The sequence below is a fragment of the Pseudomonas sp. genome, from assembly GCF_051660785.1.
GTDB lineage: Bacteria > Pseudomonadota > Gammaproteobacteria > Pseudomonadales > Pseudomonadaceae > Aquipseudomonas.
The window spans coordinates 288,358-346,028 of the sequence record NZ_JBOFQE010000058.1 but is presented as its reverse complement, the minus strand read 5'-3'; the positions used below and the strand labels follow the sequence as shown (position 1 = coordinate 346,028).

The following is a 57,671-nucleotide window of genomic DNA, read 5'->3' as shown; positions in this document are numbered from 1 at the left end:
CGATTTCACTGTCCTCAACCGCAGTCACTCGCAACACCTGCTCATCAGCCACTGCCACACCGTCTCGAGCTTGTGCTCGCAAGCCATTGACTTCAATGACGCCGGTGGCGGGAACCAGGTAAGCGCGTCGGCCACTGTCCAGGCGATATTCGGCGGATTCACCGGCCTTCAGGTTCGCCGCCACCAGCCGTGCATCGGCGCGGATGCGCAGGCTTTGATCGTCACCCGCCTTGCCGCTGGCCAGGGTCACGAAGCCTTCGCGCTGGCCTTTAGGGAAAGGCTTGGCGCCCCAGGAAGGTGCCAGGCCGGACTCATTCGGGATGATCCAGATCTGGAAGATCCTGGTTTCGCCCACCTCAAGGTTGTATTCGCTGTGGGCAATCCCGGTGCCGGCGCTCATGACCTGGACGTCGCCCGCTTCGGTGCGACCCTTGTTACCCAGGTTGTCTTCGTGGGTGATTGCACCTTCACGAACGTAGGTGATGATTTCCATGTCCCGGTGCGGATGCTTCGGGAACCCGGTGCCGGGGGCGATCACGTCGTCGTTCCAGACGCGCAGGTTGCCCCAGTTCATACGTTTCGGGTCGTGGTACTCGGCGAACGAAAAGTGGTGATGGGCATCCAACCAGCCATGATGGGCGCCGCCCAGCGAGTTGAAAGGTCTGAGTTCAAGCATGATCGTCTCCTGAAAAGGTTCGTCATGGGGCAGAGCGCCTGAGCCACGAAACAAGAACCGGTGGTTGATGGCGGGCATCATCTATCAGGCATCCATCGATAAAAAGCGTAAAAAATGCCTCAATATGATCGATTTAGTTGATGTCAAATAACCTCGAAACGTTCTCACCCAGCCTTCACTTCATCGTATAAGCCAATGACCTGTAAGCATTTCACTAGAACTCAACGGTAAATACGGACACCATAGGCCTCGTCAGCCTCACACCCTGGAGTCAGCCCGCGTGCCGCAACACACCCCCGATCTTCCTCCCGAACTTCGTCCCCTGGCCGAGATGCCCTTGCTCAAGCGTCTGGCCGCGCGGTTTTTTGGTCATGGCCTTACTCGCCTGCGCGCGCAACACCGGGCGTCGTGGCTGCATGGGCAAGCCGATGGCTTTCGCAGTGGTCACAGCGCCGGAGTGGATTACGGCTATAAAGAAGGGAAGCTGGAGGGTCTGGAAGAGGGACGACAGGTTCTGTTGATCCGCGATTCGCGATCCACCGAGCACCGGTCACCTAATGTTGACCACAACTTGTTCGACGATTGGCGCCTGCCGTTGAGTGCCGAGTTGAAGAAGCGCATGAAAGCCGATGTTGCCCGGTTGCTACCACCCCACGCCCAGCCAAGCGCCGCCCAGTGGAAGATGATTTTCAGCGACACTCCTTCGACATCAGTGATCGCCGGGGCCGGCGCGGGCAAGTCGACGACGCTCGTACTGCGTATCTTGCTGCTGAGCCATTACCTGGGGTTCGAGCTGAGTTCGATGACCGTGGTGACCTTTACCCGAGAGTCGCGCAAAGACTTCATTAATAAGCTGACCGAATTGTTTGCGTTGTGGGGCCGGGCGCTGAGCCTCAAAGAGGCGCGGGATCTGGTGCGCACTTTCCACTCGCGTATCTTGCCGATGGTACGCAGCCTGCCGGGTTTCGAGCGTCTGCAAGCATTCGAAAACCTCAGCAATCGTGTGCAAAACGGCGATGAGGAGGTCGATAGCAATCCTTTCGACCTGCGCATCAACGACGCCCAGCGTCAGCAACTCAATGCCTGTTTTTACAGCCTGCACACCCGCGATGAGCGTTTCCGCGAACTGATCAAACCCTTGTCTCGTCACGCCCTGCAGCTCAAGGAGCTGGAGCGCGATCACCCTGACGTGCAGAAACGCATGGCGGTGACTGAATTGGCGGCCAAACGTGATGAAGAACTCTGCGACACGGTTGAAGACCTGTGGTTTCGCGCCGGCGCCTGGCCGATCACGGGCATCGAGCCCAATCGGCAGACTTTCGACATCAATGGTTCGACCTTTCATTGTCACGGTTACATTCCGACGCTGGATGCCTGGGTGATTCTCGGGTTTGACCCTCGGGAAAATCCACAAGTCAGCCGCCCGAATGCCAAATTAACCGTTCGTGCGGAATGGGCCGTGAAGCGCACCCTGTTTCAAGCTTTTTGTCGTAAACCATTGATATGGCTAGATAGTTATGAATCTTCCAAGCGTGTATTGGCGTCCCTCGCGGGTGATGCCAGCGCCGGGCCCGGCTTCGGTTACAAGGTCAAAGGGGAGCTGGGGTCGGCACCCTTGCTGGACTGTTTTGTGGCTGCCGCCGGGTTTATCGAAAACCTGGGGCTGGATGTCCCGAACGCTGTCGGCCAGATGAGCTTCGCGAAGGATGACCCGGACCGGTTCTTCTTCGAGGCCTTGAGCCTGTTCTGGCGCGCCCTGGAAGATCACTTGCTCGATCAAAAGCCACCGGTCATGACCTACAACCGGATGTTTGCCTTGTTCAGCGAGCATTCTCCGGAAAACCTGAAATTACTCAGTGACGAGCTGTTGAGGCCTTTGTCTCACTTGATGATCGACGAATTTCAGGACGTATCGCCGCAGATTGTCTCGTGGATTCGCGCCAGCCTGGCCGAGATCCGCAGTCGCGGCCCGGCGATGCACGTGGGGCGTGGCGCGCAACGCTCGTCCTTGCTCTGCGTCGGCGATGACTGGCAGTCCATTTATGGCTGGCGCGGCAGTTCGCCGACGTACTTCATGGAATTCAACAAGGAATTCCCGTCGCCGAGCACGACGAAAGTGATGCTCAGCGACAACTTCCGTAGCCATCAACACATCATTGATGCTGCCGAGCATATCGTCCGTGCTGCGCCCTCGATCGCCGGGAAGAAGGCCAAGGCCAGCGGTGAATCCAAGGCACTGGTACCGGTAAACGTAATGGATCGGGACGATCAAAGCATGGCTCAACGCCTGAGCGAGCATTACCGACAGGGTGATTCAATCCTGATGCTTTATCGAAAAAGCAGCGATAAGTTGTTGATAGAACAGCATATTCAAGCAGCAGTTAATGTGGATTCTAGCTTGCCGTATGAGGCGCGTCGGTTAAAACAGCTGACGTATCACAGCGCCAAAGGCCTGCAAGCTGACGCGGTTTTTTTGCTGGGTGATTGCCAGCACCTGACCAGTTCTCCTTACAAAAACCAGGTCTATCGAATGGCGGGACTTGGCAAGGCGGGTGACAACGAGGCGTATGACAACGCACAGAAAGACGAAATCCTGCGGCTCGCTTATGTCGGCATCACCCGGGCGGTGAGTCATTGCTACTGGTACGTCGAGGGTCAAGACTCGCAGGCAGCGAATATGCCCAAGGCGTCGGACAGGGTTGGCAAGGACAAGTCGTTCTTCGCTGACCATCGCCAGGATAAGAAGCTGGCGTGAAGCCGAGTCCCACAAAAAAGCCCACATAAAGTGGGCTTTTTGCTGGGTGTCAGGCCTTCAGGCGTAACTCTTGAGGGCCTCGGGAGGAATGAAAGACTCAAGCTCGTCTTCCACGGCTTCAATTATTCGTTCTACATCCGCGGCATTCATCACGGTAGCGCAAGGAATGCCTGCAATGGCGATCATGGTCTCGCCACTGGCGCGGTCAAACAGACGGGCAATCATGCTGCCCGGCGCGTCCATGCTCGCCTCAAATCCCATGGGATGAAAATGCCAGCGCATCAGCTGGCAGGCGTTTGGAAACGTAACTTTGCTAAACCCTTTATTCATATGTTGCCCGCCTTCATCATCGAGCGCTTCCTTTAGCTCATGTTAGGAGGGAAGAGCCTTCATTGGCTCAACCGGTGACTGACTTTAAAAGTAGCATCCAGATGTGAAAACCATGTGATTTTTTTCAGTCCGTTTGGCGATTGGTAGTGTTTTTTTGATGTGGATCATGTGCCGGGCCTCACTCGGCGTTACGCCGATCAGGTCAAATCATTGAAGGTGTGACAGAACTTCGGCAAGCTCGGCTTTTTTTCGTCGAGTCCTTTATGCACGCCGATGATGATGGCCCCCTGCAAACCCAGGCCACGGGCGAGACGGTCATGCGCTACCACTTGTGCTGGAAACACCGGGATCTGGACGGTGTCATGGCGCTGTATCACCCGGACATTCAGTACAACGATTTTTTCCAGAACAGGGTCATGGCTCTGGACGAACTGCGCGAGTACGTGCGCGGCAGCATGCCGCGCAACCCGGATGAAGCGCTGGAGCATTCGGACCGCATACGCCTGGACGGCAACACCGCGTTCATCCAGTACCAGATGACGTTGCGCGGCGGTGAGGGGCTGGTGTCGTTCCGTTCCAGTGAGGCGATCACGGTGCGCGACGGGTTGATCTGGCGCGTCAACGAATACGCGTCCCTGGTGCGCGAACAACCGCTGACAAGCACTGCGGCAAGCTTGCGCCCGGCCGCCCGCCGTCTGGGGCTTTCACCACGACAGTTGAGTTTCATGGCTGAAGACCTGCAACAGTACTTCGAGCGTCAGCAGCCTTACCTGGACCCCGAACTCGACTTGCAACGAGTGGCGAAAGAGTGCGGGTACAGTCGCAATCAGATTTCCTACCTGCTGAACCAGGTGTTGGGCCAGAGTTTCTATCGCTACGTGAATCGGGCGCGGTTGCAGCATTTACTCGCCGCTCTCGACGCTGCCATGCCACCGTTACGCATTGATGAACTGGCGTTTGCCGCCGGCTTCAATTCGTTATCCGCGTTCTACAGTTGTTTCCGCCAGCACACGGGGCTGTCGCCCAAGGCGTACGTCAAACAAATTTCTTTGCGTGCACGCGCGCACGACAGTCCCTGAGCCCACGCACTAGGATCGACGCCATCGAAGTTTGAGTGGCGGAGTCTGGCATGTCGGCGTGGCGCACTATCAGTTTGTGGATGGATCAACTCGATGAGCCCCTGCTGGCGCGTCCTGCGCTGGAACACGACCTGGACGTCGACGTGGCCATCATCGGCGCGGGCTACACCGGACTCTGGACCGCTTACTACCTCAAGCGCCTCGCGCCGGGCCTGGACATTGCCATCATCGAAGCGCAAACCGCCGGGTTTGGCGCGTCGGGTCGTAACGGCGGCTGGCTGATGGGCAATCTGTTGGGCGAGCACCGTTTACTGGCCGGTTTGCCAGCAGAACAACGTCGCGAATCCTTTGACCTGCTGCACAGCATTCCTGATGAAGTGGAAATTGTCATCGAACGTGAGGGTATCGACTGCGATTATCGCAAAGGCGGCGTGCTGTACTGCGCCGCGCGTTATCCCGAGCAGGAAGCCAGTCTGCGGGCCTACCTCGACACGCTTTACAGCCAAGGCCTCAACGAAAGCGATTATCGCTGGCTCAGCCCCGAGCAGCTGGCGCAACAGATCAGAATTGCAAAGCCATATGGCGGTATCTATGCACCGCACGTTGCGACTATCCACCCGGCAAAGTTGGTGCGAGGACTGGCCAGGACGGTGGAGCGCATGGGGGTCAATATCTATGAAAACAGTGCGGTCACACACTGGCAGTCGGGAAGTTTGCGCACTGACAAGGCACAGGTTCGCAGTCGCTGGATCGTGCCAGCGGTAGAGGGGTATTCAGTCACGCTGCCGCCACTGGGCCGCTATCAGTTACCGGTGCAAAGCCTGATTGTCGCCACTGAACCGCTGTCCGCGGCAACCTGGGATGAAATCGGCCTGAGCCGCGGCCAGGCCTTCAGCGAAAGCAGCCGGCAGGTCACCTACGGCCAGCGCACGGCGGACAATCGCCTGGTGTTCGGCGCACGCGGCGGCTATCAATTTGCCGGCAAGTTGCGCCATGATTTTGACCTCACCACCAGCGAAGTGGAGTTGCGCCGTTATCTGTTCGGCGAACTCTTTCCGCAACTCAAGAATGCGCAAATTACCCACGCGTGGGGCGGCAACCTGGGCATGTCCCGGCGCTTCAAGCCACACATGCTCTGCGATCAGGCCAGCGGCATTGCCCTGTCCGGCGGTTATGGCGGCGAAGGCGTGGGCGCCAGCAACCTGGGCGGGAGAACCCTGGCTGATCTGATACTCGAACGCGATACCGAACTGGTTCGTCAGCCGTGGGTTATCCCCCAAGGCGGTCTCGACACGCTCAGGGTCTGGGAGCCGGAACCCTGCCGCTGGCTCGGTTACAACGCGATCATCCGCAGCTTCGTCCACGAAGACCAGACCTTGGCCAACCCCGCCACGGCTCCCTGGCGCCGCAAACTGGCGAGCAAGGTGGCGGGATTCATGGAAGGTTTCATGCACTAAACCGCGTTTCTCAACACACAGGTACTCCCATGGGCATCACGCAATTCAAGAACACCGCAGCACTGGAAATGGAAGAGTCCAACCCCGTCGCCGTGCCGCTGGGAACGCCGGTGGCGGTGGCTTCGACCACCAGCGTCGAACGCGACGACGGAGTCGAAACCGGCGTCTGGGAATGCACACCCGGCCGTTGGCGCCGGCAGATCGTGGCGCAGGAATTCTGTCATTTCATCCAGGGCCGCTGCACCTTCACCCCGGACGACGGTGAAACCCTCTACATCGAAGCTGGCGATGCACTGATGTTACCGGCCAACAGCCTCGGTATCTGGGACATCCAGGAAACCGTGCGCAAGACCTACGTTTTGATTTTCTGACTTTTTGAATTTGATCTTTTGATTGCCTGCCAATAAAAACAGCCCCATACAGGAATCGACTCATGATCCGAAAGACATTGACCCTGGCACCCCTTGCACTCATCGCGTCCCTCAGCCATGCAGCCGAGACCGTCAAGATCTACAACTGGTCGGACTACATCGCCCCAGACACCACGAAAAACTTCCAGAAAGACACCGGCATCGCCTTCAGTTACGACATCTACGACAGCAACGAAACCCTTGATGGCAAGTTGATGACCGGCAAATCCGGGTACGACGTGGTGTTTCCATCCAACCATTTCATGGCGCGACAGATTCAGGGTGGGGCGCTGAAGACGCTCGACAAGAGCCAGCTGCCAAACTGGAAGAACCTCAATCCGGTACTGCTCACCGCGTTACAAACCAACGATCCGGGCAACGAACACGGCTTTCCGTACCTGTGGGGCAGCACCGGCATCGGCTACAACATCGCCAAGGTCAAGGCCGTGCTCGGCGATAATGCGCCAGTGGATTCCTGGGACCTGATCTTCAAGCCCGAGAACATGGCCAAGCTGCAAAAGTGCGGCGTCGCCATTCTCGATAACGGTCCGGAACTGTTGCCGGCCGCGCTGAACTACCTGGGTCTGCCGCACCACAGCAAGAACCCGGAAGACTATAAAAAGGCTGAAGCGCTGCTGATGAAAGTGCGGCCGTACGTCAGTTACTTCCACTCGTCCAAATACACCAGCGACCTGGCCAACGGTGACATCTGTGTGGCCGTCGGCTTCTCCGGCGACATCCTGCAAGCCGAGAACCGTGCCAAAGAAGCCAACAACGGCATCGACATCGGCTACGCCATCCCCAAGGAAGGCGCCGCCATCTGGTTCGACATGGTCGCCATGCCCGCCGACGCCCCGGACGAAAAGGCCGGCTACGCCTTCATGAACTACCTGCTGCGCCCGGACGTCATGGCCAGCATCAGCAACCACGTGCACTACGCCAACGGCAACCAACAAGCCGACAGCCTGATCGACCCGGCCATCAAAAATGACACCAAGGTTTATCCAAGCCCGGAAATGATGGGCAAGCTGTTCGCGCTGGAGGCGATGCCGCTGAACATCGACCGGATCCGGACGCGGGTGTGGAACAAGATTCGGACAGGGAGTTGAGGGTTCATGTCTTGTAGCGATTGCGGTCAGTCGGGCAGGGTGGCAACGCTGTAGATTTCTGGCCTCCTTTCAATGGATCTGGAGGCAATGGAATGCCTGTTTGTTCAAATGTGGGACTGCTACGCCCCGTCCGTTTTTCTGAGTCAGGACGTATTTATCTGCTGACGGCTGTCGTTGAGCAACGGCAGCCGTTTTTTATTGATTGGCGATTGGGAAGGTTGGTTGTTCGGGAGTTGCGTAGGGCGCAGGAAGAGGAGTGGGCTGATTTTTTGACGTGGGTTGTGATGCTGGATCATATGCATTGCCTGGTGCAGTTGCGCGACAGGACGCTGGCGGAGCTGATGTGCCGAATAAAGTCTCGGAGCAGTTTTGCGGTTAATCAGGCGTTAGGGCGGCGAGGGCGGTTGTGGCAGAAGGGCTATCACGATCGTGCAGTTCGGCGGGAGGAGGATGTGAAAGATCTTGCGAGGTATGTCGTGGCCAACCCGATTCGAGCGGGTCTGGTGACGCGTGTTCATGATTATCCGCTTTGGGATGCGTGTTGGTTGTAATACCCAGGCGACTGCTTCGCAGCCGAACGCAGCCTCGCGCTGCTCGGCAGCTGCTACAGGTTTCGCGTACACCGCAATCCTTGTAGCAGCTGGCGCAGCCTGCGTTCGGCTGCGAAGCAGTCGTCAAATTCTAAAACCCACTGCAAATCCATCTGATATCAATCCACTGGCACACATACTAATAAGTTCGAAAAAACGAGACGCCCTCGGCAAAATACAACTTACCTATATTTAATATTTAAATACTAAATCGTCAGACAATTAGTCCGAAACCCTCTAATTAAAACAATATTTCAACAGCGCAGGCATTGTTTCCGGGTACTTGCTGGAGTTGCACAATTTGACGTCAAAAAAAATGTAGACGTTTGATTTCGAATTGTGTCAGTTTTCTTTCGCCTTCATTGGGCGAGTGATAGGACGATCTCGCCAGAGATTGTCGCTATCTGACAAAAACTGTTCCATTGCTAAACAAGGAAGTGTGTTTATGTCGAATGTAAAAGACAACGCTGTTGCTCTTGCAGAACAAGCCTTTGCCCCCTCGCAGGCATTGGCTGCGCCCAGTTCTGCATACAACCAGATCGACAGCTTCAGCCATCAATATGACCGGGGTGGCAATCTCACGGTCAATGGCAAACCCTCCTACTCCGTCGACGAGGCAGCGACCCAGTTGCTGCGTGACGGTGCTGCCTACCAGGACAAGGATGGCAGTGGCAAAATCGAACTGACCTACACGTTCCTGACCTCGGCGTCGTCGAGCACCATGAACAAGCACGGAATTACCGGCTTCAGTCAGTTCAGCTCCCAACAGAAAGCCCAGGCCGTGCTCGCCATGCAGTCCTGGGCCGATGTGGCCAATGTAACCTTCACCGAGAAGGCCACGGGCGGCGACGGTCACATGACCTTCGGTAACTACAGCGGCGGCCAGGATGGCGCAGCGGCATTCGCCTACCTGCCTGGGACCGGTGCCGGTTATGACGGTACTTCCTGGTACCTGACCAACAGCAGCTACACGCCAAACAAGACGCCGGACCTGAACAACTACGGTCGTCAAACCCTGACCCACGAAATCGGTCACAGCCTGGGCCTGGCCCATCCCGGTGATTACAACGCCGGTGAAGGCGCGCCGAGTTACAACGACGCAACCTACGCGGAAGACACTCGCGGTTACAGCCTCATGAGCTACTGGAGTGAAAGCAATACCGACCAGAACTTCAGCAAGGCCGGCGTCGAAGCGTATGCGTCCGGCCCGCTGCTGGACGACATTGCAGCCATCCAGAAGCTCTACGGTGCCAACACCACCACCCGTACCGGTGACACCACCTACGGTTTCAACTCCAACGCCGGTCGCGATTTCCTGAGCGCGTCTTCGTCGTCGGACAAGGTTGTGTTCTCGGTGTGGGATGCGGGTGGCAAGGACACGCTGGACTTCTCCGGTTTTACCCAAAACCAGAAGATCAATCTCAATGAAGCCTCGTTCTCCGATGTTGGTGGCCTGGTGGGTAACGTCTCCATTGCCAAGGGTGCAACCATCGAGAACGCGATTGGCGGTTCGGGTAACGACCTGCTGATTGGTAATGGTGTGTCCAACGAGCTGAAGGGCGGGGCCGGTAACGACCTGATCTACGGCGCGGGCGGGGCGGACAAGCTGTGGGGCGGTACTGGCTCGGACACTTTTGTGTTCGCGGCCAGCAGCGACTCCAAGCCGGGTGTAGCCGACCAGATCCTCGATTTTGTCAGCGGCCTGGACAAGATTGACCTGACAGGCATTACCAAAGGCGCAGGCCTGCACTTCGTGAGTTCGTTCACCGGTGCGGTAGGTGATGCAGTGTTGACCACATCGGGCGGTAACAGCCTGTTGTCGGTGGACTTCTCCGGGCACGGCGTGGCTGATTTCCTGGTCAGCACCGTTGGCCAGGCGGCGTTCTCGGACATCGTGGCCTGATTCAAGGCTTAAAGGAGTGCGACGATTGCTGCGTCGCGCTCTGTCCTTGCATCGATGCGCACTGTGCGTAAGGCTACACGCCGGAGTTGAAAGTCCTATGACCCATAACGCCTTTACCTACAGAACGACCGCGTGGCTGTTGGCGACGCTGATGATGTTTCTTGGAGATGTAGCCATGGCAAGCAGCCTGAAATTAGCGGACCCCTCGGAACTCGCCGGAAAATGGCAGGCCACCCTGAAAGCCAGGTCGGACCTGCCCGAGTCGCAGGCGTTGCAGGATAAGCCATCGAACGTTTGCGTCATTGAGCTCGAAGCGAACCAGACTCTGGGCGAAGGCGCTGACTGCCTCGGTGCCTGGCTGCAAAAGACGGTGATTGGCTGGTTCCCGGAGCCGGACGGCATCGCATTCACTGGCAACGAAGGCTCAAGAATTGCGTTTTTCAGCCGACAGCATGAAGGGCTTTATCAAAGCACATTGAAGTCGGGACTGATCATTACGCTGGAGCGCGTTGCGCCTTAAGCAAAAAGTGCTGAACCGACGTCACTGTTGAATATAAAGCCCTCAGTTACCGTTATAGGCGACAAATCAATAGCCGAACTTTTTATATAGCCTGAAAAGTTGTTATTCATTTGTAAGCGTTAATGGACAAAGAATGTCTCGACCCGTGTGCGGACAGTTAATTGAACCTCGCCAAAACAGGGCGAGGAATATCATCTCAGGAAAAATCAATGAAGATGGCGAAGCCCCCAGCCACCGCACCGTTATTCAAGGCACTGGGCGACTATAAAAGCATCCTGATCAGCGTCGGCTGTTTCACCGCGTTAATTAACGTATTGATGCTGGTTCCGTCGATTTACATGCTCCAGGTCTATGACCGTGTGCTGTCTTCGCAAAACGAAACCACCCTGGCCATGCTGTCGCTGATGGTGGTTGGATTTTTCGCGTTCATCGGTTTGCTCGAGATCGTGCGCAGCTTCATCGTCATCCGCATCGGCAGCCAACTGGAGCGCCGTTTCAACCTGCGGGTCTATCAAGCCGCGTTCGAGCGCAACCTGCTCAAGGGTGAGGGTAACGCGGGGCAGTCCCTTGGGGACTTGACCCACATTCGCCAATTCGTCACCGGTCCCGCGCTGTTCGCGTTCTTCGACGCGCCGTGGTTCCCGGTCTACCTCTTTGTGATCTACCTGTTCAACGTCTGGCTCGGTGTGTTCGCGACCGTGGGTGCGCTTGTGCTGATCGGCCTCGCTTGCCTCAACGAGGCGATGACCAAAAAGCCCTTGGGCGAAGCCGCCGGGTTTTCCCAGAAGTCCAGCCAACTGGCCACCAGTCACCTGCACAACGCCGAAACCATTCAGGCGATGGGCATGCTCGGTGTGTTGCGCAAGCGCTGGTTCCAGGTGCATTCGCGATTCCTCGGCCTGCAGAATCAGGCCAGCGACACCGGCGCCATCATCAGTTCCCTGAGCAAGACCTTGCGTCTGTGCCTGCAATCGCTGGTTCTGGGCCTGGGCGCGTTGCTGGTGATCAAGGGTGACATGACTGCCGGGATGATGATTGCCGGTTCCATTCTCATGGGCCGCGTGCTGAGCCCCATCGATCAACTGATCGCGGTCTGGAAACAGTGGAGCGGCGCCAAGCTCGCGTACCGTCGTCTTGATTCGCTGCTGCAAGCCTTTCCACCGAGTGACGAGCCCATGGCGCTGCCAGCGCCGAAAGGTCAGATCACCTTCGAACAAGTCAGCGCCGGCCCACCGGGGCAACGCGCGGCGACCCTGCACATGGTCAATTTCAGCCTGGGTGCCGGTGAGGTATTGGGCGTGCTCGGCGCCTCCGGCTCCGGCAAATCGACGCTGGCCCGGGTGCTGGTCGGCGTCTGGCCAACCCTCGGCGGCACCGTGCGGCTCGACGGCGCGGACATTCATCGCTGGAACCGCGACGACCTCGGTCCGTACATCGGCTACTTGCCGCAGGACATCGAATTGTTCAGCGGCAGCATCGCCGAAAACATCGCCCGTTTCCGCGAGTCGGATCCACAAAAAGTGGTTGAAGCCGCGCAACAGGCGGGCGTCCATGAATTGATCCTGCGCATGCCGCAGGGCTACGACACGGTGCTCGGCGAGGACGGCAGCGGCTTGTCCGGCGGCCAGAAACAACGGGTGGCATTGGCCCGTGCGCTGTACGGCAAGCCAAGCCTGGTGGTGCTGGATGAACCCAATTCCAACCTCGACACCGTAGGCGAAGCGGCACTGGCCGGCGCCATCGCGCAGATGAAAGCCCAGGGCACCAGCGTGATTCTGGTGACTCATCGTTCTTCCGCATTGGCCCAGGCCGACAAACTGCTGGTGCTCAACGAAGGTCGTTTGCAGGCTTTCGGCCCCAGCCAGGAAGTGCTCAAGGCGCTTGCCGGTAATCAGTCAGGCGCCCAGCCACAGCAACGTGAAAATACCCCGCAAACACCGGGCGGGCTCAGCATGAGTCGCCAGTATCAGCCCACGACAAGGAATTCGGGTGTATGAGCAGCGCTCGCATGAACACTGAAAACGAAGCGACGATGGAACACGATTACGTCGCCGAACGCCCCGAGCGCGATGCGCGTTTCTTTTCCCGCATGGGCTGGATCCTGGCGATCGTCGGCGCCGGCAGTTTCTTCACCTGGGCCAGCCTTGCGCCGCTCGACCAAGGCATTCCGGTGCAAGGCACGGTCGTGGTGTCCGGCAAGCGTAAAGCCGTGCAATCGATGAGCAACGGCGTGGTCAGCCGGATTCTGGTGCGCGAAGGTCAAGTGGTGAAACAGGGCCAGCCGCTGTTCCAGCTCGACCAGACCCAGGTCGCGGCCGACGTGCAATCGTTGCAAGCGCAATACCGCATGGCCTGGGCCAGCCTGGCGCGTTGGCAGAGCGAGCGGGACAACCTCAAGCAGGTGAATTTCCCGGCTGAACTGAGCAACGATCCCGACCCACGCCTGGCCTTGGTGCTGGAAGGCCAGCGGCAATTGTTCAGCAGCCGCCGCGAAGCGTTTTCCCGCGAGCAGGCAGCCCTGCGCGCCAGCATCGAAGGCGCCAGTGCGCAACTGGCGGGCATGCGCCGCGCGCGGACGGACCTGACGGCTCAGTCCAGCTCCTTGCAACAACAACTGAGCAATCTGCAGCCGCTGGCGGACAACGGCTATATCCCTCGCAACCGCTTGATGGAGTACCAGCGGCAACTGTCGCAGGTGCAGCAGCAACTGGCGGAAAACAGCGGCGAAAGCGGCCGGGTCGAACAGGGCATTCTCGAGTCGCGCCTGAAGCTGCAACAGCACATCGAGGAATACCAGAAGGAGGTCCGCACGCAACTGGCCGACGCGCAACTCAAAAGCGTGACGCTGGAAGAGCAACTGACTTCCGCCGGATTCGACCTGCAACACAGCGAAATTATCGCCACCGCCGACGGCATTGCGGTAAACCTCGGGGTTCACACGGAAGGTGCGGTGGTCCGTCAGGGCGAAACCTTGCTGGAGATCGTGCCTCAAGGCACTCGCCTGGAGGTGGAAGGGCACCTGCCGATCAACCTGATCGACAAGGTCGGGACTCACTTGCCGGTGGACATCCTGTTCACCGCGTTCAACCAGAGCCGTACACCCCGGGTGCCGGGCGAAGTCAGCCTGATCTCCGCCGACCAGATGGTCGACGAAAAAACCGGCGCGCCGTACTACGTGCTGCGCAGCAGCGTCAGCGATCAGGCCATGGAAAAACTCCATGGCCTGGTGATCAAGCCCGGCATGCCGGCGGAAATGTTCGTGCGTACCGGTGAACGTTCACTCCTCAACTATCTGTTCAAACCGCTGCTCGACCGGGCAGGCTCCGCGTTGACCGAGGAATAAGGATGTTCGGCTGTATGAATAAGCTTTCAATGCTCGCGGCAACCCTGGCGCTGCTGACGTGCAACAGTGCGATGGCCACCATGGGGCCGTTCGAGATCTACGAGCAAGCGTTGCGCAATGACCCGGTGTTCCTTGGCGCAATGAAGGAACGCGATGCCGGTCTTGAAAACCGCATCATTGGCCGTGCCGGGCTGTTGCCCAGGATTGGTTACAACTACAACAAGGGCCGCAATACCTCCAAGGTCACCCAAATCAATGAAGGGCGGCCGGACTTCACGGAGGACCGCAACTACAGCAGTTACGGCTCGACCCTGACCCTGCAGCAACCGTTGCTCGATTACGAAGCCTACGCGGCGTATCGCAAAGGTGTGGCGCAATCGTTGTTTGCTGACGAAGCCTTCCGCGGCAAGAGCCAGGAGTTGCTGGTCCGCGTGCTGGAAAACTACACCAAGGCGTTGTTTGCCCAGGATCAGATCGACATCGCGCTGGCCAAGAAGAAAGCCTTCGAACAGCAGTTCCAGCAGAACGAGCAGATGTTCCGCCAGGGGGAGGGCACGCGCACCGATATTCTTGAGGCCGAGTCCCGTTACGAACTGGCCACCGCTGAGGAAATCGAGGCGCGCAACGAGCAGGATGCGTCCTTGCGCGAACTGGGTGCACTGATTGGTGTGCCGGCCGTCGACATCACGGACCTGGCGCCGCTGGACCAGAATTTTCAGACCTTTAGCTTGCAGCCGGCCAACTACGAGACCTGGCACGAGATGGCCGTGGCCAACAACCCGAACCTGGCCTCGCAGCGCCAGGCCGTGGAAGTAGCGCGTTATGAAGTCGAACGCAATCGCGCCGGGCACCTGCCGAAAGTCAGTGCGTACGCCTCGGTGCGCCAGAACGAATCGGAAAGCGGCAACACCTACAACCAGCGCTACGACACCAACACCGTCGGCATTGAAGTCAGCGTGCCGCTGTATGCCGGCGGCGGGGTTTCGGCATCGACGCGTCAGGCCAGCCGCACCATGGAACAGGCCGAGTACGAACTGGATGGCAAGACCCGGGAAACCCTGATCGAGCTGCGTCGACAGTTCAGTGCCTGCCTGTCAGGAGTGAACAAACTGCGGGCCTATCAGAAAGCCCTGAAGTCGGCCGAAGCGCTGGTGGTCTCGACCAGACAAAGCATTCTGGGCGGTGAGCGCGTCAACCTGGATGCACTGAACGCCGAACAACAACTATTTACCACCCGCCGGGATTTGGCGCAGGCAAGGTATGACTACTTGATGGCGTGGACCAAGTTGCATTACTACGCCGGAACCTTGAGCGAGCAGGATCTGGCCAAGGTGGACGAAGCGTTCGGCCAGGGCCCAAGGACCCAATGATTTCCTGACGCCCCCCTGTGGCGAGGGAGCGTGCTCCCGCTGGGCCGGTCCGCGTTCGGGCGAAGCGGCCCTTGACGGCGGTTGCTGCGCAACCGAACGGGAGCGAGCTCCATCGCCACGGGAACAGTGACAACCTGAAGAAGACAACACACGAACACAGCCCCTTGGAAGGGGCAACCAGAATTCTAAAAACGCCAAAAAAGCGAGAAGTGATGAACATGGACGTACAGATCAAGCCGATGTCGGTCGGCACGCTGTTGCTCTGGATTTCAGTAGCGCCCGGCTCGGCCCAGGCGTTTTATCAGGAAACCGGCACCTGGGGTGATGCCGCCAGTTGGCGTACCGCAGAATTCCAGCGTGACTGGGGATTGGCCCGCATGCAGGCCGACCAAGCCTACGCCGCCGGCATCACCGGCAAAGGCGTGAAAATCGGCGAGCTCGATTCAGGCTTCGATGCGTCTCACCCTGAATTCGCCACCGACCGTTACCACGCGGTGCTCGCCAGCGGCAGTTACGTCGACGGCTCGCTGTTCAATGTCGATGGCAAACTCAACGCCAACAACGACTCCCACGGCACCCATGTCGCCGGCACGATCGGTGCGTCCCGCGATGGCACCGGCATGCACGGCGTGGCGTACAACGCGCAGGTCTATGTCGGCAACACCAACAAGAACGACAGCTTTCTGTTCGGTCCCAATCCTGATCCGCGCTACTTCAAAGCGGTCTACAACGCGTTGGCCGACGCTGGCGTGCGGGCGATCAATAACAGTTGGGGCAGCCAGCCACCGGACGTCAGCTATCGCACCCTCGACGATCTGCACGCCGCTTACGCGCAGCACTGGAACAAAGGTACCTGGATCGATGCGGCGGCTGACGTTTCCCGGCGCGGCGTAATCAACGTGTTCAGCGCCGGCAACAGCGGCTACCCCAACGCCAGCGTGCGTTCGGCGCTGCCGTATTTCCAGCCGGACCTCGAAGGTCACTGGCTGGCGGTGTCGGGGCTGGATCAAGGCAACCAGCAGAAGTACAACCAGTGCGGCATCGCCAGGTACTGGTGCATCACCACGCCCGGCGCGAGGATCGACAGCACCATTCCCGACGGCGGTTATGCGATCAAGTCCGGCACCTCCATGTCCGCGCCACATGCCACCGGTGCCCTGGCACTGGTGATGGAACGCTATCCCTACATGACTAACCAGCAGGCGCTCGAAACGCTGCTGACCACCGCCACCCAACTCGACGGCTCTGTCACTCAGGCGCCCAATACCCGCGTTGGCTGGGGCGTCGCCAACCTTGAACGAGCGATGCGCGGGCCGGGGCAATTGCTCGGGCGCTTCGACGCCAATCTGGGGGCTGGGCAGAGCGATGTCTGGAGCAATGACATCACGGACAACGCTCTGATCCAGCGCCAGAGCGAAGACGCCGCCGAACGCAGTGCCTGGCAGCAGACCTTGAGCACCAAAGGTTGGCAATACGGTGTGCCAACCGGCGCGAGTCAGCAGGATCAGACGGATTACGCGGTCGGCATGGCTCGGGATTCAGCTGCTGCCGACCGGGTCTACGAAGGCAGCCTGATCAAGTCCGGGGCCGGACGCTTGATGCTGACCGGTGACAATAGCTATCGCGGGCCGACCACGGTCAATGGCGGTTTGCTCTCGGTCAACGGTTCGCTGGCATCCAGTGTGACCGTCAATGACAGCGGCACGCTGGGCGGGTCGGGTCGAGTCGACGCACTCACGGCCAATCGCGGTGCGACCGTCGCGCCAGGCAATTCCATCGGCACCTTGCAGGTCGCCGGCGACGTGACGTTTGCCCCCGGTTCGACCTACGCGGTGGAGCTGTCGCCGACCGACAGCGACCGCATCGTCGCGGGCGGTACGGCCACGGTCAGCGGCGCGACGGTCAGCCTGTCGCTGGAAAACAGCCCGGCCTTGCTCAGCACTCAACAAGTGCAAAGCCTGCTCGGTCATCAATACAACATCCTGCAAGCGGCCGGCGGTATTCAAGGTCAATTCGGCGCGGTGCTGCCCAATTATCTGTTCATTGGCGGCAGCCTCGATTACGCCGCCACCGGCATTCAACTGAGCGTGGAGCGCAACGATACGACGTTCGCCAGCGTCGGCCAGACGCCGAACCAGCGTGCCGTCGCGTCCGCCGTGGAAGGGCTCGGAGCGGGTAATCCGGTTTATGAAAGTCTGCTGCTGTCGCCCACCGCAACATCCGCACAGCAAGCATTCCAGCAGTTGTCGGGGGAAATCTATCCGGCGCTGGGCTCGGTACTGATCAATGACAGTCGTTACCTGCGTGACGCAGTCGGCGAGCGCCTGGTTGACGCCAAAGCCGCTCAAAGCAATGGCTGGATCAAAGCGCTGGGCGCCTGGGGCAAGACTGATGACCGCCATGACACCGCCGGTTACACCACCTCGATTGGCGGCTTGCTCGCCGGTGTCGATGGCGCAATTGATGAGCAAACCCGGATCGGTCTGGTCACCGGCTACAGCGACAGTTCGGTGAGCATGGGCTCGGGCACTCATTCATCGGCCAAGGTCGACAGTTATCACCTGGGCGCTTATGCCGGCCGCGAGCTGGGGGCCTGGCGCCTGAGTGCCGGCGGTGCTTACAGCTGGCATCGCGCCGACGTCAAACGTGACCTGCAATACGGCGACGTCAGCGCCAAACAGAAATCCAAGGTCGATGCCGGCTCCACCCAGGTGTTCGGCGAAGCGGCGTATCGCCTGAACCTACAACCGCTGGCGCTCGAACCCTTCGCCAACCTGGCCTACGTGCACCTCGACACCGAAGGTTTCACTGAGAAAGGTGATGGTGCCGCACTGAAAAGCAGTGGCGACACGCGGGATGCAGTGCTCAGCACCTTGGGCGTGCGCGCGTTGAAAACCGTGAACCTGTCCGGTCAGCAGCAGCTTGAGCTGGGAGGGAGTCTCGGCTGGCAGCACAACCTGAGCAATACCGATGCCGAAGAGCACCTGGCATTTGCCAGCGGCAGCACCGCGTTCTCGGTAGAGGGTTCGCCAATGGTGCGTGATGCGGCGCTGGTGGGCGCCCATGCCAGCCTGGCCTTGAGCCGGGATGTTCGCGTGAACCTCGATTACACCGGCCAACTGGCCAGCCGCGAAAAAAGCCATGGCGTAGGGCTGAGCCTCAATTGGCAGTTTTAAAAACACAAACAACGGACGTGGCAAATAACAAATGTGGCGAGGGAGCTTGCTCCCGTTGGGTGGCGAAGCCGCCCCAAAACAGGCAGCGGTAATTTTACAGACAAAACGCACCAGCCGATTTTGCGACTGCTGCGCAGCCGAGCGGGAGCAAGCTCCCTCGCCACAGGGATTTTGGCAATACAACTAAGGATGGTCGCTGGATGAATGTTAAAAACAACAACCTATTCGCCTTGAAAGCACTCAACCGCGCCCTGCTTTGCGCACTGGCCTCAGTAGGCACCGCACACGCGGCACCCTACGTGGAAAACGGTCGAGCAGGCGATCCCAACAGCTGGCGCAGCGCTGAATTCAACGCCGACTGGGGCCTTGGCGCCATCAACGCGCAGGACGCCTACGCCGCCGGTTACACCGGCAAAGGCGTGAAACTGGGCATCTTCGATCAACCGGTGTACGCCCAGCATCCGGAGTTTTCCGGTGCCAACAAAGTGATCACCCTGGTCACCCGCGGCATCCGCGAATACACCGACCCGTACATCCCGGTCAAAGCCGGCGATGCGTTTCTGTACGATGGTTCACCCTCGGTCGGTTCCGACGGCAAGCTCGGTTCCCACGGCACTCACGTCGGCGGCATAGCGGCGGGCAGCCGTGACGGCAACCCGATGCACGGCGTGGCGTACAACGCGCAAATCATCAGCGCCGACAACGGCGACCCGGGCCCTGAAGACGGCATCATCCTCGGCAACGATGGCGCGGTGTATAAGGCCGGTTGGGATGCGTTGATCGCCAGCGGTGCACGGATCATCAACAACAGTTGGGGCATCGGCATCACCGATCGCTTCGACCTGGGCGGGCGCGACCCGGCGTATCCGCATTTCACCGTGCAGGACGCACGACTGCAGTTCAATCAGATCCAGCCCATCCTCGGCACACGCCAGGGCGGCGCCTATGACGGTGCCATCGCGGCGGCGCGCAGCGGCATCGTGACGATCTTCGCCGCCGGCAACGACTACAACCTGAACAACCCGGACGCCATCGCCGGCCTGGGCTATTTCGTCCCGGAAATCGCACCGAACTGGATGACCGTCGCGGCCTTGCAGAAGAACCCGGACCTCAACAGTCCAGACCTCTACAACATCAGCACCTTCTCGTCGCGCTGCGGCTACACCGCGAGTTTTTGCGTGTCCGCACCGGGCAGCAAGATTTTCAGTGCGGTGATCGGCGGCACCAATGCCGATAACATGACCGTCGGCTATGCCAACAAAAACGGCACCTCAATGGCTGCGCCGCACGTCGCGGGCGCGGTGGCAGTACTGATGGAGCGCTTTCCATACATGACCGGCACGCAGGTCGCCAGCGTACTGCGCACCACAGCCACCGACATGGGCGCACCGGGTGTCGACGCGTTGTACGGCTGGGGCATGATCAACCTGCGCAAAGGCATCGATGGCCCGGCGATGTTCGTCACTGAGCAAGACATTCCCGAAGAGTTCCGCATCCAGGGCGCCTACGGTTCCAGCCAGTTTGTCGCGGACTTGCCGGGCATCGGCGCGATTATCGATGCGGGCAAACCGACCGAACGCGTGTGCAACGACGTGCATTGCGGACTCGATGTCTGGCGCAACGACATTTCCGGCCATGGCGGCCTGACCAAGCAAGGCATCGGCACGCTGGTGCTGACCGGCGCCAACACCTACGCCGGCCCGACGCTGGTCAATCAGGGTCGATTGGCCATCAACGGCTCGCTGCTCTCGGCGGTCACCGTCAATGAAAGCGGGATTCTCGGCGGTAACGGCCGCATCAGTGCGCTGACTGCTAAAAGCGGTGGCACCGTGGCGCCCGGTAACTCCATCGGCACTTTGCAGGTTGCAGGCGACGTGGTCTTCGAACCCGGCTCGACTTACGCCGTGGAACTGTCGCCCACCAGCAGCGACCAAATCATCGCGGGTGGTAAAGCCGTGATCGACGGCGCGACCGTCAGCCTGTCACTGGAAAACAGCCCGACCTTGCTGACCACCCGCGAAGTGCAATCGCTGCTTGGCACTCAATACAACATTTTGCAAGCGGCCGGCGGCATCGAAGGGCGGTTTGGCGCAGTCCTGCCGAACTACCTGTTCATCGGCGGCGCGCTCGACTACTCGGCCACTGGCATCCAACTGGCGGTCGAGCGCAACGCAGCGTCCTTCGCCAGCGTCGGCCAAACCCCGAACCAACGCGCTGTCGCCGCCGCCGCCGAGCAACTGGGCGCGGGCAATCCGCTCTATGAAACCCTGCTGCTGTCGCCGACCGCCGCCGTCGCGCAACAAGCCTTCCAGCAACTGTCCGGTGAGATTCATCCGGCGATCGGCACGTTGCTGATCAACGACAGCCGTTATCTGCGCGATGCCGTCGGCGAACGCCTGCGTGAGCGTGACCTGTTCGATGCTGCGGCACCGACCGATGACCGCAGCAACGCCTGGGTCAAAGTCCTCGGCGCCTGGGGCAAGAGCGATGGCGGGCATGACAACGCCAGTTCCAACAGCTCCATCGGCGGCTTGCTGGCCGGTGTCGACGGTCTGATCACTGAAGATACGCGGCTGGGTTTCGTCACCGGTTATAGCGACAGTTCGTTGAGCATGGGCGATGGCACGCATTCATCAGCCTCCGTCGACAGCTACCACTTGGGCGCCTACCTGGGCCATGAAATCGATGCACTGCGCTTGAGCGTCGGCGGCGCTTACAGCTGGCATCGCATCGACGTGAAGCGTGACCTGCAGTTCGGGGACGTCAGCGGCAAACAGAAATCCAAACGCGATGCGACCACTGCGCAACTGTTCACCGAAGCCGCGTATCGCCTGGACCTGCAACCACTGGCACTGGAACCGTTCGCCAACCTGGCTTACGTGCACCTCAACAGTGACAGCTTCACCGAGAAGGGTGATGCCGCAGCGCTCAAGGGTGGTGAAGACAACCGTGACGCCGTGCTCTCGACCCTCGGTGTGCGGGCGAGCAAAGCCATTGCGCTGTCGGACAAACAGCAGCTGGAACTGTCCGGCACTCTGGGCTGGCAGCACAACCTGAGCAACACCCGTTCCGAAGATCACCTGGCCTTCGTGAACGGCAACACCGGGTTCAGCGTGCAGAGCGTGTCACTGGATCGAAACGCCGCCGTTGTCGGGGCGCGGGCCGGTCTGGCGGTGGCGCGGGATGTGCGGGTGAGCCTGGATTACAACGGACTGCTGGGCTCCAACGAGAAAGACCACGGTGTCGGCCTGACACTCGACTGGCAGTTCTGATTTCACGCAAAGGAAGCACACAACATGGGTCTGTTTGATTACAAAAATGCTGACGGCAAGGCGTTGTACAGCGACGCCATCGCGCTGACGCTGTATGCGTACACGCCCACCGGTCAGCCGTTGCCGGCCACCGCTTGGGCGCCGATTGGCGCTACGCAATTAGGTTACCAAGGCAACGTCGGTATTCAGGGCACCTTCTTTGGCGAGAAGGATGGCTTCACCAGCGCTGAAGCCGAGGTACTTGGCAAGTACGACACGGCGGGCAAGCTGATCGGTATAGGTATTGCTTTTCGTGGCACCGGCGGCCTGGGGTACAGCGACACCTTCGGTGACATGAAGAACAACTTGCTGGCTGCCGTCGGCCCGGTGGATTACGCGACGAGCTATGCGAAAAATGCCTTCGACAACTTGCTCAAGGACGTTGCCGCGTTTGCGATTGCCCATGGCCTGAGCGCCAAAGATGTGATGGTCAGCGGCCATAGCCTGGGCGGGCTGGGGGTCAACAGCCTCGCCGAACTGAGCGGCACGAACTGGGGCGGCTTTTTCAAGGACGCCAACTACATCGCGTTTGCCTCACCGACCCAGAGCGCCACCGGCAACAACGTGTTGAACATCGGCTACGAGAACGACCCGGTATTCCGGGTACTCGACGGCACCACGTTCAGCAGCGGTTCCCTGGGCAAGCACGACGGTCATCAGGATTCGGCGACCAACAATATCGTCAACTTCAATGACCAGTACGCGTCCACCGCGCAGAACCTGGTGCCGTTCAGCATCCTCAATCCGCTGAACTGGTCGGCCCACGGCTCGTTGGGTTACGCCGACGGTTTGAACCGGGTGATCGACTCGCGCTTCTACGACCTCACCGACAAGGACTCGACGCTCATCGTGTCCAACCTGGCGGAATCGTCCCGGGGCTCCACTTGGGTCGAGGACCTGGGTCGCAGCGGCGAACCCCACACCGGCAGCACCTTCATCATTGGCACCGACAGCAACGACCTGCTCAAGGGCGGTGCCGGCAATGACTTCATCGAAGGCCGCGACGGCGACGACCGGTTCCGCGATGACGGTGGCTACAACATTCTGCTGGGCGGCAAGGGCAGCAACACTTTCGAGTTGCAGAAGCCGTTGCAGAACTTCAGCTTCGCCAATGATGGCGACGGCACGCTGTACGTGCGTGATGCCTACGGCGGCATCAGTATGACCCGCGACATCGGCGCGCTGGTCAGCAAGGAGTCGGGGTCATGGTGGGGTAGCAAGGAGGTGACTTACAGCGTCACCGCCAACGGTTTGCTCAACGGCAGTGAACTGACCCACTACAACCACTCGCTCAACGGTGACGCCTACGGCAACACACTGGCGGCCAGCGTCGACGGCGACTGGTTGTTCGGCAATGCCGGTGACGACCTGCTGCGCAGCGACAAAAGCCAGGTGACCTTCGTCGGTGGCGCGGGCAACGACGTGATGCACGCGTCGGGTGGCAACAACACCTTCCTGTTCAGCGGCGCGTTCGGCTTCGACGCGATCAATGGCTACCAGGGCAACGACAAACTGGTATTCCTCGGCGTTCAGGGCGCGGGGCAGGGTTACGACTACAAGCAACACGCTTCGCAGTCGGGCCATGACACGGTGCTGAAGGTCGGCGATTTTGCCGTGACCCTGGTGGGAGTGGGACTGGACAGCCTGTCGGCTTCAGGCATTACGTTTGCGTAAAGGCTGCATGCACTAAATGCTCCGGGGCGCCTCGGGAGCGAGGCGTCCTGGCTGTGAGCTATCTCTGACAATTCCAACAAAAGAGAGGCAATACCAATGGGTGTGTATGACTACAAGAACTTCGGCACAGCCGATTCCAAAGCGTTGTTGACCGACGCGATGGCAATCACGCTGTATTCCTATCACAACCTCGACAATGGCTTTGCCACCGGTTACCAGCACAACGGCTTCGGCCTGGGCTTGCCGGCGACCCTGGTCACTGCGCTGCTGGGTGGCACTGATTCCCAAGGGGTAATCCCCGGCATTCCGTGGAACCCCGATTCGGAAAAAGCCGCACTGGAGGCCGTGCAAAAGGCCGGCTGGACGCCCATCACCGCCTCGCAACTGGGCTATGACGGCAAGGTCGATGCTCGCGGAACGTTCTTCGGCGAGAAGGCCGGGTACACCAGCGCGCAAGTCGAAATCCTCGGCAAGTACGATGCTCAGGGACACCTCACCGAAATCGGTATCGCCTTTCGCGGCACCAGCGGCCCGCGGGAAACCTTGATCAGCGATTCCATCGGCGACGTGATCAACGATCTGCTGGCGGCGCTCGGACCCAAGGATTATGCGAAAAACTATGTAGGCGAAGCCTTCGGCAATCTGCTCGGCGACGTCATGGCGTTTGCCCAGGCCAATGGCCTGACGGGCAAGGATGTGCTTGTCAGCGGGCATAGTCTCGGCGGACTGGCCGTCAACAGCCTGGCAGACTTGAGCGCGGACAAATGGTCTGGGTTCTATAAGGATTCGAACTACATCGCCTACGCATCCCCGACCCAAAGCAGCACCGATAAAGTGCTCAACGTCGGCTATGAAAACGACCCGGTGTTTCGTGCCCTCGACGGTTCATCCTTCAACCTGTCGTCGGTGGGCGTGCACGATGCCGCCAAGGCTTCGGCGACCGATAACATCGTCAGTTTCAACGACCACTACGCCTCGACGGCGTGGAATGTGCTGCCGTTCTCCATCCTCAATATCCCGACCTGGATCTCGCACTTGCCGACTGCCTATGGCGACGGCATGAACCGGGTGATTGAATCGAAGTTCTACGACCTCACCAGCAAGGATTCAACGATCATCGTCGCCAATCTCTCGGACCCGGCGCGTGCCAACACCTGGGTTCAGGACTTGAATCGCAACGCTGAAACCCACAAGGGCAGCACGTTCATCATCGGCAGCGATGGCAACGACCTGATTCAGGGTGGCAAGGGCAACGACTACCTGGAAGGGCGTGACGGCAACGACACTTTCCGCGACGGTGGCGGCTACAACATCCTGTTGGGTGGCAAGGGCAGCAACGTGCTGGACTTGCAGCAGTCGGTGAAAGGTTTCGACTTTGCCAATGACGGCGCCGGAAGCCTCTACATCCGCGATGCCAACGGCGGCATCAGCATCACCCGCGATATCGGCAGCATCGTCACCAAGGAACCGGGGTTCCTGTGGGGGCTGTTCAAGGATGACGTGACGCACAGCGTGACGGCCAATGGTCTTGCGGTCGGCAACAACCTGACCACGTACGAATCGTCGGTGAAGGGCAGCGCGGGGGCCGATACGCTCAAGGCGCAGGCAACGGGCGATTGGTTGTTCGGACTGGACGGCAACGATCATTTGATCGGCGGCAAGGGCAACGACGTGTTTGTGGGCGGGGCGGGGAATGACCTGATGGAATCGGGGGGCGGGGTTGATACGTTTTTGTTCAACGGTGCGTTTGGTCAGGACCGGGTAGTGGGGTATCAGGCGTACGACAAGCTGGTATTTCTTGGGGTTCAGGGTGTCGCGCCGAGTGATGATTATCGGGCTCATGCCACGGCGGTGGGGCAGGATACGGTGCTGACGTTTGGCGCGGATTCGGTGACGTTGGTAGGGGTTGGACTGGAGAGCTTGTCTGGCTCCGGGATCGTAATCGCCTGACGTTGATGTGGCGCCGGTAAGGGCCTCATCGTCGGAACGCCGCCCGGAGCAGGCTCGCTCCCACATTGGATCTTCAGCGTTTGCAAAATCCTTGTAGGAGCGAGCCTGCTCGCGATGAACGATAACGCGGGCCTCAGTCTTCCTCGCGAACCGTGGCCACGTCGTTGGCGTTGACCTTCACTTTCGCGCCAGAAATATCCTCAAACTCGTAAAACCCGTCCTTGGTCTTGGTTTTCGGCATGTCCTTGGTCAAATACTGGGTGCCGTTCTGCAACGTCACGACCGTTGCGGTCGAGCAACCCGCCAGCGCCAGGAAGGCTGCCGCTGCCAAGGGCAAACCCAGAGTCTTGATATTCATACTCACCTCTCGAATGTTAAAAAAAGACGCTATGCCGGTTGGTGCCATGGATCGGCAGAAAGTTCGATGGTTACCTGAAAATAGCCAAATAGCGCCGCCGCTTATCCTTTTCCGTTTGCACCGGGGACGCCGTAGCTGGTATCTGTACGCATAACCAGTACTCGCTCGCCATGGCCCTATTTTCCTGTGACCGTAAATCCTCTCGACGACCCGTTCTATTACTTGAATAACTTCATGCAAGTGCTTGATTGGCTTGAGCATCGCTATGCCGATGTACTTAGCGTCGAGGAGCAGGCCTTCATTCGCGATTTCAGATGGCAACCCCGCGAGTCCCGGGCGCTGCTGGTCAGGATGGTGATGCGCAAGGGCGTGCATTTCAGGGCTGGAAAATTGAGTTACGTCGAGATCGGCGACATCACCCGCGCTGCCGAGCCGTTGCTGGAAGCGGGCTGGATCTCCGAACAGTCGCCGCTGCAAATCGAAGAACTGTTCGACGTGCTGCTCAAGGCCGAGATTCTTCAGTGCTTCGGTGCTGCCATCGAGCAACCCAAAGGCAAAAAGACCGAATGGCTGGCGTCCCTGAGCGAGCAGTTCTGCGAAGCGCAAAGCTTCGCGCGATGGTGCCCACACCTGAACGACCGGCTGTTCACGCTGACCATCATGGACCTGTGTGACCGCTTGCGCCTGATGTTCTTCGGCAACCTTTATCAGGACTGGTCGGAGTTCGTGCTGGCCGACCTCGGCATCTTTACCTATGAGAAAGTCGAGTTCTGCGCCGAATCCCGGGGCCTGCGTTGCCGTGAAGACGTGGAGGCCTGCCTGTTCCTGCACCACTGCCAGCAACGCTTCGAAGCCGGCGAGGCGATCGAGACTGTTGTCGAGCAGATCAACGAGCTGCAACTCGACAACCCGTGGCTGCAACGTCGTCGCGGCAAGCTGTTGTTCCAGATCGGTCAGCACTGCGAACGCATGGCGGATTTCTCAACGGCGCTGACTATTTACCGCGATTGCGCCTACCCCGGCGCACGCGTACGCCTTATTCGTGTACTGGAACGCTGTGGTGAATATCAGTTGGCCCTGCACCTGGCCACGCACGCGGAACAAATGCCGGAAAGTGCTACCGAGCATCAGCATGTGCTGCGCGTACTACCCAGGCTGCGGCGCAAACTGGGCGGGCCTGCGATGAAGCGGCCATCCCCCCGGGAAATGCTGCGCCTGGACCTGCAATTGCCCAGGACCGATCTGGCGTTATCCGTCGAATTTCACGTTCAGGCGCACCTGGCGGAGGATTCGGCGCCGGTGCATTACGTCGAGAACAGCCTGATCAACTCGCTGTTCGGCCTGCTGTGCTGGCCTGCGATCTTTGCGCCGTTGCCGGGGGCGTTTTTTCACCCGTTCCAGCGCGGGCCAGTGGACCTGCTCAACGAGGACTTCCATGCGCGTCGGGCGGATCTGTTTCAGGCGTGTCTCGCCGAACTCGATGACGGCCGCTACCTCCAGACCATCCGTGAACGTTACGTCGCCAAATGGGGCGTGCAATCACCCTTCGTATTTTGGGGCGCGCTGAGCGAAGCACTGCTGGACCAGGCCCTCGACTGCCTGCCCGCCGAACACCTCAAGCAATGGTTCAACCGTCTGCTGCTGGACATCAAGGCCAACCGTGCCGGTATGCCGGACCTGATCCAGTTCTGGCCGCAGCACAAGACCTACCGCATGATCGAAGTCAAAGGCCCCGGCGATCGCTTGCAAGACAACCAATTGCGCTGGCTGGAGTTCTGTCACGAACATCAGATGCCGATCGCCGTCTGCTACGTGCAATGGGCGGAGCAGAGCGCTTGAGCTACAGCATTGCGGTGCGAGCGCTGTGTGAATTCACTGCCAAGGTCGGCGACCTCGACCTGCGGTTTACCCCGTCGCCGACCGCACTGGAAGGCATCGTCGGGCATCGCACCGTTGCCTCGCGCCGAAGTGAGGGTTATCAAAGCGAAGTCGCTCTTGAAGGCCTGTTCAAAACCTTGAAGGTAAAGGGTAGGGCGGACGGCTACGACCCGGCGCAAAACTGCCTGGAAGAGGTCAAGACCTATCGCGGCGATCTGAGCAAGCAACCGGCCAACCACCGACAACTGCACTGGGCACAGGCGAAGGTCTACGGTTGGCTGATGTGTCAGAAGCTGGAACTGGCGCAGATCAATCTGGCGCTGGTGTACTTCGATATCGTCAGCGAAAAGGAGACCTGCCTGGTCGAGGCCTTCAACGCCGGGGAGTTGCAACAGTTCTTCGAGCATCATTGCGGGCTGTTCCTGCAATGGGCCGAGCAGGAAATGGCCCATCGCGAATTGCGCAATCGCGCGGCGCAGCAGTTGGCATTTCCCCATGTCGACTTTCGTCCGGGGCAACGGCACCTGGCGGAATCGGTGTTCAAGGCGGTCAGTACCGGTCGTTGCCTGATGGCCCAGGCGCCGACCGGCATCGGCAAAACCGTGGGCACGCTGTTTCCGATGCTCAAGGCCCTGGCACCGCAGCAACTGGACAAGGTGTTCTTTCTTACGGCGAAAACCCCGGGGCGCAAACTCGCACTGGACGCCGCGCAAGTGATCCTGGATAGCGCCGATGCGCCGCCGCTGCGGGTGTTGGAGATGATCGCCCGGGACAAAGCCTGCGAGCACCCGGACAAAGCCTGTCACGGCGAATCCTGCCCGTTGGCCCAGGGTTTTTATGACCGTTTGCCGGCCGCCCGCCAGGCCGCCAGTGAGCTGAGCCTGCTGAACCAGAATGCATTGCGCGAAGTGGCATTGGCGCATGAGGTTTGCCCCTATTACCTGAGCCAGGAAATGGCCCGTTGGGCTGACGTGGTGGTCGCCGACTACAACTACTACTTCGATTTCAGTGCGCTGCTGTTCGGGTTGGCTCAGGCCAATAACTGGAAAGTCGCGGTGTTGGTGGATGAGGCGCACAACCTGGTGGAACGCGGCCGGCAGATGTACAGCGCCACGCTCGATCAGGCGACCCTCAACGGGGTGCGAAAAACCGCACCGGACGCGCTGAAAAAACCGTTGCAGCGGGTCAATCGGGAGTGGAATGCCCTGCACAATCTGCAATTGGCCCCGTATCAGGCCTACGACAAGGCACCGGAAAAACTCCTCCAGGCCCTGTCTTCGTGCAGCGCGAGCATCGGCGATTACCTCAACGACCATCCCCAGGGCCTGGACAGCGCCTTGCAGGGCTTTTACTTCGACATGCTGCAGTTTTGCCGCGTGGCTGAGCTCTTCGATGAGCAGTTCCTGTTCGACATCAGCAAGCGCGACCTCGAGCGCAAACAAAACCTGTCGCAACTGTGCCTGCGCAACGTGGTGCCGGCCGGGTTCATCCGCCCGCGCCTGACCGCTGCGCGCAGCACGGTGCTGTTTTCTGCGACGCTGAGTCCGCGGCATTACTACGCGGACCTGCTGGGTACGCCGCCGGACACGGTGTGCATCGATGTGGAATCACCTTTTCATGCCGACCAGCTGAAAGTGCATATCGTCAGCCAGATATCGACCCGGTTCGTGCATCGCCAAGCGTCCCTCGAACCGATTGTCGAACTGATCGCCCGGCAATTCAGCCAGCGCCCCGGCAACTACCTGGCGTTTTTCAGCAGCTTCGATTACTTGCAGCAAGTGGCGCAGTTACTGGCTGAACGCCACCCACAGATCACACTGTGGTCGCAGTCCCGGGGAATGGCGGAAGGGCAACGCCAGGCCTTTCTCGATCAGTTCACCGCACACAGCCAGGGCGTCGGGTTCGCGGTGCTGGGCGGCGCGTTCGGCGAAGGCATCGACTTGCCAGGCGCACGCCTGATTGGCGCGTTCATTGCCACTCTGGGGCTGGCGCAACTCAACCCGGTCAACGAACAGATGAAGCATCGCATGGCAGCGATTTTCGGCGCCGGTTATGACTACACCTACCTGTATCCCGGCGTGCAAAAAGTGGTGCAGGCGGCAGGGCGGGTGATCCGCACTCAGCAGGATCAAGGGGTGGTGATGTTGATTGATGACCGGTTCGGCGACAGCAAAGTCAAACAATTGCTGCCGCGTTGGTGGTCGGTTGAGCCGTCGCATTTTTACTCTGATGCGTAGGATCCTTTACCTTTTAAAACAGTGACATATCTCGAAAGAAACGCTCATTTGAACAACTGGCGAGACACGGCTTTATTCATAGGGCAGGCACTCACTTTCAGCCGGCTCTTTGATAAGGAAATCAAGGCATGTCCCCCGCACCGCATTACGCTTACACCCCTGAGCAGGTCACTGCCGCGTTCAATGAAATCAAAACCACGCTGTTCCGCGGTATTACGGCAGAGGTAACGCCGAAAGTCCTGGTGGTGGCCGGGCTTCAAGGCTCGGGCAAAACCTACTTGCTGGAAAACAAGCTCCTGCCGACTCGGCGCTACGACAAATACGTTCGGCTTTATCTGCCTGAATACCGACAAAAACACCCTCAATACGCGGAGATGATCAAGCTCGGCGTGCTGCATGCGTATGAACATACGGAAGCCTTTGTCCGAGAGGTCAGCGCCAAGATTTTCACTGAAGCCTTTACCCTCAAATACAACATCATCATGGAGTGTGCGTTCGACAGCCTCGATTTCGCCGCGTTTCCACCGTTGGCGACAGCGGCCGGCTATCAGTTCGAGACGCATATTGTTGGCTGCACCCTGGAGTTTGCTCATGTTTCGAGCATCAAGAGAGCGTTCAAAAGCCTGGAAAATCGCGAACTCGAAAGGTTTGTCAGTTTAACGGCGCTGGAGGCCAGCATGAGTAACGCACTCGCGATCATCCTTGCCTTCGAAACCGCCTCGAAGGCTGTCGACCGTTCGCAGATCACGGTGTACGAACGCGGGTTCGGTGCGCTGAAAGAACGAACCTCGCGGGCTCATATCACCTACACCACAACCGCTGACGTGACGCCCTCAACGGCGCCGACGGTGTACAGCGCCTTTGGCAGCATCATCAATAATCAGGTCTGCACCCCGAGTGATCGTGACGAGGTGGTCAAGGAATGCCACCTGGCGTTAGTCAAGACTCAAACCTACGCCCGGGTTGTCCCTGACGTGGTCTACAACGACCTGTACGCCTACATCGTCAAATACGTGTATCGATAAGCAGGCGTACCCATTCGGCGGCAAAGCGATGACAGTCTCCCGGCCAGCGAGCGGTCAACAGCTGACCATCGCGGACGACGAAACCTTTTTGTGGCTGGTCCGCCGAATCACGCATTGCCAGGACGGGGCCTCGCCGGAAATCCATTGGGCTGGACAGGGCGGCGGTGACTTCCGCTTCGACAGTTTGAGGATAGGTCCGGTAATAGCGCCCGAGCCAGGCGGCGGTGATTGCCCAGGCGGGCAGCTCCATGGTGTTGGCCACCAATGCGGTGACCTTGCGACCCTGCAACACTGACAGCCCGGAATCAGGGTCGAGCGTACGGGCGAGCAACAGCACGCCATGACAGACCGCTGCCACCGGTTTGTCTGCCTTGAAAAAGTGCAGGGCAATCCGCCGGGCCTGTTCAGACTCCAACAGGCTGCGCATACCCTTGGCATGTCCGCCAGGAATCAGCAGCCCGTGGAACTCGCTGGGGTCTATCTCGTCATAGGACAGCGGTTTGCGAAATGACGCGTCTTCGATCATTCGGGCGTAGCTTGCAAGGTCAGCCTTGCGCGTCATCAGCAACGGGTTCAATGGCCCGAAGCCGATATCCACCAGGCGCGAGTCGGCGTAGGCGGGCAACCCCTCGGGTGACGCAAAACGCACCTCGATGCCGGCCTGACACATGGCTTGCCACGGTACACTGCTCTCGGTGGGATCATAGTCAGAGGTGGGCAACAGAATCAGGATCATCGGGGCGCCTTGAATCGGCCGGGAATGGCGATTGGCGTCGAGAATAGGTGGTCTGAGCGCTATGCTCCAGTGCACGACCGTTTTCTGGCTTTCCAAACCCACGGTTTGTCGCATACTCCATAAAAAAAACATTCACGGGTGTGATCGATGAGCGATATCCAGTCCAAAAACCACTCCATCGAGGAAATGCGCTTTCGCCTGCTGATTGACGCGGTGGTGGACTATGCGATCTACATGATTGATCCCGACGGCATCATCACCAGTTGGAACTCGGGCGCCAGGCGTTTCAAGGGGTACGAAGAGGCAGAGATCCTCGGTGAGCATTTTTCGCGGTTCTATACCGAAGAAGATCGCCGTGCCGGCATGCCCCAGCGTGCGCTGGACACGGCTGTGCGCGAAGGTCGTTTCGAGGGCGAAGGCTGGCGGGTGCGCAAGGACGGCACGCACTTCTGGTGCCATGTGGTGATCGATCCGATTATCGATCCGACGGGCAAGCTGCTGGGTTTTGCCAAGATTACCCGGGACCTTACCGACCGCAAAATGGCCGAAGAAACCCTCAAGCAAAGCGAGCAGCAGTTTCGCTTGCTGGTTCAAAGCGTCACTGACTACGCCATCTACATGCTCGCCCCGGATGGGCGCCTGACCAACTGGAATCAGGGAGCCCAGCGGATCAAGGGCTACCGGCCCGAAGAAGTCATCGGCCAGCATTTTTCGATCTTCTATACACCTGAAGACCGTGAAGCCGGTGAACCGCAACGCGCGCTGGAAACAGCCATGCGCGAGGGGCGCTTTGAAAACCGGGCCTGGCGCGTGCGCAAAGACGGTACGCGGTTTTTTGCCCATGTCGTGGTCGATCCGATCTGGGGTGAAACGGGCACGTTGTTGGGTTTCGCCAAGATTACCCGTGACATCACCGAGGCCACACAAGCACAGAAGGCGTTGGAACAAACTCGAGAAGCGCTGTTCCAGGCGCAGAAAATGCAGGCCATCGGCCAACTCAGCGGCGGGATCGCCCACGACTTTAATAACCTGCTGACGGTCATCCTTGGCAACCTGGAAATCGTGCGCAAGCGCGTCGGAGAAGATCCGAAAGTCACGCGATTGGTGGACAACGCCACTCAGGGTGCCTTGCGCGGTGTGTCCCTGACCCAGCGCATGCTGGCATTCGCCAGGCGTCAGGAACTCAAGTCCGAATCCGTCGAGATTCCCGCGCTGATAGACGGCATCAGTGGACTCTTGCGCAGCTCCCTCGGGCCGGCCGTGCAGCTTGAAACACACTTTCCCTCCGACCTTGTACCGGTCATGGCCGATGTCAATCAACTCGAACTGGCGGTGCTCAATCTCGCCACCAATGCCCGGGATGCCATGCCCAACGGCGGGAAAATCGTTATCAGCACCAAGACAGAAGACATCCATGATCAATCAACGTTATCGCTGGAGGCAGGCCAGTATGTTTGCCTGAGTGTCACGGATACGGGAGAGGGAATGGATGAGGAGATCCTGGCGTCGGCCATGGACCCGTTTTTCACTACAAAAGGGGTCGGCAAAGGCACGGGACTGGGGTTGTCGATGGTCCATGGCTTTATCGAGCAGTTGGGCGGGAGGTTCATTCTCAAGAGCCAGAAGAGCGTCGGCACAGTCGCCGAATTGTGGATACCTGTCGCTACGGCAGCTTCGGTCGCCAAACCCGTTGCACCGGAAGTGGAAGCGCCGCCAGTGTCTCAACTATGCGTATTGGTCGTGGACGATGACAGCCTGGTCTTGACCAGTACCGGCCTGTTGCTGGAGGACCTCGGCCACCGGGTGATCAACGCGGTGTCCGGTGCACAAGCGCTTGAGTTGTTCAACACCGAGCAGAATATTGACCTGGTCATCACCGACATGGCCATGCCTCAAATGAACGGTGCGCAATTGGCGCAGGCCATTCGCACCTTGAAGCCAGACCTGCCGATTATCCTCGCCACGGGTTATGCCGAGCGCTTGGAAGGCTTCGCGACCAAACTCCCGCGCTTGTCCAAACCCTTTACCCAACTCAATCTGGTGGAAGTCATTGCCTTGGCCATGAAGTGACCGGCTTCGAGTTCAGCCGTCAGCGTTCTTCTTAAAGCCGCGCAGGTTCATGGCACACAGGCAGAACTGCAGCACGATCAATGCATAGGCGTGGGTGTGGTAGCCCCAGATCACCCACAAGAGGTTGCTGACGATAAAACAGCTGAACCCCCACACTCGTCGCGAGGGTGTTTGTGAGCCGATCAACCACGCCGCCAGCACCGTAACCAGCATTGCTGGCCATTGCACCCAATCGAGAGAGTCCATGCGTGGTCCTTGAAATCAGAGTCTGTATCCGGAGGACCACGGCAATGAAGCAGCGTTCGAGCGATGAGCATTAAATCCGGGTGAACTTTGCACGGCCTGGTTTCTTCTAAACGCTTTCCCAGCCCATGTGTATTTCCCGTGCCACGAATACTGACTGAAGCCCCCGCCGAAGAAGCCCTGACCGAACATAACGCCAAAATGTTCGGTTCGCCAAAGGAGCGCCTGGATTTCTACCGACGGGAAATCCAGTACGAAACCAGCATCCTCGCCAATCGAACCGACGCTTACCTGGCCGCGCAATCGTTTCTCGTGATTGCCTTCGCGTCCTGCATGTCCAACCTCAATCCCGAATGGGGAAAACTCTTCACCCTGGTGGTGCCGCCATTTCTGGCGCTTCTGGGGTTGCTCAGCTCACTGAACGCCTGGCCGGGCATTCGTGCGGCCTATGACATCATTGATCACTGGCACTTCAAGCAGAGTGAGTTGTTACGCAGCGAGCCGTTGATGGGGTTGGCGTACGATGAATCGCCGCTGTTCAGTGAGATGGAATCGTCCCACAAGGGCTATCGCAAATCGCTGCTGTTTTCCGTGCGCACACCGTGGATCTTCGCCACGTTCTGGGTGCTGCTGGGAAGCTACGCGGTGTACATCCAGGTCACCAACCCGGGCGGGTGATGCGCCTAGCGAAAAGCCCGGCAAATGCCGGGCTTTTTTTACGTCAGCCAACCCAATCATGCCGCAAGGTTAGGTGTACCCATTTCCTTCTTGTACTGAGCTTTAAGCGTTTCCATCTGTGCCCCTAACTCTTCCAGGGTGGCTTTACCCAGCAGCTTCTTGGCTTGAGGGAACATTTCGGTTTCCTCTTCTTCAATGTGGTGTTCCAGCAGTTCCTTGACCACTTTCACTCGACCCGCGAATTCCGGGGTGGAAGGGTCAGTGACTTTCAGGTCCGGAAGCACCAGCGAATCAACGGTGCGATGTTCTTCCTTGGCTTCGTAGTACATGACGTCCTGTTCCTTGCCTCCTGCTTTCTTATACGCGGGATACAGGACTTCCTCTTCGAGGCGGGTATGGATGGCAATCTCCATTTCAAGCTTGGCCAGCAGCTCAGTGCGCTTTTTCACGCCACGCTCGGTGGACTCGCTCAACTGCGTCAGGATGCCCTTTACGCGTTCATGGTCGGCTTTCAACAGGTCAATGGCGTTCATGGTCGAATCTCTCAAATAGTCACGGGGATGGGCGCAAACGGTCTCATGGCCGTAGGTCGCTCATAGTGCTTGAGCATTTGTCGTGCCTAATTCGGCGATATCAGTAACGCCTTATAAAACAACAAGTTGAGAGAACTGATGGCGAACTGACGTCGTGCAGCCTGCATGAGTGTGGTAATTGACTCATGCAGTTCGCGGCCCGAAAAATTTTCCTAAAAAAAATGAATTTTCGAAGCCTTACCGTCGATCAGATTCGCCTTGGATATAACTGAACTCGCCAATCAAACGCCCTCCCTTAATACAGACAAACAATGTCTTTATTTAACCCGCGAGGATGCAGCCATGCGCGCAATGACTTATCACGGAGCCCACGACGTCAGGGTCGAAACCGTCCCCGATCCAACCATTGAAGCCGCCGATGACATCATTTTGCGGGTGACCGCTACGGCGATCTGCGGATCGGACCTGCATCTCTATCGCGGCAAGATTCCAACGGTCGAGCATGGCGATATTTTTGGTCACGAGTTTATGGGCATCGTCGAGGAGACCGGTTCTGCCGTCACCGCCGTGCAGCGCGGCGATCGTGTGGTGATTCCGTTCGTGATTGCCTGCGGCGAGTGTTTCTTCTGTCAGATGGACTTGTTCGCCAGTTGTGAAACCACCAACTCGGGCCGTGGCGCGATCATCAATAAAAAGGCGATTCCACCACCGGCGGCGTTGTTCGGCTTCAGTCGTCTGTATGGTGGTATTCCGGGTGGGCAAGCGGAACTGGTCCGAGTACCGAAAGCCAACACCGGGCCGTTCAAAGTCCCGGGCACGCTGGCGGACGAGCAGGTGCTGTTTCTCTCGGACATCCTGCCTACAGCCTGGCAGGCTGTACTGAACACCGGGATCGGACCGGGTTCGAGCATCGCCATCTATGGCGCCGGACCCGTCGGGCTGTTAAGTGCGGCGTGCGCAAGAATGCTGGGTGCCGACCAAATCTTCATGGTCGATCATCACCACTATCGGCTGGCCTACGCGCAGCGCACCTACGGGGTGATTCCGATCAATTTCGATGACGATGATGACCCGGCAGACACGATCATCCGCCAGACGGCGGGCAGCCGCGGAGTGGACGGCGTGGTCGATGCGGTGGGTTTCGAAGCCAAGGGCAGCACCACGGAAACCGTGCTTGCCACCTTGAAACTGGAAGGCAGCAGCGGCAAGGCGTTACGCCAATGCATCGCTGCCGTTCGCCGTGGCGGCGTGGTCAGCGTTCCAGGCGTCTATTCTGGCTTCATCCATGGTTTCCTGTTCGGCGATGCCTTCGACAAAGGCCTGACGTTCAAGATGGGCCAGACCCACGTGCAGCGTTATTTGCCGGAGCTGTTGGGGCACATTGAAACCGGACGCCTGCAACCGGATGCGATCATTTCGCATCGCATGTCGTTGGAGCAGGCCGCCGAGGGTTACAAGATGTTCGACAAGAAACAGGAAGAGTGCCGCAAGGTCATCCTGACACCAGGGTCGAGTGATGTTCCGCTGACCGAGAGCGTGGAAACCGATGCGATACCGGTGATGTAACAGTCAGCAAAAAACTTGTGGCGAGGGAGCTTGCTCCCGCTTGAGTGCGTAGCGCTCACAAAAAATCGACACTTTTGCCGTTTTTTTGGGGCCGCTGCGCAGCCCAGCGGGAGCAAGCTCCCTCGCCACATAATCAGGATGCCTGGAGGGCGGCGGCTCAGGCCCGGTCCTCAAGCTGCTGGCGCAAGCGGTGGGAGTTGTTCACCGACATCGGGATCGGTGGAAAATCTTCGTTGAGCACACGCAGATGCTCGATCGCTTCCTGAAACTTCAAATCGGCCTTCCTGCGCATCGCCCGATAGTGTTCAAACCGTTCCATGTCCATATTTCCACGCTCAAGCATTTCAAAAGCGTTGCGGCTGAGCGCCTGGGCGTCTTCGAACATCTGGCGGTTGCATTCCAGGGCAAACGCCCGGCAGGCTTTGATTTGATCGGGGGTTGAACAGTGGATCATGACCGGCACCTTTAACTTTCCGAGGTCCCTTTTGAAGGCATCGTTGCCACAGTGGAACCGAACCTGTCGGGTTCCGCCGTGCAGAAAAACAAGGCGGAATTAAGGTTGTGACTATTGGGTTGAGGAAGGATTTCAAATATCTGAAGGCGAAAATTCGATAAATTGAAACCGTAAATAAGCCGACTCAAATCAAATAACCTGTTTCTTGCGCCGTTCATAACGGGCGAGGGTGGGTTGTGTGCTGACCCCGTGGACCAGAATACTTAACGCAACCACCGACAAGGTCAGGTCCATGCACAGCGTCGCCACGGACTGGCCCAGTCCGTGATTCAAGGCGTAGAACAGGTAATACAGGCTGCCGATGCCCCGTATGCCGAACCAGCCGATCAACATTCGCTGGCGCCAATCGAGCAACCGGCCCCATGGCATCACGGCCACACTCAGCGGGCGAATCAGGCAAAACAACACTCCGCCGACCAGCAGCGCGCGCCAGTCCCAATGAGCGATAAGCACGACGCCGAGCAGCGTCACCAGAAACACTTCCATGGCCCGTTCCACGAGACTGCCGAAGGCGAGCATGTCCCCCATCATGATGCCCGCGGCGACCTGGGTGTCTTCCAGGTTATCGGTGTCGCCGTGCACTGCGTGTTGCGGTTCGACATTCTGATGGCCGACTACCGGCTGGACCAGATGCTCGGCCGGGAGCTCGTCATTGCCCGTGGAACTGACTTCCTCCTGACGCAATCCGAGGCCGGCGGCGAATACCGATAGAAACCCGTAAGCGTGGATCGACTCGGCCCCGACATACGCCAAGGCAATCAAGGCAAGGGCGAGGTAATCGTTCGGGGACAGCGTGCTGTCATCGTTCTTGATCCGCAGTGCCAATGTCAGGCGCCCGATGCCGCGTCCCATCCAGTAACCCGTCAGCAAACCGGCCGGAACGGCCCAAATCACGCTGCGCAGTACCCAATCGCCAAACCAGCCGGGGTTGCCTTCGTGTTGCAGCAGGAGCAGGCCAAGGATCACGAATGGAAAGGCAATGCCGTCATTGAGCCCGGCTTCACCGGAGAGGCCGAACCGCACACTGTCGTCATCCCGCGCGTCGTTGACCTGGACCAGCGCGGCAAGCACCGGGTCGGTGGGTGCCAGGATCGAACCGATCAACATCGAAGCGCCCCACGACAATTGAAATCCGTAGTGCAGCAACAGGCAGACACCGCCAATGGTCAGTAGCATGACAGGGCCGGCCAGACCGAACGCGATCCGCCAGTTTTGATGCTTGAGCGGCGAGCGCAATTTCAAGCCACAGACAAACAACGAAAAGAGCACCGCAACTTCCGTCAGGTGCTCCATCCAGATCGACGCGTCAGCGGTGTCCAGTTTCAGCAGTCCAAACCCGGACGGCCCGATGGCGGCGCCCAGCACCAGGCACACCGCAGACGTAGTCACCGGCATCCAGCGCAAGTAGGACGAGGTCAACGCCAGCGTCAGCAATACCGCACCCAACACGGCCACCCATAAAATGAAACTCATGCTCGGATCTCGCAGGGGGTGGGCCGTGTTTGCAGGCCTTCGGTGATCAACCGACGGTCGCGCGCAGGTATTCAGGCGTCAGCACGTTGAACCACAGCAGAATCATCTCGACCAGCATAGTCACCAGAACCAAAAGACCGACGCCCCAGACGCACGCTGCATTCAGCAGGCCTTGCTCCTTGCGTTCGTGCATGAACGTCGGCAGGCCGACAAACAGCAAAAACGTCGAGTAGAGGGACGCGGCCCCCAGCACGGTAATCGCCAGCCAGCGACTCGGGTACAACCCGGCAAACCCGGCGAGGAAGAATGGCGTTGCGGTGTAAGCCGCAAACCCGATGCACTGATTGATGGTCGGACGCGCATCGAAGGTGCGCGACATCCAGCGGATGAATCCACCCAACACGACGATGCCGGCAATGATGGTGACGTACAGCAGCACGCACAGTTGCAAGGCACTTTGCGTACTGAGCTTGACGACTTCGTTCTCGGCCAGGCTCCAGCCGACGTAAGTGGTCCCGATAAACAGGCAGACGGCGGGGATCAACGCGAGCAGCAGCAAATGCGCGAGGTAATGGCGCGGGTGCGCTTCCTCTTCGCGACGAATATCCGTCCAGGCGAAGTTAGGCTGAGTGAAGAGTTTGACGATAGGTGCGGACATGACGACCTCCTCGAAATGGCCCGTTGTGGGGCCCTAAAGGTATTGAGCGAGGAGATTTGGCAGGGGTTCATTTTTTCGCGCTTTCGCGAGGTCCCTGTAGCAGCTGCCCTGTGGCGAGGGGATTTATCCCCGTCCGGCTGCGGAGCAGTCGTGAAACCATTCAACCGCGCAGTTTCAGGAAAACCGTGCACACCGGCTTTACGACTGCTCCGCAGCCGGACGGGGATAAATCCCCTCGCCACAGGACAGCTGCTACTAAGGTGCGGTCAGAGCATTGGTTTGCCGCCGGTCACGCCGTAGCGCTGGCCGGTGATGTAACTGGCTTCGTCCGATGCGAGCAGCACATAAATCGGCGCCACTTCCACCGGTTGCCCTGGCCGACCCAGCGGTGTTTGCGAGCCGAAATTCTGCACTTCCTCATCGGGCATGGTCGAAACGATCAGCGGTGTCCAGATGGGGCCCGGCGCCACGCTGTTTACCCGAATGTTTTTCGGCCCGAGCATCTGCGCCAGGCCGCCGGTGAAGTTGGCGATGGCGCCTTTGGTCGTGGCATAAGCGAGGAGGGTGGGTTTGGGCATGTCCGAGTTGACCGAACTGGTATTGATGATCGAACTGCCTGCCTTCATGTGCTTCAGCGCGGCCTGGCAGATCCGGAACATGGCCGTGATGTTCACGTCGAAGGTCATCACCCATTCTTCGTCCGGGATCTCTTCGAAGTTTTCGTGAGTCATCTGGAAAGCGGCGTTGTTGACCAGGATATCGATCCGGCCAAAGCGCTCGACTGTCTTGTCCACCAGGGCCTGGCATTGCGCTTTCTGCGCAATGTCGCCGGGCAGCAAGATGCATTGGCGTCCGGCCTGCTCGACCCAGCGTGCGGTTTCCTGCGCGTCTTCATGTTCATTGAGGTAGGCGATTGCGACATCGGCGCCTTCACGGGCGAACGCGATGGCGACCGCCCGGCCGATGCCGCTGTCGCCGCCGGTAATCAATGCAATCTTGCCGTCCAGCCGGCCTGAGCCCTTGTAGCTTTGCTCGCCACAGTCCGGGTACGGGTCCATTTTCTTTTGCGAACCGGGGACGGGCTGGCCTTGCTTGGGGAAGGGTGGTTTTGGATAGTCAGTCATCGGGAAATCTCCGTTCTCAGGGCACAAGAGTCAAAGGGTTGACCCTGGTGATTTGCCTTGAGTTCGGTTGGATTTCGGTGCGTTTCCGAAATCCCGAAACCACATCCCATTGTGGGAGCGAGCCTGCTCGCGAAAGCGGTGGATCAGTCGACACATGCATGGCTGGCAGGCCGCCATCGCGAGCAGACTCGCTCCCACAGTGGTTTTGCAGTGTGCTGATGAGGGGTGTCAGGTTTTCAGGGTGCGCAAGCTGCGCTCCATGCGCGCCAACCCTTCTTCGAGCAACGCCCGCGGGCAGCCGAAGTTCAGGCGTACGAATTGCCGGGCGTTATCGCCGAAATCCAGGCCGGGGCTTAGGCCTACCTTGGCGTTGTCGAGGAAGAACTGTTGTGGATTGTCCAGTCCCAGCGCCGAGCAATCGAGCCACGCCAGATACGTGCCTTGCGGGATGTTGATCGTCACACCCGGCAAACGGCTGCGAACCGCTTCCACCAGGTAATCCCGATTGCCTTGCAGGTATGTCTTCAATCCCGCCAGCCACGGGCCGCCTTCGCTGTAGGCAACGCGAGTCGCTTCCATGCCCAGCGGGTTGACGCTGTCGACCATGCCGCAACGGGCGTGATTGACCTTCGCGCGTAACGCCGAGTCCTGGATGATCATGAAGGAGGTTTTCAGGCCGGCAATGTTGTACGCCTTGCTTGCCGACATCAGGGTGATGGTGCGCTTGGCGATCTGTGGGCTGAGCGCTGCCGTGGGAATGTGCACGCGGCCGTCGAAGCACAGCTCGGCGTGGATCTCGTCGGAGATGATCCACGCGTTGTGTTCCAGGCAAATGTCGGCCACCGCTTGCAGTTCTTCCCGCGGGAAGACTTTGCCCAACGGGTTATGCGGGTTGCTCAGCAGCAGCGCACCGCCGCCGGTCAGTGCGTGGCTCAAGGCCCCGAGCGGCGTGTCGTACGTGCCGTCAGCCAGCGCCTCGAATTCGAGTTCAACCTTGTTCAAGCCCCAATGGCCCGGTGCATGACGCAGCGGCGGGTAGTTTGGCACCTGAACCACGACGTTCTGTTGCGGCTCGACCAGTGCCTTCAGGGCCATGTTGAAACCTGATTCCACACCGGGCAGGAAGATCAGCTCTTCAGGCAATACGCGCCAGGCGTATTTGCTCCAGAGGTCGGCCACGATGGCCGCGCGCAGATTTTCCTGAGGCACGCTGTAACCGACCATCGGGTGTTCCAGGCGTTTGCGCAGGGCTTCCAGGATGACCGGCGGCGCGGCGAAGTCCATGTCGGCGACCCACATCGGCAACACGTCGGCCGGGTAGCGGCTCCACTTGGTACTGCCGGTGTCGTGGCGGTCGAACACCTGATCAAAATCGAAGGTCATGCTCAGTCTCATAAAGGCCGGTTGAATATGGCGCCCATGATAATCGCCAAGCCCCTGTGGGGGCGAGACGGTAATTCCCCGAACACCACAAATCCCTGTGGGAGCGGGCTTGTGTGGCGAGGGGATTTATCCCCGTTCGGCTGCGAAGCAGTCGTAAACCCGGAATGCACGGTTCTCCTGACACACCGCAGCGCATGATTTCACGACTGCTTCGCAGCCGAACGGGGATAAATCCCCTCGCCACAAAGGCTCGCTCCCACAGGGGGTTGTGTGATGGCTGGGATATGGGCATTGCCCGATGGTCGGTTTTCATTCAGTCAGTTCTCCCATTGGCTAGAGTTTGAAGTGTCGGTAGCCACGCTGCCGCCACCGTGATCGTCCAGAAAAACCCGGCAAAAGTACCGGGTCTCCACCTGATCAGGAGTGCACGATGGACCTCAACCGTCGTCAGTTCTTCAAGGTCGCCGGTATCGGCCTTGCGGGCTCGAGCCTCGGCGCGCTGGGCATGCTCCCGGCGCCAGCCTTCGCCGAGCAGGTACGCCATTTCAAACTCGCCCACACCCATGAAACCCGCAACACCTGCCCGTATTGCTCGGTCGGCTGCGGGTTGATCATGTACAGCCAGGGCGATAACGCCAAGAACGTCGCGCAAAGCATCATTCACATCGAAGGCGATGCCGACCACCCGGTCAACCGCGGCACCCTGTGCCCCAAAGGCGCAGGCCTGCTGGACTTCATTCACAGCCCCGGGCGCCTGCAGTATCCGCAAGTGCGCAAGCCCGGCAGCACCGAGTGGACCCGTATCTCCTGGGATGAAGCGCTGGATCGTGTTGCCGACCTGATGAAGGCCGACCGCGATGCCAACTTCATCGAGAAGAATGACAAGGGCGAAACGGTGAACCGCTGGTTGACCACCGGTTTCCTCGCGGCCTCGGCGGCGTCCAACGAAGCGGGTTACATCACCCACAAGGTCATTCGCAGTCTCGGCATGCTGGGGTTTGATAACCAGGCGCGTGTCTGACACGGCCCGACGGTGGCAAGTCTTGCCCCGACGTACGGCCGTGGTGCCATGACCAATCACTGGACCGATATCGCCAACGCGAATCTGATCCTGGTGATGGGCGGCAACGCAGCAGAAGCGCACCCGTGCGGTTTCAAATGGGTGACCGAAGCCAAGGCGCACAACAAGGCGCGTTTGATCGTGGTTGATCCGCGTTTTACCCGGACCGCCTCGGTGGCCGACTATTACGCGCCGATTCGCACCGGCACCGACATCGCCTTCATGGGCGGGCTGATCAATTACCTGCTGACCGAAGACAAGATCCAGCACGAGTACGTGCGCAACTACACCGATGTATCGTTCATCGTCAAAGCCGGGTATGGCTTCGAGGACGGCATTTTCAGCGGTTACGACGTGGCCAAGCGCACGTATACCGACAAGTCCGGCTGGGGTTATGAACTCGGTGAGGACGGTTTCGTCAAGGTCGACCCGTCCCTGCACGACCCGCAATGCGTCTACCAATTGATGAAGCAGCATTACAGCCGCTACAACATTGAACTGGCGAGCCAGATTTGCGGCATGCCGGTCGATGCCATGCAGAAGATCTGGGAAGAAATCGCCACCTGCTCGCAACCGGGCAAGACCATGACGATTCTCTACGCGCTGGGCTGGACTCAGCACTCGATCGGCTCGCAGATCATCCGCAGCGCGGCGATGGTGCAACTGCTGTTGGGCAACGTCGGCATGCCGGGCGGGGGCGTCAATGCCTTGCGCGGGCACTCCAACATCCAGGGCCTGACCGACCTCGGCCTGCTGTCCAACTCGCTGCCGGGCTACCTGACCCTGCCGGGCGATGCCGAGCAGGATTACACCGCCTACATCACTAAACGTACGCAAATGCCGTTGCGTCCGGGGCAACTGTCCTATTGGCAGAACTACAGCAAATTCCACGTCAGCCTGATGAAGGCCTGGTACCGCGAAAACGCCACGGTCGAGAACAATTGGGCTTACGATTATTTGCCGAAGCTGGACATTCCCAACTACGACATCCTCAAAGTGTTCGACCTGATGGGCCAGGGCAAGGTCAACGGCTACTTTTGCCAAGGCTTCAACCCCATCGCGGCGCTGCCCGACAAAAACCGCGTGATGGCGGCGCTGGCCAAGCTGAAGTGGCTGGTGGTGATGGACCCGCTGTCCACCGAAACCTCGGAGTTCTGGCGCAATGTCGGGCCGTACAACGACGTGGAAACCGCCGGTATCCAGACCGAGGTGATTCGCCTGCCCACCACCTGTTTCGCCGAGGAGGACGGCTCGCTGGTCAACAGCAGCCGCTGGCTGCAATGGCACTGGAAAGGCGCTGACGGACCGGGCGAGGCGCGCACCGACGTGGCGATCATGAGCGAGCTGTTCCTGCGTCTGCGCCAGCGCTATCAAACGGATGGCGGCGCTTACCCCGACCCGATCCTCAAGCTGTCGTGGCCGTACAAGATTGCCGACGAACCCACGCCGGAAGAACTGGCGCGGGAAATCAACGGCTATGCCACTGCCGACTTCACTGACGCCACCGGCGCGACGATCAAGAGCAATGCGCAACTGGCTGGTTTTGGTCAGCTCAAGGACGATGGCAGCACGGCTTCCGGTTGCTGGATTTTCTGCGGCAGCTGGACCGAGACGGGCAATCAGATGGCCCGGCGCGATAACAACGACCCCTACGGCATGCATCAGCATCAGGGGTGGGCCTGGGCCTGGCCGGCCAACCGGCGGATTCTCTACAACCGCGCTTCGGCCGACCCGCAAGGCAAACCGTGGGACGAGAAAAAGCGCCTGGTGTGGTGGAACGGCAAAGCCTGGGGTGGCACCGACGTGCCGGACTTCAAGGCTGACACGCCACCGGAAGCCGGGATGAATCCGTTCATCATGAACCCCGAAGGCGTGGCGCGATTCTTTGCCGTCGACAAGATGAACGAGGGCCCATTCCCCGAGCATTACGAGCCGTTCGAAACTCCGATCGGCATCAACCCGCTGCACCCGGAAAACAAGAAAGCCACCAGCAACCCGGCGGCGCGGATCTTCGATTCGGTATGGGATTCCCTCGGCGTAGCCAAGGATTATCCGTATGCGGCGACGAGTTATCGGCTGACCGAGCATTTCCACTTCTGGAGCAAGCATTGCAAGCTCAATGCGATCTCCCAGCCCGAGCAATTCGTCGAGATTGGTGAAGTGTTGGCCAAGGAGAAAGGCATCGTGGCCGGTGACCGGGTCCGTGTCAGTTCCAAGCGCGGGCATATCGAAGCGGTGGCGGTGGTGACCAAGCGGATCCGTCCGCTGCAGGTCAACAATCAGGTGGTGCACCAGATAGGCATCCCGCTGCACTGGGGCTTTACCGGCCTGACGCGCCACGGTTACCTGACCAACACCCTGGTGCCGTTCCTCGGCGATGGCAACACACAGACCCCGGAATCCAAGTCATTCCTGGTCAACGTGGAGAAAGTCTAAATGGCCAGCCAAGACATTATCGCCCGTTCGGCCACCACGACCGTGCCGTCCTCGGTGCGCAATCAGGAGGAAGTGGCCAAGCTGATCGACACCACCAAGTGCATCGGCTGCAAGGCTTGCCAGGTCGCCTGCTCGGAATGGAATGAGCTGCGTGACGACGTTGGCCACAACCACGGCACCTACGATAACCCGCAGGACCTCAGCGCTGAAACCTGGACCTTGATGCGCTTTACCGAGCATGAAACCGACGCCGGCAACCTGGAGTGGCTGATCCGCAAGGACGGCTGCATGCACTGTGCCGAGCCCGGTTGCCTGGCGGCGTGCCCGAGCCCGGGGGCGATCATCAAGCACGCCAATGGCATCGTCGATTTCGATCAGGATCATTGCATCGGCTGCGGTTATTGCATCACCGGCTGCCCGTTCAACATTCCACGGATCTCGCAAAAGGATCACAAGGCTTACAAATGCACCCTGTGTTCGGACCGGGTGGAAGTGGGGCTGGAGCCGGCCTGCGTGAAAACCTGCCCGACCGGCGCGATTGTGTTCGGCAGCAAGGAAGACATGAAAGAACACGCCGCCGAACGCATCGTCGACCTGAAAAGCCGCGGCTTCGATCACGCTGGCCTGTACGACCCGCAAGGCGTGGGCGGCACGCACGTCATGTACGTGCTGCATCACGCGGATACGCCGAGGCTCTACGCCGGTTTGCCGGGCAGCCCGACGATCAGCCCGTTGGTGGAATTGTGGAAGGGCGTCAGCAAACCCTTGGGGTTATTGGCCATGGGCCTGGCGGTGCTGGCCGGGTTCTTCCATTACGTGCGCGTCGGGCCGCAAGTGGTCGAGGAGGATGAACTGCCGCCGCTCAAGGACCCGGCGGTGCATGAAGTCGATCCGGCGGTGCACACCTTTGATCCGCGTGGGGAGAACAGACCATGATCCGCAGACAGATCCTGCGCTACACCTCGAACCAGCGCACCAACCACTGGCTGGTGGCGATCCTGTTTTTCATGGCGGCCCTGTCAGGCCTGGCGCTGTTCCATCCGGCATTGTTCTGGCTCAGCCACCTGTTCGGTGGCGGGCCGTGGACGCGCATCCTGCACCCGTTCATGGGCGTGGTGATGTTTGTGCTGTTTCTCGGCCTGGTGATTCAGTTCTTCCGGGCGAATTTCTTTATCAGCAATGACCGCTTGTGGCTCAGGCGCGTCGGGCGGGTGATCAAGAACGAGGAGGAGGGTGTGCCACCCATCGGCAAGTACAACCCGGGGCAGAAACTGCTGTTCTGGACCTTGCTGCTTTGCATGCTGGTGTTGCTGTTCAGCGGACTGGTGATCTGGCGTGCGTATTTCAGCGAATATTTCGGCATCACCTCCATTCGCTGGGCGATGCTGCTGCATGCCTTGGCCGGTTTTGTGCTGGTGTTGAGCATCATCATCCACATCTACGCCGGCATCTGGATCAAGGGCTCGGTCAGCGCGATGGTGCATGGCGGGGTCAGCCGTGCCTGGGCGAGGAAGCACCATGAACTCTGGTATCGGGACGTGACCCGGGACGAAAACCCTGATCACCCAATCCGCAAAAAAGGATGACCCCTTGGCGACCATTCTTGAGCCTGGAGAGATCGAAGCGGCGGCGGGTTCACCGCCGTTCCTGCACCTGCCACCGAACAACCTGTTTGCCTTGCGGGCGCGACGTCTGGAGAAACTGGCGGACGGGCACCCACTGGCGGACTACCTGCGGCTGGTGATCGACCTGTGCCATGTTCAGCAGAACCTGCTGGACGATCCGCCACGGGCCAGGCCGCTCGATCCCGACCGTCAGCGCGTGTGCCAGCAACACGGCTTGCCACCGTTCGCCGCTGACAGCCTGGTGCGCGAAGACACCTGGCTGGCGTATCTCGACGGTTTTTTGCAGCGCTATTCGCCAACGACAAACGCTGCCATCGAGAACGCTGTCACATCCTTGCGCAGCGCCAATAACGGGCAACGCAAAGCCTGGGCGATTGCCTTGGTCAGCGGCCAGTATTCTCTGCTGCCGGCGGCGCTGGTGCCGTTTCTCGGCGCGGCGTTGCAGGCCGCCTTCAGTCATTGGCTGCTGAGCGCGACGAACCTGGCACTCAAACCCGGCGACAGCCTCAGCCAATGCCCGGCCTGTGGTTCACCGGCCATGGCCGGAGTCATCCGCCATCGCGGCAAACACAACGGTTTGCGTTATCTGGTGTGCTCTTTGTGCGCCTGCGAATGGCATGTGGTGCGGGTCAAGTGCGTGTATTGCGAACAAAGCAAAGGCCTGGAATACGTCAGCCTCGATGACGACCGCCATGCGGCCAATCAGGCTCCGTTGCGTGCCGAAATCTGCCCTGGCTGCCATAGCTACCTGAAACTGCTGTACCTGGAAAACGACGCCGAGGCCGAAGCGCTCTCGACCGACCTGACCAGCCTGGCCCTGGACATGCGTCTGGAGCAGGAAGGTTACGTTCGCCTGGCGCCGAATCTTCTGCTGGCACCCGGGGGCGAATAACGGCAAGCGGCTACACTCAGGCGCGACAGTCAACGTTTGCGGGAGCGCCTGATGTCAGCCAGATCCGCCAGCCCAGTCTTGCGACTGCCGTCCATCGACAGTTTGCTGCGTCATCCGGCGTGCCAGCCATTGGCCGAGCGCTTCGGGCGTGACGCGCTGCTGGCCAGCCTGCGGCAACTGCTGGATGACCTGCGCGAACCGGTGCTTTTAAGCCAACTCGACGCCATTGAAATCACCCCCGAAGTCTTGGCCGGCAGAGCGGGCGAACGCTTGACCCTCCAGCACCGCAGCCACGTGCGCCGGGTGTTCAATCTCACCGGCACGGTGCTGCACACCAACCTCGGTCGAGCATTGTTGCCGGACGAAGCCATCGAAGCGGTGCAAATGGCCGCCCGTTATCCGCTCAATCTGGAATTCGACCTGCAAAGCGGCAAGCGCGGCGACCGTGACGACCTGATCGAAAGCCTGATCCGCGAACTGACCGGCGCCGAAGCCGTGACGGTGGTCAACAACAACGCCGCCGCCGTGCTGCTGACGCTCAACAGCCTGGGGGCGCGCAAGGAAGGGATCATTTCCCGGGGCGAGCTGATCGAAATCGGCGGCGCCTTCCGCATTCCCGACATCATGGCCCGGGCCGGCGTCCGGCTGCACGAAGTCGGCACCACCAACCGCACCCATGCCCGGGATTACGAAGCGGCCATCGGCCCGCGCAGCGGCTTGGTGATGCGCGTCCACGCCAGTAATTACGCCATTGAAGGCTTCACCGCTCGCGTGCCCACGGCCGAGTTGGCTGATCTGGCGCATAAACACGGGCTGCCATTGCTCGAAGACCTTGGCAGCGGCAGTCTGCTGGACCTGACTCGCTGGGGTTTGCCCGCCGAACCCACGGTGCGTCAGGCGCTGATCGATGGCGCGGACATCGTTACCTTCAGCGGCGACAAGTTACTCGGCGGTCCTCAGGCCGGGTTGATTGTTGGCCGCAAAGAACTGATCGCGAAGATCAAGAAGAACCCCCTCAAGCGCGCGCTGCGGGTCGACAAGTTGACGTTGGCGGCCCTCGAAGCGGTGTTGGGTTTGTACCGTGACCCGGATCGGCTGGCTGAACGGTTGCCGAGTCTGCGCCTGCTAACCCGAACGCAAGCCGCCATCCTCGCCCAGGCGGAGCGCCTGCAACCGTCATTGGCGCAGGTGGTGGGCGATAGCTGGAACGTCAGCGCGGTGCCGGCGCTGGGCATGATCGGCAGCGGCAGCCAACCGGTGGCTCGTCTGCCGAGCGCGGCGTTATGCCTGCGGCCCAATGTGTCCAAGCGCCTGCGTGGACGGCAATTGCTGGGGCTGGAGACAGCGTTTCGTCAACTGGCCATTCCGGTGCTGGGCCGAATTGATGACGACGCGTTATGGCTGGATCTGCGCCAACTGGATGACGAAGCCGCGTGGCTGGCGCAACTCGGTCAATTGCAGGTGCCGGAGTGATCGTCGGCACCGCCGGGCACATCGACCACGGCAAGACGCTATTGCTCCAGGCATTGACCGGCCAGGCCGGCGACCGTCGGCGCGAAGAGCGCGAACGCGGCATGACCATCGACCTTGGCTACATCTACGCAGAGTTGGAACCGGGCGCGGGACTGACCGGTTTTATCGATGTGCCCGGTCATGAACGCTTCACCCACAACATGCTGGCCGGGGCACAGGGCATCGATCTGGTGTTGCTGGTGGTGGCAGCGGATGACGGCGTGATGCCGCAAACCCGCGAGCATCTGGCGATCGTTGAACTGCTTGGCATCCCTCGGGCCTTGGTGGCGATCAGCAAATACGATCGGGTCGATGCAGCCCGCGTGCAGGCCGTGCGTGAGCAGATCGAAACTTTACTGGCGCCCGGACCGTATGCTGGCGCGCCGCAAATTGCCCTGTCGAGTGTAACCGGGGAGGGTGTCGAGACATTGCGTCAGGCCTTATTGGATGCGCAGCGTGATGTCCTTCAGCGCAGCACCCGCGGTGGTTTTCGTCTGGCGATTGACCGTGCGTTCAGCGTGGCCGGCGCCGGCATTGTAGTGACCGGCACGGCGCTGTCCGGGCAAGTGGCCGTGGGCGACACGCTGATGCTCGGCCCGCTGGGCAAAACCGTGCGAGTGCGGGGTTTGCATGCACAGAATCAAGCTGCGCAAACCGGGTTTGCAGGTCAGCGAGTCGCGCTGAACCTGAGCGCCGAGCGCTTGGCACTGGAGCAGATTCATCGTGGTCACTGGCTGGTGGCCGAGTGGCTGTACGCACCAACCCAGCGCCTGGACATCGAGATGCAGTTGTTGGCCAGCGAACCCAAGGCCTTCGAGCATTTCCAGCCGGTGCATGTTCATCTCGGCACCCAGGATGTCACGGGGCGAGTGGCGCTGCTGGAGGGCTCCAGCGTGGCGCCGGGTGGGCGAATGCTGACGCAGATCCTGTTGAATGCGCCAGTGCAGGCAATGAAGGGCGATCCGTTGATTCTGCGCGACCAGAGCGCCCAGCGGACCCTCGGCGGCGGTCGGGTACTCGACCCGTTCGCACCGACCCGACACCGCCGCAGTCCCGAGCGATTGGCGCAGCTACTGGCACTCGCCACCTGCAGTGATCTGGAATCCGTCTTGCCCGCGCTATTGGTGAACAGCGAAACCGGGCTCGATCCGCAGCGTCTTGAGCGTCAGTTCAACCGGCCGCGTGACACCTGGGTTCTGCCTGCCGATGTGCGCCTGATCAACACGCGCCGAGGCCCGTTGCTGTTCAGCGCTGAGCGCTGGGAATCCCTTAAAGCGCCGTTGCTGGAGCATCTGGCACGTTTCCATCAACTTGAACCAGACCAGATGGGGCCCGACCGCGATCGCCTGCGCCGCTTCACCGGCACTGCGCTGGACCGTCCGACGTTCATCAGCCTGCTCGACGAATTACTCGCCAGCGGCGCCATGGCTGCGAGCGGGCCGTGGCTGCATTTGCCCGAGCATCAGGTGCGCTTGAGTGAAGACGATGAGGCCCTGTGGCAACAAATTCAGCCGTTGTTCGAACAGGCCGGTTTTAATGCGCCGTGGGTGCGTGATCTTGGCCAGGACGAAGTGGCGGTGCGCCTGCTGCTGCGCAAAATGGCGAGGCTTGGGCTGGTGCACCAAGTCGTGCGCGACCTGTTCTATACCGACGCAGTCCTCCGCCGATTGGCGGCTATGCTTGTGCAACTGGCCGCGCTGGACCCGGTGATTCAGGTCACGGCGTTCCGCGATTCGGTGGGCCTGGGGCGCAAGCGCAGCATCCAGATTCTCGAATACTTCGACCGGCTGGGCCTGACCCGACGCGTTGGCGACACCCGCCATATCCGTCTCGACAACGCCCTGGCCCAGGCATCAGAACACTGACTTCAAGGAAGGCAATCGCGCCCGGTGGCGCGGCCGGGCTTCAAACCCGGTTGGGGACGGCATCCGTTCCCGGGCAGGTTCGACTCCGGCTGCCTTCCGCCATTTTCCCCTGGCAACCTCTATCTCTTGTGGGGGCGCGTCGTTGTGGCGAGGGGATTCATCCCCGTTCGGCTGCGAAGCAGTCGTCAAACCATTGCTTGCCGTATGTCTGAAACACCGCAAAGTTCGATTCGGGGCCGCTTCGCAGCCCAACGGGGATGAATCCCCTCGCCACAAAAGCCCCGCTCTCTGGGACTGTGTCACCGCATCACATTCCCTTCACAGGTGCCCGAAGTTCAGCGGGTACTGGATAACCACATACACCCGGTCGATATCATCGCCGGTCTGCGCCGTGTTGGCCCGATGCGACACATGGGACAGTTGCACGGACAAACCATTGGCCGCACCGGACTGCACAATGTAGTGCAAGTCTATGTCGCGCTCCCAATGCCGGCCGCCGACGCCTTGTTGCGGCACGTAGTCACCGACGGACTCATCAAACGGGTTGTAGGCGCCGCCCTTGGGCGCGTGGGTGCCGTCGATCTGGCTGCCGATGACGTAGCGCGTCATGAACTTCAGGCCGGGAATCCCGAAGGTGCTCAAGTCGAGGTCGTAGCGTGCCTGCCATGAGCGTTCGTGGGCGCCGTTGAAGTCGGCGTACTTGATCGAGTTGGCGAGGTAGATCGAATCTCCGCCGACAAAATCGAACGGCGTGTCGCCATTGATTTTTTGATACGCCAGGGTGAAGGCATGCGCCGCGACGGTGTACTTGCCTGACAGGCTGAACGCGGTGGTGTCGATGACGCCGGCCAGCGCTTTTCCGGTGTCCTGCGTGTGGTAGAGGTTGGCGTCGAGCAACACCCCGGACTGCTTCAGGTGCAGGTTGGCGTAGTACTGATGCCAGGTGTCGGTCAGTTCTGAGGCGTAGAGCGCACCGCCGACAGGGCTTTGGGTGAACAGGTCGGTGCCAACAAACGTAATGCCGCCGGCCTCGGTGTTGGCGCCGTAGCCGTAGAAGTTGCCCTTGCCCGACGAACTGTCCTGATTCTTGAACGCTGTGAAATGCCCGGCAACCAGATTCATGCCGTCGATTTCGTGGCTGTTCAGCAGGAAGCCGGTGGCGTACTCCGGTTGCAGGCGTTTGTCCGCGGTGTCGAACACCGGGGTTTCCTCCATCATTTCCCCGAAGGCCAGAGTGGTTCGGGAGGCTCTGATTTTCAGCGCGCCACCGCCACTGGAATAGTTGTTTTCGCTGCGGCCCTTATCATCCACGGGCAGCAACCCCGTCCCGGAATGGCCCTTGCCTCCATCCAGTTTCAATCCTAAAAAGGCATGGGCATCCAGGCCAAACCCAAGCGTACCGGGTGTGAAACCGGATTCGAAAGTGCTGATAAAGCCTTGAGCCCATTCGGCTTTATAGCTTTTTCCTGTGGGCGATGGGGACCGGTAGTCGCTGTTGAGGTAGAAGTTTCGGCTGAGCACTTCCAGCGATGCACCGTCCAGAAACCCTTGTGCGGGTTCATCAGCCGAGACTGTCCCGGCGAAAAGCAGCGACAACCAGAAGGGAAGGTCTTGCTTGCGAAACTTCATCTTCAATCACCACGCAGCAGCGACTGCGCAATGTGCGCAGTCGCTGGCTATTTACAGGACAACCGCTTAGTGGCCTTCCGAGGCACCGAACATGGTTTTGGCGTAGATCAGGCCAAGGCCGTAAGAGCCACCGTTGGCGATCGAGGTTTTTACGGTTTCTTCGTAGGTCTCGGTACGCGCCCAGTCGCGCTGCAGTTCGAGCAGGTATTGCAACGAGGTCATCGGGCGGGCGCCGATCTGGATCATGCGCTGCATGGCCATTTCATGGGCCTCGGTGCTGACGTCGCCACAGGCATCGGCAATCACGTAGACCTCGAAACCCTGATCGATGGCCGACAGCGCCGGGCCGACGATGCACACCGAGGTCCACAGGCCGGCGAGGACGATTTTCTGCTTGCCGAAGGCGTTGACTTCAACGGCGATGCGCTCGTCTTCCCAAGTGTTCATGCTGGTGCGGTCGATGACCTTGTGTTCCGGGAACACCGACTTGATTTCATCGAAGATCGGCCCGGAAAAGCTCTTCTCGGCGACGGTGGTCAGGATGGTCGAGACCTTGAAGCCCCGCGCGGCCTTGGCCACGAGGGCGGCGTTGTTGCGCAGGGTGACGGCGTCGATCGACTTGGTCGCGAAGGACATCTGCGACTGGTGGTCGATCATGATCAGGGTGTGGTCGGTCGGGGTCAGCAGGGTTTTGCCGGGAACGGCTTTGGCGATGGCCATGGCGAGGTCCTTACGGGTGAGTGAGGAGGCCATGGTTGCGCAGATTCGGGCAGGGATATTGAGTCGATGTGCTGTTTTCATGTTTTTACGCGATCAATCGGGGATCGGAGTCGGCCTGCCACAGAGGCAAACGCACGCCTGACGACTATGCTGGGCTAACCGACCCGCTACCGTTGCAGTGATCTGCAAGGAGGCATCCGTGGAGCCCACATCCTTTTCCGAGAAAACGCTCACGCGCACGCTGCTCGATGTGCTGATTCGCGCCGGGCTGATCGCCGTTCTGGTGCTGTTCTGTTTCGAAATATTCAGCCCGTTCCGCGACTTGATGCTGTGGTCGCTGATCCTCGCGATCACTCTCTATCCGCTGCAGGAGCGACTCAGGGGAAACCACAAACCAGGGCATGTGGCGACGCTGATCATTCTGATCGCCATTGTCATCCTGATGGTGCCGATCTACCTGCTGGGCACCTCGATTGCCGACTCGGTCGAACACGCGATGGAAATCGTCAAGGGCGGCGGTTTTCACATTCCGCCGCCGGCCGAGTCAGTCGCCAGTTGGCCGGTGGTGGGCCAACCGCTCACGGATCTATGGCTACAGGCCTCCACCGATCTGCCCGACCTGACTGCGAAGTACGTACCGCAGATCAAACATGTCAGTCTGGGCCTGTTGGGCAAACTCGCTGGCGTCGGCATGGGCTTCCTCACCTTTATCTTCGCCTTGATCATTGCCGGGATTTTCATGGCCCATGGTGAAGGTGGCAGCCGCGCTGCGGTCCAAATTGCTTCAAGAGTCAGCGGTCCGGCCCGAGGCCCGAAAATCGCCGAACTGTGCACCGCCACAATTCGTGCGGTCGCGCTGGGCGTGGTCGGCATTGCTTTCATCCAGATGCTGCTGGTGGGCCTCGGTTTTGTCTTCAAGGGCATCCCAGGTGCCGGCCTGCTGGCCCTGGCGGTGCTGCTGCTCGGCATCATGCAATTGCCGGTGACCCTGATTACGCTGCCGGTGATTGCCTTTGTCTTCGCCACCGAAGGCGCCAACACCGCGACCATTATTTTCGCCATCTATGTGTTCATTGCCGGCCTGGTGGACAACGTTCTCAAACCCTTGTTATTGGGGCGCGGTGTCGATGTGCCGATGCCGGTGGTGCTGATTGGCGCACTTGGCGGCATGGTCACCAGCGGCATCATCGGGTTGTTCATCGGCCCGGTGGTGCTTGCCGTCGGCTATCAATTATTCTGGCAATGGGTGCAGGATCGACCGCCGGAAGCAGGAGGGCCGCCGCTATGACTGCGCAGAACCGTGAATTGCTGGATAAGGTGCTGGTCGCCCATGGGGGTCTGGAACGCTGGAACAGCTTCAATACCGTTCGCGCCACGCTGGTGACCGGCGGTTCGCTCTGGGGCGCAAAAGGACTGACCCAGGACAGTGCCCCTCGCCAGATGACCGTCTGGCTGCATGAACAAAAAGCCTCGGTAACCCCGTTCGGCGGCCCCGACAAACACACGGCTTACTCGCCCAACCGAATCGCCATCGAAACCACAGACGGCACGGTGATCGCCGAGCGCCAGGCGCCCCGGGAATCCTTTCGCGACCACGACGAAAACACCCCCTGGGATCCACTGCATCGCGCGTACTTCAACGGCTATGCGCTCTGGTCCTACCTGACCATGCCGTTCCTGTTCACTTTGCCGGGTGTGGTGACCGAAGAAATTGAACCCTGGCAAGAAGCAGCGCAGCGCTGGCGTCGCTTGCGGGTGCACTTTCCCGAGTACATCGCCACGCACAGTGCCGTGCAGGATTTCTACTTCGGCGAAGACTTCCTGCTGCGTCGGCATGACTACACCGTCGACGTCAGTGGTGGCATGCCGGCCGCCCAGTATGTGTCTGACTACATCGAAGCTGACGGGCTGCGCATGCCCGGCAAGCGGCGTGCCTACCGGCGCGCAGAGGACGGCCAGGCCAACAAGGATGCGTTGCTGGTGGCTATCGATCTCAGCGAACTCGGCTATTCGTAATGCACCGCGGTGGGATGAATCATGACCGTACATTCCTGGGAAAAACTCTACCTGGATGACTTGAGCCTGGGTCAGCAGTTCGAAAGCGACAGCCTGCGTGTCCATCGAGCGTCAATGCTGGCCTTCGCTCAGGAGTATGACCCGCAACCGTTTCACCTTGATCCTGAAGCCGCCGAGCTGAGCCTGTTCCGCGGCCTCGCCGCCAGTGGCTGGAACACTGCAGCGCTGACCATGAAGCTGCTGGTGGACAGCGTTCCGCTGGCGGACGGCATCATTGGATTGGGCATAGAACTGAGCTGGCCGACGCCAACTTATCCTGACGATCTGTTGCGCCTGCAATGCACCGTGCAGGCCATCGACCCATCCAGCACCAAGCCCGACCGAGGCGTGGTGACGATGTTCATGGAAACCCTCAATCAGAATGACAAGGTGGTGCAGCGAGCGACCGGCAAACTCTTGGTTTTCAGGAGACCGCCGCCTGACTGAAAAGTAGTCATGGGTGTGTGGCGCGCGCGCATGATGGCTGAGGCCAATCTTACCGAGTCAATCGAGCGCGTGCTCTGTCAGTGGCAGGGACCGGAGGAGGCGTTTTGAAACCATTTCTGCCCAGGCCCAGCGCCTCAACGATGAACATGTTGCGTGAAGGCTGTCTGCAACGCCGTGAAGCGGTGCCGCAAGCGTTGACGGAACAAGCGGTCATTCCGGGCATCCCGAACGCGCGCTACTGGCTGGACCGGGACCTGACAGTGTTCATCCGGGATGCAAGCCTGGCCAACGATCGAGAGGTCGAGGCGCTCGCCGACTCAGCGTTGCCGACCGACATGCTGCCAAGGGGCTATTACCTGGCCATCTCGGGAGGCGGCGACGCCGGCACCTTTGCGGCGGGCATCATTGCCGGATGGACACTGCATGGGAGCCGACCTGCTTTCAAGGTCGTCACCGGCATCAGCGCGGGCGCTCTGGTTGCGCCGTTCGCTTACCTGGGGCCTGAATACGACAGCATCATTCTGGGGATCTGCGGCGCAATCGGCCCCAAAGACGTGTTCCATTCGCGAAGTATGCTGACTCGCCTGGCCAGCGACGGTATCGCCGACAGCAAGCCACTGGCGCGACTCATTGCCAAGTACATCACCGCCGAGGTACTCGCCGCGATTGCCGCGCAATACGCCAAAGGCCGGCTGCTGATGATCGGCACCACCGACCTCGATGCCGGGCGTCCCGTCACCTGGAACATGGGCGCGATTGCGTCCAGCGGAGCACCGGGAGCGCTGCATCTGTTTCGCAGCATCATGGTTGCGTCGATGAGTATTCCTGGCGCCGTTTCACCGGTCATGATCGATGTCGAGGTCGACGGCAAGCAATTCCAGGAAATGCACGTAGACGGCGGCGTCCTCACGCAGGTGTTCCTTTACCCGCCGGGGACCGTGTTGGCGCTGAATAGCGTGACCGGCGCACGGATCCGCCGGGAGCGGCATTTTTATGTCATTCGCAACGGCAAACTGGAACCGCAATGGTCCGGCACCAAGCGCCGTACCTTGAGCATCGGCGGTCGCGCCATCAGCACCTTGATCCAGACACAGGGGATCAGCGATCTGGATCGCATCTACCGCATCGCCCAGCAGGATGGCGCAGACTTCAATCTGGCGTACATCGGCGCCGACTTTATCTGTCCGCGCAACCAGAAATTCGATGGCGAGTACATGAAGCGCCTGTTCGATTACGCCTTTCAACTGAGCGCAAAAGGCTATCCGTGGCATAAATCGCCGAATGCGTGAGTTGTCTGAATG

General features: G+C 59.7%; 44 protein-coding genes and 1 tRNA gene (1 of these 45 running past the window's edge). 32 read left to right on the top strand and 13 right to left on the bottom strand.

Annotated features, from left to right (window positions below):
• Window positions 1–676, bottom strand: the 5' portion of a protein-coding gene (locus tag ACRC4F_RS15510; protein ID WP_438660108.1) for a pirin family protein. Its footprint begins 20 nt before the window's first position; the window shows 676 of its 696 coding nt (coding positions 1–676); its start codon is at window positions 674–676; the stop codon falls past the left edge of the window.
• Window positions 677–956: 280 nt separating this feature from the next.
• Here ACRC4F_RS15510 and ACRC4F_RS15505 point away from each other — a divergent pair, with 280 nt between their 5' ends.
• Window positions 957–3,431, top strand: a complete 2,475-nt coding sequence (locus ACRC4F_RS15505) for a UvrD-helicase domain-containing protein (protein WP_438660107.1) — start codon at window positions 957–959, stop codon at window positions 3,429–3,431.
• Between the two features lie 57 nt (window positions 3,432–3,488).
• On the opposite strand, the gene ACRC4F_RS15500 is transcribed toward ACRC4F_RS15505, so the two are convergent.
• Entirely contained in the window at window positions 3,489–3,761 is a 273-nt protein-coding gene (locus ACRC4F_RS15500; RefSeq protein WP_438660106.1) for a DUF1652 domain-containing protein, read from the bottom strand.
• Window positions 3,762–4,024: 263 nt separating this feature from the next.
• Here ACRC4F_RS15500 and ACRC4F_RS15495 point away from each other — a divergent pair, with 263 nt between their 5' ends.
• The 14 genes from ACRC4F_RS15495 to ACRC4F_RS15430 all read left to right on the top strand — a co-directional run bounded on the left by ACRC4F_RS15495 (window position 4,025) and on the right by ACRC4F_RS15430 (window position 25,653).
• Window positions 4,025–4,840 carry a helix-turn-helix domain-containing protein gene (locus ACRC4F_RS15495; RefSeq protein WP_438660105.1) on the top strand — a complete coding sequence of 272 codons (816 nt, stop codon included), beginning with the start codon at window positions 4,025–4,027 and terminating at the stop codon, window positions 4,838–4,840.
• Between the two features lie 50 nt (window positions 4,841–4,890).
• On the top strand, window positions 4,891–6,297 hold the full coding sequence (locus tag ACRC4F_RS15490; protein WP_438660104.1) for an NAD(P)/FAD-dependent oxidoreductase: 1,407 nt from the start codon (window positions 4,891–4,893) through the stop codon (window positions 6,295–6,297).
• 29 nt (window positions 6,298–6,326) lie between these two features.
• Complete coding sequence (locus ACRC4F_RS15485) at window positions 6,327–6,668, top strand: cupin domain-containing protein (protein ID WP_438660103.1); 342 nt, start codon at window positions 6,327–6,329, stop codon at window positions 6,666–6,668.
• 62 nt (window positions 6,669–6,730) lie between these two features.
• Window positions 6,731–7,816, top strand: coding sequence for a polyamine ABC transporter substrate-binding protein (locus ACRC4F_RS15480; protein ID WP_438660102.1), 1,086 nt, complete (start codon window positions 6,731–6,733; stop codon window positions 7,814–7,816).
• A 92-nt stretch (window positions 7,817–7,908) separates the two neighbouring features.
• Complete coding sequence (locus ACRC4F_RS15475; protein WP_438660101.1) at window positions 7,909–8,367, top strand: REP-associated tyrosine transposase; 459 nt, start codon at window positions 7,909–7,911, stop codon at window positions 8,365–8,367.
• Between the two features lie 484 nt (window positions 8,368–8,851).
• Complete coding sequence (locus tag ACRC4F_RS15470) at window positions 8,852–10,309, top strand: serralysin family metalloprotease (RefSeq protein ID WP_438660100.1); 1,458 nt, start codon at window positions 8,852–8,854, stop codon at window positions 10,307–10,309.
• Window positions 10,310–10,406: 97 nt separating this feature from the next.
• Window positions 10,407–10,829, top strand: coding sequence for an AprI/Inh family metalloprotease inhibitor (locus ACRC4F_RS15465; RefSeq protein ID WP_438660099.1), 423 nt, complete (start codon window positions 10,407–10,409; stop codon window positions 10,827–10,829).
• Window positions 10,830–11,038: 209 nt separating this feature from the next.
• Window positions 11,039–12,826 (top strand): type I secretion system permease/ATPase, encoded by a 1,788-nt coding sequence (locus ACRC4F_RS15460; RefSeq protein ID WP_438660098.1) that lies wholly within the window; start codon window positions 11,039–11,041, stop codon window positions 12,824–12,826.
• Window positions 12,823–14,172 carry an HlyD family type I secretion periplasmic adaptor subunit gene (locus ACRC4F_RS15455; protein WP_438660097.1) on the top strand — a complete coding sequence of 450 codons (1,350 nt, stop codon included), beginning with the start codon at window positions 12,823–12,825 and terminating at the stop codon, window positions 14,170–14,172. Before ACRC4F_RS15460 ends, ACRC4F_RS15455 begins: the two co-directional genes overlap by 4 nt.
• Window positions 14,173–14,174: 2 nt before the next feature.
• Complete coding sequence (locus ACRC4F_RS15450; RefSeq protein ID WP_438660096.1) at window positions 14,175–15,542, top strand: TolC family outer membrane protein; 1,368 nt, start codon at window positions 14,175–14,177, stop codon at window positions 15,540–15,542.
• Between the two features lie 218 nt (window positions 15,543–15,760).
• Window positions 15,761–18,718 (top strand): autotransporter serine peptidase EprS, encoded by a 2,958-nt coding sequence (eprS, locus tag ACRC4F_RS15445; protein ID WP_438660140.1) that lies wholly within the window; start codon window positions 15,761–15,763, stop codon window positions 18,716–18,718.
• Window positions 18,719–18,918: 200 nt separating this feature from the next.
• Window positions 18,919–21,990 carry an autotransporter domain-containing protein gene (locus tag ACRC4F_RS15440; protein ID WP_438660095.1) on the top strand — a complete coding sequence of 1,024 codons (3,072 nt, stop codon included), beginning with the start codon at window positions 18,919–18,921 and terminating at the stop codon, window positions 21,988–21,990.
• A 24-nt stretch (window positions 21,991–22,014) separates the two neighbouring features.
• On the top strand, window positions 22,015–23,703 hold the full coding sequence (locus tag ACRC4F_RS15435; protein WP_438660094.1) for a polyurethane esterase: 1,689 nt from the start codon (window positions 22,015–22,017) through the stop codon (window positions 23,701–23,703).
• A 96-nt stretch (window positions 23,704–23,799) separates the two neighbouring features.
• On the top strand, window positions 23,800–25,653 hold the full coding sequence (locus ACRC4F_RS15430) for a polyurethane esterase (protein ID WP_438660093.1): 1,854 nt from the start codon (window positions 23,800–23,802) through the stop codon (window positions 25,651–25,653).
• A 133-nt stretch (window positions 25,654–25,786) separates the two neighbouring features.
• Here the strand turns inward: ACRC4F_RS15430 and ACRC4F_RS15425 are convergent, their stop codons facing one another.
• On the bottom strand, window positions 25,787–26,011 hold the full coding sequence (locus ACRC4F_RS15425; RefSeq protein WP_438660092.1) for a YgdI/YgdR family lipoprotein: 225 nt from the start codon (window positions 26,009–26,011) through the stop codon (window positions 25,787–25,789).
• Between the two features lie 186 nt (window positions 26,012–26,197).
• Here ACRC4F_RS15425 and ACRC4F_RS15420 point away from each other — a divergent pair, with 186 nt between their 5' ends.
• From ACRC4F_RS15420 to ACRC4F_RS15410, 3 genes are all read left to right on the top strand, one after another.
• Window positions 26,198–27,850, top strand: coding sequence for a VRR-NUC domain-containing protein (locus tag ACRC4F_RS15420; RefSeq protein WP_438660091.1), 1,653 nt, complete (start codon window positions 26,198–26,200; stop codon window positions 27,848–27,850).
• The gene (locus tag ACRC4F_RS15415) at window positions 27,847–30,126 is read left to right on the top strand and encodes an ATP-dependent DNA helicase (protein WP_438660090.1); all 2,280 of its coding nucleotides are present in this window, start codon (window positions 27,847–27,849) and stop codon (window positions 30,124–30,126) included. The genes ACRC4F_RS15420 and ACRC4F_RS15415 overlap by 4 nt, the downstream gene beginning before the upstream one ends.
• Before the next feature lie 128 nt (window positions 30,127–30,254).
• Entirely contained in the window at window positions 30,255–31,151 is an 897-nt protein-coding gene (locus ACRC4F_RS15410; protein WP_438660089.1) for a zeta toxin family protein, read from the top strand.
• On the opposite strand, the gene ACRC4F_RS15405 is transcribed toward ACRC4F_RS15410, so the two are convergent.
• The gene (locus tag ACRC4F_RS15405; protein ID WP_438660088.1) at window positions 31,132–31,887 is read right to left on the bottom strand and encodes a DJ-1/PfpI family protein; all 756 of its coding nucleotides are present in this window, start codon (window positions 31,885–31,887) and stop codon (window positions 31,132–31,134) included. The genes ACRC4F_RS15410 and ACRC4F_RS15405 overlap by 20 nt on opposite strands.
• Before the next feature lie 147 nt (window positions 31,888–32,034).
• On the opposite strand from ACRC4F_RS15405, the gene ACRC4F_RS15400 reads away from it, so the two are divergent.
• Window positions 32,035–33,957, top strand: a complete 1,923-nt coding sequence (locus tag ACRC4F_RS15400) for a PAS domain S-box protein (RefSeq protein ID WP_438660087.1) — start codon at window positions 32,035–32,037, stop codon at window positions 33,955–33,957.
• Between the two features lie 12 nt (window positions 33,958–33,969).
• Here ACRC4F_RS15400 and ACRC4F_RS15395 read toward each other — a convergent pair whose 3' ends face one another.
• Window positions 33,970–34,203 (bottom strand): hypothetical protein, encoded by a 234-nt coding sequence (locus tag ACRC4F_RS15395; protein WP_438660086.1) that lies wholly within the window; start codon window positions 34,201–34,203, stop codon window positions 33,970–33,972.
• Between the two features lie 138 nt (window positions 34,204–34,341).
• Between ACRC4F_RS15395 and ACRC4F_RS15390 the strand changes: the two genes are divergently transcribed.
• Window positions 34,342–34,878: a hypothetical protein gene (locus ACRC4F_RS15390; protein ID WP_438660085.1), complete on the top strand. Its 537-nt coding sequence runs from the start codon at window positions 34,342–34,344 to the stop codon at window positions 34,876–34,878.
• Window positions 34,879–34,934: 56 nt separating this feature from the next.
• Here ACRC4F_RS15390 and ACRC4F_RS15385 read toward each other — a convergent pair whose 3' ends face one another.
• Window positions 34,935–35,411: a hemerythrin domain-containing protein gene (locus ACRC4F_RS15385; protein ID WP_438660084.1), complete on the bottom strand. Its 477-nt coding sequence runs from the start codon at window positions 35,409–35,411 to the stop codon at window positions 34,935–34,937.
• 342 nt (window positions 35,412–35,753) lie between these two features.
• Here ACRC4F_RS15385 and ACRC4F_RS15380 point away from each other — a divergent pair, with 342 nt between their 5' ends.
• Window positions 35,754–36,977 (top strand): zinc-dependent alcohol dehydrogenase, encoded by a 1,224-nt coding sequence (locus ACRC4F_RS15380; protein WP_438660083.1) that lies wholly within the window; start codon window positions 35,754–35,756, stop codon window positions 36,975–36,977.
• A 157-nt stretch (window positions 36,978–37,134) separates the two neighbouring features.
• Here ACRC4F_RS15380 and ACRC4F_RS15375 read toward each other — a convergent pair whose 3' ends face one another.
• From ACRC4F_RS15375 to ACRC4F_RS15355, 5 genes are all read right to left on the bottom strand, one after another.
• Entirely contained in the window at window positions 37,135–37,431 is a 297-nt protein-coding gene (locus ACRC4F_RS15375) for a hypothetical protein (protein WP_438660082.1), read from the bottom strand.
• A 189-nt stretch (window positions 37,432–37,620) separates the two neighbouring features.
• Entirely contained in the window at window positions 37,621–38,964 is a 1,344-nt protein-coding gene (locus ACRC4F_RS15370) for a cation:proton antiporter (protein ID WP_438660081.1), read from the bottom strand.
• A gap of 46 nt (window positions 38,965–39,010) precedes the next feature.
• Window positions 39,011–39,622 (bottom strand): Yip1 family protein, encoded by a 612-nt coding sequence (locus ACRC4F_RS15365; protein ID WP_438660080.1) that lies wholly within the window; start codon window positions 39,620–39,622, stop codon window positions 39,011–39,013.
• Window positions 39,623–39,888: 266 nt separating this feature from the next.
• Window positions 39,889–40,746: an SDR family oxidoreductase gene (locus tag ACRC4F_RS15360; RefSeq protein WP_438660079.1), complete on the bottom strand. Its 858-nt coding sequence runs from the start codon at window positions 40,744–40,746 to the stop codon at window positions 39,889–39,891.
• A gap of 228 nt (window positions 40,747–40,974) precedes the next feature.
• Window positions 40,975–42,129 carry a MalY/PatB family protein gene (locus ACRC4F_RS15355; RefSeq protein WP_438660078.1) on the bottom strand — a complete coding sequence of 385 codons (1,155 nt, stop codon included), beginning with the start codon at window positions 42,127–42,129 and terminating at the stop codon, window positions 40,975–40,977.
• 430 nt (window positions 42,130–42,559) lie between these two features.
• Between ACRC4F_RS15355 and fdnG the strand changes: the two genes are divergently transcribed.
• The 7 genes from fdnG (at window position 42,560) to ACRC4F_RS15320 (ending at window position 51,621) form a co-directional block, all read left to right on the top strand.
• Entirely contained in the window at window positions 42,560–45,625 is a 3,066-nt protein-coding gene (gene fdnG, locus ACRC4F_RS15350; RefSeq protein ID WP_438660077.1) for a formate dehydrogenase-N subunit alpha, read from the top strand.
• The gene (gene fdxH / locus ACRC4F_RS15345) at window positions 45,626–46,561 is read left to right on the top strand and encodes a formate dehydrogenase subunit beta (protein ID WP_438660076.1); all 936 of its coding nucleotides are present in this window, start codon (window positions 45,626–45,628) and stop codon (window positions 46,559–46,561) included.
• Complete coding sequence (locus ACRC4F_RS15340; RefSeq protein WP_438660075.1) at window positions 46,558–47,211, top strand: formate dehydrogenase subunit gamma; 654 nt, start codon at window positions 46,558–46,560, stop codon at window positions 47,209–47,211. The genes fdxH and ACRC4F_RS15340 overlap by 4 nt, the downstream gene beginning before the upstream one ends.
• Before the next feature lie 4 nt (window positions 47,212–47,215).
• Window positions 47,216–48,142 (top strand): formate dehydrogenase accessory protein FdhE, encoded by a 927-nt coding sequence (fdhE, locus tag ACRC4F_RS15335; RefSeq protein ID WP_438660074.1) that lies wholly within the window; start codon window positions 47,216–47,218, stop codon window positions 48,140–48,142.
• A 51-nt stretch (window positions 48,143–48,193) separates the two neighbouring features.
• The gene (gene selA, locus ACRC4F_RS15330) at window positions 48,194–49,615 is read left to right on the top strand and encodes an L-seryl-tRNA(Sec) selenium transferase (protein ID WP_438660073.1); all 1,422 of its coding nucleotides are present in this window, start codon (window positions 48,194–48,196) and stop codon (window positions 49,613–49,615) included.
• A complete protein-coding gene (selB, locus tag ACRC4F_RS15325) occupies window positions 49,612–51,519 on the top strand; it encodes a selenocysteine-specific translation elongation factor (RefSeq protein ID WP_438660072.1) in 1,908 nt (635 codons plus the stop codon). The genes selA and selB overlap by 4 nt, the downstream gene beginning before the upstream one ends.
• Window positions 51,520–51,525: 6 nt before the next feature.
• Window positions 51,526–51,621: transfer RNA gene (locus tag ACRC4F_RS15320), tRNA-Sec, on the top strand.
• A 216-nt stretch (window positions 51,622–51,837) separates the two neighbouring features.
• Here the strand turns inward: ACRC4F_RS15320 and ACRC4F_RS15315 are convergent.
• Window positions 51,838–53,148, bottom strand: a complete 1,311-nt coding sequence (locus ACRC4F_RS15315) for an OprD family porin (RefSeq protein ID WP_438660071.1) — start codon at window positions 53,146–53,148, stop codon at window positions 51,838–51,840.
• 66 nt (window positions 53,149–53,214) lie between these two features.
• Window positions 53,215–53,868, bottom strand: coding sequence for a hydrolase (locus ACRC4F_RS15310; protein WP_438660070.1), 654 nt, complete (start codon window positions 53,866–53,868; stop codon window positions 53,215–53,217).
• A gap of 199 nt (window positions 53,869–54,067) precedes the next feature.
• Here ACRC4F_RS15310 and ACRC4F_RS15305 point away from each other — a divergent pair, with 199 nt between their 5' ends.
• From ACRC4F_RS15305 to ACRC4F_RS15290, 4 genes are all read left to right on the top strand, one after another.
• Window positions 54,068–55,156, top strand: coding sequence for an AI-2E family transporter (locus ACRC4F_RS15305; protein ID WP_438660069.1), 1,089 nt, complete (start codon window positions 54,068–54,070; stop codon window positions 55,154–55,156).
• On the top strand, window positions 55,153–55,884 hold the full coding sequence (locus ACRC4F_RS15300) for a hypothetical protein (RefSeq protein WP_438660068.1): 732 nt from the start codon (window positions 55,153–55,155) through the stop codon (window positions 55,882–55,884). The genes ACRC4F_RS15305 and ACRC4F_RS15300 overlap by 4 nt, the downstream gene beginning before the upstream one ends.
• Before the next feature lie 21 nt (window positions 55,885–55,905).
• Window positions 55,906–56,370, top strand: a complete 465-nt coding sequence (locus tag ACRC4F_RS15295; protein WP_438660067.1) for a MaoC family dehydratase — start codon at window positions 55,906–55,908, stop codon at window positions 56,368–56,370.
• Window positions 56,371–56,474: 104 nt separating this feature from the next.
• Window positions 56,475–57,659 carry a patatin-like phospholipase family protein gene (locus ACRC4F_RS15290; RefSeq protein ID WP_438660066.1) on the top strand — a complete coding sequence of 395 codons (1,185 nt, stop codon included), beginning with the start codon at window positions 56,475–56,477 and terminating at the stop codon, window positions 57,657–57,659.
• Window positions 57,660–57,671: the final 12 nt, after the last annotated feature.

Excerpts from the sequence above, each read along its gene's own strand:
- ACRC4F_RS15500 (WP_438660106.1), bottom strand. The coding sequence starts at position 3,761 with ATGAATAAAGGGTTTAGCAAAGTTACGTTTCCAAACGCCTGCCAGCTG.
- ACRC4F_RS15495 (WP_438660105.1), top strand. The coding sequence starts at position 4,025 with ATGCACGCCGATGATGATGGCCCCCTGCAAACCCAGGCCACGGGCGAG.
- ACRC4F_RS15490 (WP_438660104.1), top strand. The coding sequence starts at position 4,891 with ATGTCGGCGTGGCGCACTATCAGTTTGTGGATGGATCAACTCGATGAG.
- ACRC4F_RS15485 (WP_438660103.1), top strand. The coding sequence starts at position 6,327 with ATGGGCATCACGCAATTCAAGAACACCGCAGCACTGGAAATGGAAGAG.
- ACRC4F_RS15480 (WP_438660102.1), top strand. The coding sequence starts at position 6,731 with ATGATCCGAAAGACATTGACCCTGGCACCCCTTGCACTCATCGCGTCC.
- ACRC4F_RS15475 (WP_438660101.1), top strand. The coding sequence starts at position 7,909 with ATGCCTGTTTGTTCAAATGTGGGACTGCTACGCCCCGTCCGTTTTTCT.
- ACRC4F_RS15470 (WP_438660100.1), top strand. The coding sequence starts at position 8,852 with ATGTCGAATGTAAAAGACAACGCTGTTGCTCTTGCAGAACAAGCCTTT.
- ACRC4F_RS15465 (WP_438660099.1), top strand. The coding sequence starts at position 10,407 with ATGACCCATAACGCCTTTACCTACAGAACGACCGCGTGGCTGTTGGCG.
- ACRC4F_RS15460 (WP_438660098.1), top strand. The coding sequence starts at position 11,039 with ATGAAGATGGCGAAGCCCCCAGCCACCGCACCGTTATTCAAGGCACTG.
- ACRC4F_RS15455 (WP_438660097.1), top strand. The coding sequence starts at position 12,823 with ATGAGCAGCGCTCGCATGAACACTGAAAACGAAGCGACGATGGAACAC.
- ACRC4F_RS15450 (WP_438660096.1), top strand. The coding sequence starts at position 14,175 with ATGTTCGGCTGTATGAATAAGCTTTCAATGCTCGCGGCAACCCTGGCG.
- eprS (WP_438660140.1), top strand. The coding sequence starts at position 15,761 with ATGGACGTACAGATCAAGCCGATGTCGGTCGGCACGCTGTTGCTCTGG.
- ACRC4F_RS15440 (WP_438660095.1), top strand. The coding sequence starts at position 18,919 with ATGAATGTTAAAAACAACAACCTATTCGCCTTGAAAGCACTCAACCGC.
- ACRC4F_RS15435 (WP_438660094.1), top strand. The coding sequence starts at position 22,015 with ATGGGTCTGTTTGATTACAAAAATGCTGACGGCAAGGCGTTGTACAGC.
- ACRC4F_RS15430 (WP_438660093.1), top strand. The coding sequence starts at position 23,800 with ATGGGTGTGTATGACTACAAGAACTTCGGCACAGCCGATTCCAAAGCG.
- ACRC4F_RS15425 (WP_438660092.1), bottom strand. The coding sequence starts at position 26,011 with ATGAATATCAAGACTCTGGGTTTGCCCTTGGCAGCGGCAGCCTTCCTG.
- ACRC4F_RS15410 (WP_438660089.1), top strand. The coding sequence starts at position 30,255 with ATGTCCCCCGCACCGCATTACGCTTACACCCCTGAGCAGGTCACTGCC.
- ACRC4F_RS15405 (WP_438660088.1), bottom strand. The coding sequence starts at position 31,887 with ATGATCCTGATTCTGTTGCCCACCTCTGACTATGATCCCACCGAGAGC.
- ACRC4F_RS15400 (WP_438660087.1), top strand. The coding sequence starts at position 32,035 with ATGAGCGATATCCAGTCCAAAAACCACTCCATCGAGGAAATGCGCTTT.
- ACRC4F_RS15395 (WP_438660086.1), bottom strand. The coding sequence starts at position 34,203 with ATGGACTCTCTCGATTGGGTGCAATGGCCAGCAATGCTGGTTACGGTG.
- ACRC4F_RS15385 (WP_438660084.1), bottom strand. The coding sequence starts at position 35,411 with ATGAACGCCATTGACCTGTTGAAAGCCGACCATGAACGCGTAAAGGGC.
- ACRC4F_RS15380 (WP_438660083.1), top strand. The coding sequence starts at position 35,754 with ATGCGCGCAATGACTTATCACGGAGCCCACGACGTCAGGGTCGAAACC.
- ACRC4F_RS15375 (WP_438660082.1), bottom strand. The coding sequence starts at position 37,431 with ATGATCCACTGTTCAACCCCCGATCAAATCAAAGCCTGCCGGGCGTTT.
- ACRC4F_RS15370 (WP_438660081.1), bottom strand. The coding sequence starts at position 38,964 with ATGAGTTTCATTTTATGGGTGGCCGTGTTGGGTGCGGTATTGCTGACG.
- ACRC4F_RS15365 (WP_438660080.1), bottom strand. The coding sequence starts at position 39,622 with ATGTCCGCACCTATCGTCAAACTCTTCACTCAGCCTAACTTCGCCTGG.
- ACRC4F_RS15360 (WP_438660079.1), bottom strand. The coding sequence starts at position 40,746 with ATGACTGACTATCCAAAACCACCCTTCCCCAAGCAAGGCCAGCCCGTC.
- ACRC4F_RS15355 (WP_438660078.1), bottom strand. The coding sequence starts at position 42,129 with ATGACCTTCGATTTTGATCAGGTGTTCGACCGCCACGACACCGGCAGT.
- fdxH (WP_438660076.1), top strand. The coding sequence starts at position 45,626 with ATGGCCAGCCAAGACATTATCGCCCGTTCGGCCACCACGACCGTGCCG.
- ACRC4F_RS15340 (WP_438660075.1), top strand. The coding sequence starts at position 46,558 with ATGATCCGCAGACAGATCCTGCGCTACACCTCGAACCAGCGCACCAAC.
- selA (WP_438660073.1), top strand. The coding sequence starts at position 48,194 with ATGTCAGCCAGATCCGCCAGCCCAGTCTTGCGACTGCCGTCCATCGAC.
- ACRC4F_RS15315 (WP_438660071.1), bottom strand. The coding sequence starts at position 53,148 with ATGAAGTTTCGCAAGCAAGACCTTCCCTTCTGGTTGTCGCTGCTTTTC.
- ACRC4F_RS15310 (WP_438660070.1), bottom strand. The coding sequence starts at position 53,868 with ATGGCCATCGCCAAAGCCGTTCCCGGCAAAACCCTGCTGACCCCGACC.
- ACRC4F_RS15300 (WP_438660068.1), top strand. The coding sequence starts at position 55,153 with ATGACTGCGCAGAACCGTGAATTGCTGGATAAGGTGCTGGTCGCCCAT.
- ACRC4F_RS15295 (WP_438660067.1), top strand. The coding sequence starts at position 55,906 with ATGACCGTACATTCCTGGGAAAAACTCTACCTGGATGACTTGAGCCTG.